The following is a 57671-nucleotide window of genomic DNA, read 5'->3' as shown; positions in this document are numbered from 1 at the left end:
GAGCAGGGCCGGCTGCGATTTCGCCTCGCCGAGCATCTCGACGGTCGCGCCCGCGGCGGCCAGGGCATCGCGCGGCAAGTAGACACGGTTCAGGTTGCGGTAGTCCTTGCCGCAGTCCTGCAGATGGTTGTTGATCTGCAGCCCGGCGCAGAGCGCGTCCGACGCCGCCCAGGTCGAGGTATCCTCGCCGTGCACGTCGAGCATGAACCGCCCGACCGGCATCGCCGAGTACCGGCAATAATCGATCACGTCGTCCCAGTTCTCGTAACGCAGCTTGGTGACGTCGAGGCGGAACGCCACCAGCACGTCGAGCGCGTGCCGCGGCGGCATGCCGCGCTCGGCGAAGGCGCGGCGCAGATTGACCGCTTCCTTCTGGGTGTCGCCGTTGCCAAGCAGCTCGGCCTCCATGAGGTCGAGGTAGCGCAGCTTCTCCTCGGCGGGCAGCGTGGCGTGATCGGCGATATCGTCGGCGGTGCGAACGAAATTATAGAAGGCCAGGATCAGGGCACGATGCCGCGGATGAATGATCCACGACGCGACCGGGAAATTCTCGTCGCGGTGGGTCTTTCCGGATCGCAGGTCGCTCGCGGTGGTCATGGGAAATTTGGGCTACACTGGTCATGGCACGACGCAGGCGCGAAAGGTCAGCGCATGCGGGGGATTTGCGAGCCCCATATAGGGGAATACGCCACCAAAACCAATGCTGTCCGTGACCGCCAGCATACGAAGCCCGTGGCCGGCACACATGCCGAGCACGGGCCTTGCGGCGATCCATGGGGCCCGAAGCGGCCTTACTGGCCGTGGGTCTTCAGCACCTGGTCGCAGGCGGTGCTGATCTTGCTACGGTTCTGCTGCAGGCAGGCGAGAATGGTGAAATCGCCCTGATCGATCACGGCGCGGCAGTGACGCTGCACGTCGCGCGTGCAGGCCTTCTGCTCATCGGGTGTCCCGCGCGTCTGCTGCTGGGCGAAGGCGCTGGACGAGAGCGGGATCGACAACAGGGCAAGAGCCAAGAGAAATTTACGCATCGTATTCCTTCATTTCCGACAGCAGAAAATCTGTTCCCGAAAAGCGCTTCGGCATGGCCGGGACGGATTTTGGGGATTTGCAGACGCCACGTAACGCGGCAACGGATTGACGACAAGCACCGCTAAATGCGGCTAAATTTGCGGCGCTGTAAACCCCTACATAAGTTATTGATTCGCAATGACGATTCGTGCCATCACTTTGTCGCGTTCGGCTATTGCGGATAGCAGTTGCGCAAAGCTACATGCCATCACGAAGCCGACGGTTTCTGATTCTGTTCGATGACAATATGGGCGCCGCGCGCCGTTTTTGTCGTTTGAACCTAACATTCTTCGGTGACACTAAACCTTCGATGCGGCGAGACGCTTTCTTGCGTAGGAAGCGTTGATTTTGATGGGAAAATTCACAATGAAACGGTTTGGTTCCAGCCTTTATGGTCAGGCTCTCAGGGCTGTGGGCGTCGGCGCTGCACTGATGCTCTCGGCCTCCGCCGTCCACGCCCAGGCCAGCGGGCCGTTTGCCGGTTTTGCCGGCTCGTGGACTGGAACGGGCACGGTGGCGCTGTCCAACGGCACGACCGAACGGATTCGTTGCAAGGCGGATTACAAGGTCGCACCCTCGGGCATGAGCCTGAAACAGTCCCTGCATTGCGCCAGCGACAGCTACAAGTTCGACCTCTCCAGCGACGTCACCAGCCAGGGCGACCGGATCTCCGGCAACTGGAGCGAGGCGAGCCGCAACATCTTCGGCAATCTGCAGGGCACCGCGGGCGGCGGGCGGATCGACGTGTTCGTCGAGGCGTCCGGCTTTGCCGCGAACCTGAACCTGCAGACCAACGGCTCCAAGCAGGTCGTGCAGATCGACTCCAAGGGCGAAATCCGCGGCGTCTCGATCACGATGACGAAGAGCTGACGCTCCCGGCCGATTGCACCCATAAGACAAAAAGGCCCGGTTCCGAACGCTTCGGAACCGGGCCTTTTTGCTGCAGCTTTTTGCTTGTTCGTCGATCAGGCCTTTTCGATCGGCGCGGGCTGGCCGCCCCTGCCGCGGAGCTTTTGCGACAGGTTGATCAGGAACATCGAGGTCGGCCGCAGGATGAAAAGGTCCGCGACCAGGGCTGCGACCATCGAGAACGCGCTGAGCCAGCCGAACAGGCGCAGCGACGGCAGGTCGGAGAACACGGTGACGACGAGACCGCAGGCCAGCACCACCGTGGTCAGGATCAGCGCTGGGCCGACCAGGACGGTGGCGCGCTCCACCGCAAGTTCCGGCGTGACACCCGGCTTGGTCTCGAGCCGCAGGCGATTGAGGAAGTGGATGGTGGCGCTGAGGCCGAGGCCGAACGACACCGTCAAAGCCACCACGCTGGCGAATTGCAGCCCCTCCCCGAGCAGCCACAGCACCGTGCCCGACAGCACCACCGGGAAGATGCCCGGCAGGATGCAGGAGAACATCACCACGATCGAGCGGAATGCGAGCCCGATGAAGATCGCGACCAGCAGGAATTCGATGGTGAGGCCGTGGTTGAGCTTCTCGATCATGCTGGCGCTGTTGCGTGCGGCAATCACCGACAGACCCGTGACCGCGATCTCGTAGCCGGGATGCTCGGCGCGCACCTTGTCCAGCGAATGATCGAGTTTGTTCACCACCGGAAGCAACTGGCTCGAGTCCACATCCGGGACGCGGCCCGACACCACGACAGCATCCTGATTCTTGTCGATGAACCGGCGCACCAGGTGTTCGGGGATCAGGTCGACATATTCCTTCAGCGTCGCGACATCATTGCTGCCGGCCTTTTCGGCGAGCCAGCGCCGCAAGGTCTCCAGCGACCAGACGTTGCCGACGCCGGCAGAGTCCTCGACCATTGCATGGACATCGGCAATCGTCTTCAAGGTCTCTGGCGAGTACAGCGATTGCCCCTTGGGGAATTCGATCAGCACATCGACCGGATTGGCGCCGGTCAGCTTGGCGTCGAGCCGGCTCGACGCCGCCACCGCCTGCCGCTTGTCCGGCACCTGATCGGCGAGCCGGTAGCGCGGCTCGAGATTGGCGTAGATGATGCCGAGGCCGCCGACCACGATCAGCGCAAGCAGGCTGAACAGCCCGGGACGGCCGACCATGCGCACCGCGATCCAGTAGCAGAAATTGCGCAGCGCCTGCACGCCGGCATCCGCGCTCTGGAACTTGACCGCAAAGATCTTCTCGTTGCGCACGAACAGGACGCCGAACACCGGCACCAGCGACAGCACCGCGATCAATGCGATGATGGTCGCCGCAAGCCCGGCCTCGCCGAACTTGCGGATCAGGTCGGAATCCGAGAACTGCAGCGCGATGAAGGAAATTCCGGCCGTGCCGTGCGTCAGCACGCAGGCCGGTCCGACCACCAGCACCGCATTCTTGAACGCGGTGAACTTGTCCTGCCCGGCGATCAGCCGGTCGCGCGCCGCGAATGTCAGCTGCATCGAGTCGGAGAAGCTGATCACCATGATGAGCGGCGTCATCACGTTGAGGAACATGTTGAGATTGAAATTGGCCCAGCCGAGGCCGCCGAGCGCGAGCAGGATCGCGATCATCGGCGGGAACGCCGCCGCCACCATGAAGGATATCTTGCGGAAGAAGATGATGGCGATGATGCAGCCGGCGAGGATGCCGAGGATGTTGTAGGTCAGGCCGTCGCGCTCGACCGCGTTGCGGATCTCGAGCTGCATGACCGGCACGCCGGACAATTGCGCATTGAGCCCGCTGCCGCCGAGGTCGTCGGCCATGATCTTCCTGATGTCGCCGACCACCTTGCTGAGCTTGTTGCTGCCGACCACTTCGGGCTCGAGCGACAGCACGATCAGCGCGAGCGTGCCGTCCTCCGACAGCAGCTTGCCGCGGATGATCTCGTTGCTTTTGACCGTCTCGACGAATTTGTCGTAGGCCGCGCCCTCGGGCAGCTCGTTCGGGAACAACGCCGCCGGCAGCTTACCTCGCTCCGGCGCCTGGCGCGCGGAGAACAGCGACACCAGGCCGCGCACGCCCTCGACGAGTTGCAGATCCGTGACCATGTCACGCAGCTTGCCGAGATTGTCGCGCTCGAGCAGCGTCTTGCCTTCGACCACGACGAGCACGTCGAACTCGGTCGCCGGGAAGCGCTTGGTCACCGCCTCATACTGCTTGTAGTCCTTGGAGTCGGAGCGGAACAGCTGCGACAGCGAGTCGTCGATCTTGATCCGTTGCACGCCGAACACGGCGCCGATCAGCAACAGAACGAGGACGATGCAGGACAGGATCGGCGCCCGCATCGGGATCAGGCCGAGACGCTCGATCCCGAACGCGATGCTGAGGCCCGACCGCGGCTCTTCGATCTTCTCGACGTGGACCTGACTTTCGGAATTCTTTTCGAGCATGCCCTGTCCAGTTCTGAAAACGGCTCAATCTGTCTAGCTTGGGTCTAGGGGCGCGAATGAAGCGGGTGAGCGCAACTGATCGGCGCTAGTCCTTGAAAACACGCGAATATTGACCGGCGCCGGTTTTACCTGCCCGCCCCTTTGCTCGCAAGCGCGAGGGGCTGACCAAATCGACAGGGAACCGCCGATCCCCGCCATTAAGTATCTGATTTGTCACACCCTGGTAGCGCATTCCTCGACGATCCACCGCCGCTTTCATCTTTCAAAGCGACCCCTGTGATCTGGCGTGCCAGGCCCTCGCGCACAAGCCACGAAATCCTGAATGCGGCTTCCGCATAGCTCAGCCCGGCATGGTGGATGTTGGAGATGCAGTTGCGGTCGGCGTCGGTGAGACCGATCCGCGGCGCGAAGGTGAGATAGGCGCCGAGGCTGTCGGGTGCGGACAGGCCCGGCCGTTCGCCGATCAGCATCACCAACATGCGCGCGCCGATGATGGCGCCGATCTCGTCACCGAGCGCGACCCGCGCCCCGGACGCTGCAATCACCGCGCCGGCGTCGATGTTGTCGGCCGCAAGGCGGGGCACGAGATGCCGGATCAATTCGACGGCATGCACATTGACCGCCGTCGGCGACAGGCCGTCACCGATCACGATGGCGCAGGGGCAGGCGGTGATGCCGCAGGTCTCGAGCGACCGCCGCGACGCAGAATCCAGCATGCGCCCGAGATCGGGCCGCCGCAGATAGTCGCGCCGGCTGTGCGCCTGGCTCGACACCTCAAGCGGCGTGATGCCGAGGCCGGCAAGACCGGCCGCGATCCCGCTGACATCGAAGGCGGCGTGGACAGCGTCGCGGGCGCGGGCATGGTCGAGCGTGAACGACAGCAGCGCATCGGTCGGCAGGCTGGCCCCGGACCGGCCAAGGCCGACGCGCGCCGGCGTAAGCTCGCGCAGATCGGCAAGCGAAGGGGACAAGGGCGCCGGCGGTGTCGTCATGCTGTTATTCGGCGGGGACGGAAGCCTCGCGCAGCCGGATCGAGTAGTTCGAGGCGTTCTGCCGGCCGCTGGAGGCTGCACGCGCAAAGGTGATCAAATGATGGGCAACCAGCGTCGCCGAGATCAACCCCTCGATGTCGCCGCGCTTGAGCCGGCCGAGCGCAAACTTCCAGAACACGCGCTTGTAGTCGCCGAGCACGCCGACCTTCCAGAAGATATTGCGGAGCATGATCAGGCCGCGCCGGATGTTGGCCCAGCTCTTCATTTCGGGACTCACCGGCACCTTGATGCGATTGGCATAGGTGTAGTTGCATTGATGCAAATAGCGCGCGAACAGCCTCTTCGGCTCGTAGGCAACTTCCATGCATTTGCGCCAGGAACTGACCACGTCCTCATAGGGCAGCAGGAACTCGACATTGGAGTCGCGGCCCTCGTCATCGATCAGCCGCCCGGCTTTTTCGAGCCGATCCCACAATGGCGTCTTCGGCAGCGCCTGCAGCAGGTTGATGGTGAGCAGCGGAATCCGCGACTCCTCGACGAAGGAGAGCAACGCATCGCCGGTCTGGGGCTTGTCGGTATCGAGCCCCATGATGATGCCGGAGACGACCTCCATGCCGAACGAATTGATGGTGCGCACACCCTCGAGGATCGGAACCATCATGTTCTGATCCTTGTGCATGGCCTTCAGCGCGTCGGGATCGGGCGTCTCGATGCCGACGAAGATCGTCACGAAGTAGGCTTCGCGCATCTTCTCCAGGATCTCGGGGCGCTTGGCGATGTTGAGCGTCGCCTCGCAGGCGAGGCGCGTGACATATCCGGTGCGCTTCTGCCACTCGATCAGGTGCGGCAACAGCTCGCTCGCCGCCTTGCGGTTACCGATGAAATTGTCGTCGACGAAATACACGGTGTCGGTGGCACCACAGGCGCGCAGCTTGTCGAGCTCGGCGATGATCTGCTGCGGCGACTTCAGGCGCGGATTGCGGCCATAGAGCCCGGGGATGTCGCAGAACTCGCACTGATAGGGGCAGCCCGAGGAGAACTGGATGCTGCCGAGGAAATACTTCTTGGTTTCGGCGAGCTCATAGGCCGGCAGCGGGAATTCCGTCATCGGCAGCCGGTCGATGGTTTTAAGCACCACCTGCTCGTCGGGACGGCTGGTATCATCAGCCAGACGCTTGATCAGCTCATTGGTCGCATCGCCGAGCTCGCCGACGTGGAGGTAGTCGAATGAGGGATAGTAGTCCGGGCAAGCACTGACCGACGGGCCGCCGATCGCGACCACCAGGTCATGGTCATGCGCGCGATGGCAGATGTCGTTCATCTGCTGGCGCTGGATATGCATACCGCTGACGAACACGGCATCCGCCCACTCGAAATCCTCCGCCGTCGCCGGACGCAGATTCTCGTCGACGAAACGCACCGGCCAGTTCTCGGGAAGGTATGCGGCGATCAGCAGCAGGCCCTGCGGCGGCATGAACGCCTTGACGCCGTCAGTGAGGGGGTAGGCGTGCTCGAAGGTCCCAAACGACGACGTATAGCGCGGAAAAACGCAGAGGATACGTCGTACTGTCTCTATGCCCTCAGCTCTCATCAAGCGACCCCGAAGCACCGGCAAATCTAACCACGGCGCGGAACGCTGGGCCAGAAATTCTTCAACATTGTGGCACTACTTAACGTCATAACGACGAGATAGTTGCTCTGCAGAATTTCGCTATCCCCCTCAGGTCAGGAGCCTGGCAGCGAGGTCGGGCAGCCGCTCCGCATCGGCCACGAGGCGGAAGTCCTGCCCGGCAAGGCCGACGCGCGCGAGCCAGTCGTCGAATTCGGGGGCCCGCCTCAGGCCGAAAAGGTCGCGGACATAGAGCGCATCGTGAAACGATGTCGACTGATAGTTCAGCATGACGTCATCCGCGCCCGGCACGCCCATGATGAAGTTCACGCCGGCGGCCGCGAGCAGCGTCAGGAGATTGTCCATGTCGTCCTGATCCGCCTCGGCGTGGTTGGTGTAGCAGACGTCGATCCCGAGCGGCAGGCCGAGCAGCTTGCCGCAGAAGTGGTCCTCGAGCCCGGCGCGGATGATTTCCTTGCCGTCATAGAGGTACTCAGGACCGATGAAGCCGACCACGCTGTTGACGAGCAGCGGTTCGAACGCACGCGCCACCGCATAGGCCCGCGCCTCGCAGGTCTGCTGGTCGACCTGGTGATGGGCATTGGCGGACAGCGCTGAGCCCTGCCCGGTCTCGAAATACATCACATTGTCACCGACCGTGCCGCGGCGCAGCGACAGCCCGGCTTCCCGGGCCTCCCGCAACAGCGAGAGGTCGACGCCGAAACTGCGATTGGCCGCCTCGGTGCCGGCGATCGACTGGAACACGAGATCGACCGGCAGCCCCTGCCCGATCAGTCCGAGCGTGGTCGTGACATGGGTCAGCACGCAGCCCTGCGTCGGAATCTCGAATCGCGTGATGATGTCGTCCAACAGCCGCAGCAGCGTGCCGATGACGTTCGGGTCGTCGCTCGCCGGATTGATGCCGATGCAGGCATCGCCCGCTCCCAGCAGCAGCCCGTCGAGAATCGAGGCGGTGATGCCCTTGGGATCGTCGAAGGGATGGTTCGGCTGCAGCCGCGTGCTCATTCGCCCGCGCAAACCGGTGGTGTTGCGGAAGCGGGTCGTCACCTCGCATTTCTTCGCGACCAAGATCAGATCCTGGTTGCGCATCAGCTTCGACACCGCCGCAACCATCTCTGGCGTGATGCCGCGCGAGATCTTCTTGATCGCTTCCCCGCTGGCGGCATCCGACAGCAGCCAGTCGCGGAATCCGCCGACGGTGAGCGACGACACCGGCAGAAAGCCGGCAACGTCGTGGCTGTCGAGGATCAGGCGGGTGACTTCGTCAGCCTCATAGGGAATGACAGGCTCATCGAGGAATTGTTTGAGCGGAACATTGGCCAGCGCAAGCCGCGCTGCGATCATCTCCTCCGCGCTGTCGGCGACGATGCCGGCCAGGCGGTCGCCTGAACGCGGCGGCGAGGCCTTGGCAAGCAGGATGCGCAGATCGTCGAATGCGTAATTGGTGGCGTCGATGGTGTGACGATAGAGCATGAGGGGTTCGTCGCGGGCTGGGGCAGCGCAATCTAGCACCTCTTTGCGAAAGGCGTGCCATCGGCTTCGCCCCGCGTGCTGGCGCCTTTGCCGGTAACGGCGGCGCAGCCTCGGCACGACCGCAAGCCGCGAGCACCCGGCAGACTCAAAGCGGCCCATAAGGCATTGGGATTATTTACAGATTTTAACGGTTGCGGCTGCACAAATCTCGCGCGTTAAGAAATTGTCCATGAAAATTTTGCATAAGCTTTAATCGGCCGAAGGTACTCCCCGGCCTCTTGGAGTGCCCCGCAATGCCCGCCCCCGTCACATTCCCCATCTCCATGTCCCGGCCTCCAATGGCGTCCCGATTCTCGCTTGCTGCCAGGCTGTACTCGACGTTTGCGCTGATTGCGGCGCTGACCGCGGCCATCACCTTCCTGTCCGAATACAATGCGCGGCGTAATGCCGAGCTGACCGAGGCCGTCGACCTCGCAAGCCGTGCCGCACTCAATGTCGAGCGGGTCAATTCACTGGTCTACGCCGTGGTGATGGAATCCCGCGGCATCTACATGTCGACCGACCCGGCAGCGGTGAAGAAATACGGCGACGGGCTGCTGGCGTTCAACGAACGCATTCTCGGCGTGGTCAAGAACTGGGAAACGCTGGTGCAGGCCGACGACGCCGCCCAGTTCGCGGTGTTCAAGAAGCGCATCGAGCAGTTCATCGATTTCCGCAAGGAGCTGGTACGCCGCGGCATCGAGATCGGCGCCGCAGCCGGGCGGGAGTGGGGCGACAACGACGCCAACCGCGACGTGCGCACCGCGCTGAACAAGGATCTCGAGGCGCTCTCCAAGGTCTATGCCGAGCGCAGCAAGAAGCTGGCGCGGGAGACCGACACCAACCGCACGATGGCGCTGGTGCTGACCGGCCTCGGCGCCCTGGCCTTGATTGTGGTGGTACTCGGCGTGCTGATCATCGCCCGCTCGGTGGCCCGGCCGCTGTCGCAGATCACCATGACGATCAAGCGCGTCGCCGAGGGCACCGACCATGTCGAAGTACCGCATGTCGGGCGCAGCGACGAGATCGGCGCACTGGCACGCGCCATCAAGGTCTTCCAGGAGGCGATGGACCGCAATCGCAGCCTCAACGCGCAGGTCGTACAGGATTCCGAGGCGCGCGACGCGCGCGGCCGGCATATCGAGACCTTCGTCGAAGCGTTCCGTGGCACGATCGGCGAGGTGCTCCGCGCGGTGCACGACAACGCCGCGACGATGCGTCAAACCGCGCAGACCATCGCAACCGTCGCGTCGGACGCCAGCGGCCGCGCGGTGGCGGCGGCAGGCGCCACCGAACAGGCTTCGAGCAACGTCTCCGCGGTGGCGGGCGCAGCCGAAGAACTCTCCGCCTCGGTCGAGGAGATCGGCCGCCAGGTCAAGCAGTCGTCCGGCGCAGTCGATCAGGCCGGTGCGCGCACCGACCGCTCGATCACCGAGATCGAGGGCCTTGCCGCCACCACCCAGCGCATCGACGGGGTGCTGAGCCTGATCCAGGCGATCGCCGAGCAGACCAACCTGCTCGCCCTCAACGCCACCATCGAAGCCGCCCGCGCCGGCGATGCCGGCCGTGGCTTCGCCGTCGTCGCGCATGAGGTCAAGGCGCTGGCCGGCCAGACCGCGAAGGCAACCGCCGAGATCAGCGAGAATGTGGGCCTGATCCAGGCCTCGACCCGCAACTCGGTGGCCGCCGTGCGCGAGATCGGCCAGGCGGTGCGCGAGATCAGCAACGTCACCGCGAACATCGCGAGCGCGGTCGGCCAGCAGGACGCGGCGACGCGCGAAATCTCCGCCAATGCCCAGATGGCCGCCCAGGGCAACGAGACCCTGGTTACCAATGTCGGCTCGCTCCGCGATGACATGGACCAGACCAGCAAGGCGGCGGAATCGGTGCTCGCGGCCTCGAACGATCTGACCACAACTGCCGAGACGCTGTCGCGCGAGGTCGAGCAGTTCTTCCGCAACCTGCGCGGCGACGCGGCCGACGGCCTGCAGCGGACCGGAACCTGAGCGGCGATGTGGCGGGCCCTGCGAAAGGGCCCCGGCAATCCGGATGGTTAAGACTCTCCCAACGCACGGACGCAAATTGCCTCCGCTTCGGGTCGCATTTCTCAATTTGATGCCTCCATAGAAAAGCGTCGCTGCGCGAGGGCGCGGGGAAGTGGAAGCAAGCAATGAACGGGCTTTTGCCAAAGCCGAAGGCAGTGCCGACCAAACGGCTCCTTGCGCTCGGGATCGGCCTCGTTCTCTGCTTTTCGGCGATCTGCGCATCCATCCTCTGGGAGATGGCGGGCAAGGACTATCAGCATGCGAAGCAAGGTGCGACCAACCTCGTCGCCTCCATCGCCAGCGAGATCGACCGCAACATCGACCTTTACGACCTCTCGCTCCAGGCCGTCGCCGACGGCGTCAAGCTGCCGGAGCTCGGCAAGATCAGCCCGGAGCTTCGTCAGGTCGTGCTGTTCGACCGCGCCGCCACGGCCAAGGACCTCGGCTCGATCCTCGTGCTGAATGCGGCGGGGGACGTCACGCTCGATTCCAAGTCAGTGACGCCGCGGGCCGCAAATCTCGCCGATCGAGACTTCTTCCGGGCACATCAGACGCGAGCGGACAGCGGGCTGTTCATCAGCGCTCCGTGGATTACCTCTGACGGCGAATATCTGATCAGCCTCAGCCGCCGCATCAACAATGACGACGGTTCCTTTGCCGGCGTGGTCGCGGGCAGCATGCGACTCAGCTATTTCCACAATCTGTTTCGCAAGCTGAACTTCGGCTTCGGCGACAGCATGGCGCTGTTCAACAGCGATGGCGTCATACTGATGCGCGCCCCGTTCGACATCAGCAAGATCGGGCAAAGCATCAAGGACTCTCTGGTCTTCAAGCAATTTCCGGCACGACAATCCGGCTCCTACGTCACGAAATCGATCGTCGATCATGTCAGCCGGCTCTATGTTTTCCAGGCGGTCGGACACAATCGCCTGCTCATCGCCGAGGGTCTCGCGCTCGACGGCATCTATGCCGACTGGTGGCAACAGCTCTGGCTGATCGGCAGCGTGGTTGCAGCGCTCTGCGGCTTCTCGATCGTGCTGATGTTCTACCTGGTGGCCGCTCTCAAACGGCGGGCCGCCGCGGAAGACCGGCTCGCGCACCTCGCGAACACGGATGCACTGACAGGCCTAGCCAACCGCCGCCGCCTTGACGATACCCTTGACGTAGAATGGCGCCGTGGCATGCGCGCAAAGGCGCCGGTCTCGCTTCTGATGATCGACGTCGATCATTTCAAGATCTACAACGACACGTACGGGCATCAGGCCGGCGACGCCGTGCTCACCACCGTGGGATGGTGCATTGCAGGCAGCGCCAAGCGTGCAACTGATCTCGGTGCCCGCTATGGCGGCGAGGAGTTTTCGGTGTTGCTGCCGGGCATCGGCAAGACGGGCGCCCTGGAAATTGCCGAACGGATTCGCACCAAGCTGGCGGCTGCGCGGGAATCCGAGCCTGAATTGCCGACCGTCAGCATCGGATTGTCCTGCCTCGTCCCGGACCACGAGCGCACGTCGCGCGATCTGCTCAAGGCCGCGGACCTTGCGCTCTATCAGGCCAAGCGTGAAGGCCGCGACCGCATCATCGTGAGCCCGATCGGGTGGGACAAATCGGGCAAGCGGCACGTCGCCTGATCGCGACCGCATTGGCACGATCGAACGCGCCGCCCGCCCGCCTCGCTCACTCCACCGGCAGCACGTCGACCGCAACGGCGAGCTTCTGCTTGCGCGCGCCGACGATGACGCCATCGACCGGCGAGACGTCGGCAAAGTCGCGGCCGATGGCGAGAATGATGTGGTCGCTTCCGACCATCAGATCGTTGGTCGGGTCGAACCCGACCCAGCCGAGCGCGCTGCCGCACCAGACCGAGACCCAGGCATGGGTGGCGTCCGCGCCCTGCAGCCGTGGCTGGCCCGGCGGCGGAATGGTGCGCAAATAGCCGCTGACATAGGCCGCGGGCAGGCCGAGGCCGCGCAGCCCCGCGATCATCACATGGGCAAAGTCCTGGCACACGCCATGTCGCTTTTCGAACACGTCGCGAAGCGGCGTCGAGATCACGGTCGCCTTGGGATCGTATTTGAAGTCGTTGCGGATACGGCGCATCAGGTCGGCAGCCCCGGTGAGGATGCCACCACCGGGCGAGAAGCTCGCGGAAGCGTAGGCCGTCACGGGCCGTAGCACCGGCACCAGCGCGCTGGCAAAGACGTAGCCGACCGGCGAGGCCGCATCGAGGCTCAACGCCTCGAACGCGTTGTCACGCACGTCCTCCCAGGGCGGACTGGCGGCGTCGCGCGCCGGCGGCTGCCGCGCCACCGAGACCCGCGAGCGGGCATCGATGCGCAGACTGCGATGCGCGGTCTCGATCAGGACGCTTTCAGTGAGCGTGCCGAAGAAGTCGCGCCTTGCGGTGCGTTCCGCGGGCCTCGGACGGATCTCGACCGAATGCGAGATCAGCTGCTGCCCGTCGCCAGTGACCGGCTCCAGCCGCAGCGAGCAGCGCGCGAAGCTGACCTGGGTCTCGTAGCTATAAGTCGTGACGTGACGGATGTCGTAGATCACGCCAGCCCCGTGAGCTTCTCCGGCCGGCTGGCATTCGGTCCGTGCGGGAAGTAATGCAGCCCGATCGCGTCGGCGAGGTTGAGCAGATCCTGCTCCAGCGCGAACAGCGTCTTGACGTCGAGGCTCGAGGCTTCAGCCGTTGTGAGCATTGCCTCGACCGCGACGGCAAGACGCTGCGGCCGCTCGATCAGGCCATGCTCCTTCAGGCTCGGCAGCGCGGCAACATGCTCGTTCAGCGCCGCGACCTGGAATGCGACCGAGCGCGGATTATAGGGGTCGAGCACCGCCAGATCGCGCACCGGTGCGAGCAGCGGCTGCACCAGATAGCGCGAGCGATAAGTGATCTGGCAGTCCACCAGCGTGAGCAGAACGTCGAGGTCCTCGTCACCGGCTTCGTCATAGGCGAACTGACGGGCAAAGCGCGTGGTGTTGACGGCGCGCTCGGCGCGACGTCCCATCTCGAGGAAGCGCCAGCCGGCGGCGCGGTTCATGTTTTCCTGCGCGAGGCCGGCGAAGCTTGCGAGCTCCTGCAGGGTCAGCTCGGCGGCGCTGACGACGCCGTCATCGTCATGAACTTCGATGGCCAGCCGATCAGCCATCTCGGTGATGACCTGCCAGGCGTCCGGCGACAGCCGCTCGCGGAGCGAGGTCGCCGTGCGCTGCGCGGATCGCACCAGCGACAGCGCCGAACCGAATTTCTCCTCGCTCTGCAACGCTTCGAGCGCGACCTTGGCGAGATTGGCGCGCGCGGTCTGCGAGGCCGCGCCCCAGGCGACCAGCATGCGCTGGATGCGCTCGGCCGAATGCATCGCCGGCGCCGAGCCGTTCGAATTCGCGCGCGCAGGATCGCGCAGCGGCGTGCACAGCGCGCGGATCAGCCGGATGGTGGCCTCGGCACGCTCCAGATAGCGGCCGAGCCAGAACAGATTGTCGGCGGCGCGGCTCGGCAGCACGCCGGCGATGCGGCGGATGCGGACGGTGTCGACCGCCGGCAGCAGGGTCGAGGTCTCAACCGCCTTGTCGGAGACCACCCAGACATCGGCGGACACCGCGCCATCGCCCATCGACACCGCGCGCGCATCGGCCCGATCGGCAATCCGGCAGAAGCCGCCGGGCAGCACAGTCCAGCCGCTCGGCGTCGCCGCTGCGAACACCCGCAACACGAACGGACGCGGCGCGATGCGACCGTTCTCCCATACCGGCGTGGTCGACAGCCGCACCAGCTCCTGACCGACATAATCGATGCCGCGATGGCTGATGGCATCCTTCAGGCGGTCGCGGTCCACGGCTGACAATTCGCCCGGGAGCACCGGTCCGTTGCCGGGAAAATCCGCAACGCCGCGGCCATAGGCGCCTTCGATCGCGAACTCGTCGAGCCGCGACAGCACATGCTCGCGCGCGGATTTCTGGCCGCACCACCAGGTCGCGATGTGCGGCATCATCAGGTCTTCAGAGAGCAGGCGCCGGCACAGATTGGGCAGGAAGCCGAGCAGCGCCCTCGCCTCCATCACGCCGGAGCCCGGCATGTTGGCGACCACGACGCCGCCCTTGCGGAGAACCTCGACAAGCCCGGGCACGCCGAGATAGGAGGACGCGTCGAGCTCGAGCGGATCGAGCATGTTGGAATCGACCCGGCGCAGCAGCACGTCGAGCCGCTTCAGCCCGGCGACGGTGCGGATGTGGACGCGATCGCCTGAGACCGCGAGATCGTCGCCCTCGACCAGCAGGAAACCGAGATAGCGCGCCAGCGTGGCGTGCTCGAAGTAGGTCTCGCTGAACGCGCCGGGCGTCAGCAGGCCGATCCGCGGCTCGTCGCGATCAGCGCTGGCGCGCAGCGAATCGCGGAACGCCTCGAAGAACGGCGCGACGCGCTCGACATTCATCGACTTGTAGAGATTGGAAAAGGCGCGCGACAGCACCAGGCGGTTTTCCAGCGCGTAGCCCGCGCCCGACGGTGCCTGCGTGCGATCGCCGAGCACCCACCAGCGGCCGTCGGGCCCGCGGCCGATGTCGGCGGCATAGAGATGCAGATAGCGGCCCCCCGGCGGCTTGATGCCGCTGACCGCGCGCAGATACTCGCTGCTGCCGGCAATCGCCGCCGCGGGGATGGCGCCGTCGGCAACAAGCCGCCCTTCGCCGTAGAGATCGGCCAGCACCATCTCCAGAAGCTGCGCGCGTTGCGCGACGCCGGCGGCGAGCTGCCGCCAGTCCGCCGCATCGATGATCAGCGGCAGATGGCTGAGCGGCCAGATCCGGTCGGAAGTGTCGCCCGGCGCGCGATAGGTGACGCCGGCCTCATGCAGATGGCGATCGGCGGAGGCGAAGCGGCGCTCGATATCGGCCGGCGACAGCGCGGCAAAGGCGTCGAAGAAGCGGGCCCAGACCGGCCGCGGCGCGCCGTTGTCTGCAATATACTCGTCGGGAATGCCGGGCAGCCGGACATAGTCGCGGGTCCACTGCGCCATCCGGCGCTGACCGGGACGGGCCCTGCTCTCCTGACTGCTGCCTTGACTATTGCCTTGGCCACCCGATGCGGACATTCCACTTCCCCTTGACACAATTAGTGCAGGAGCGGCGTCCGCAAGTCGAGGGTCAAGGGAAACTCAATTGTGCGTTCCTCCGGCGGCGTCTCGATCTTGCCCGGGGTATGGCCGTGCTCCTGGAAGCGCGCCAGCCGCCGCGCCTCGGCCTCGTAGGAATTGACCGGCTTGGTCTCGTAGTTGCGGCCGCCGGGATGGGCGACATGATAGACGCAGCCGCCGAGCGAGCGGCCGTTCCAGGTGTCGATCAGGTCAAACGTCAGCGGCGCATGCACGGGAATGGTCGGATGCAGGCCGGAGGCCGGCTGCCAGGCCTTGAAACGAACACCGGCGACCGCCTCGCCGGCACGGCCGGTCTCGGTCATCGGCATCCGTCTGCCGTTGCAGGTGATGACATGGCGCCCCTCGACGAATCCGGTCGCCTTCACCTGCAGACGCTCGACCGACGAATCGACGTAGCGCACGGTGCCGCCCGAGGTGCCCTCCTCGCCCAGCACATGCCAGGGTTCGAGCGCCTGCCGCAGTTCGAGACCGACGCCACCATGATGAACGCGGCCGAAGGCGGGGAAACGGAATTCAAGTTGCGCCTGGTACCATTCCGGCTCGACGTCGTAGCCGGATTGCTTGAGCTCGGCGAGGACGCCGAGAAAATCCTCCCAGAGGAAATGCGGCAGCATGAAGCGGTCATGCAGCGCGGTGCCCCAGCGCACGAACCGGCCCTGCTGCGGCTCACGCCACAGCTTTGCGATCAGCGCGCGGATCAACAGTTGCTGCGCCAGCGACATCCGCGGGTCGGGCGGCATTTCGAGCGCGCGGAATTCGACGAGGCCGAGCCGGCCGGTCGGGCCGTCGGGCGAATAGAGCTTGTCGATGCAGATCTCGGCGCGATGGGTGTTGCCGGTGATGTCGACCAGGATATGCCGGAACAAGCGGTCGACCAGCCACAGCGGCGCGTCCATGCCCGGCGGCGGCACGTGCGACAGCGCGATCTCCAGCTCATAGAGGCCGTCATGCCGCGCCTCGTCGATGCGCGGCGCCTGGCTGGTCGGGCCGATGAACATGCCGGAAAACAGATAGGACAGCGACGGATGACGCTGCCAGTACAGCACGAGGCTTTTCAACAGATCGGGCCGGCGCAGGAACGGAGAATCCTCCGGCCTGCTGCCGCCGACCACGATGTGGTTGCCGCCGCCGGTGCCGGTGTGGCGGCCGTCGATCAGGAAACGGTTGGCCCCTAACCGCGTCTTGGCGGAGTCCTCATAGAGGCCGAGCGTGATGTCGACGGCCTCGCGCCAGCTTTGCGCCGGCTGCACGTTGATCTCGATCACGCCGGGATCCGGCGTCACCTTGATCACCTCGATGCGCGGATCGAAAGGCGGCGGGTAACCTTCGACATGGACTTGCAGCTGCAGCTCCTCGGCGGCGGCTTCGATCGCTGCGATCAGGTCGAGATAATCCTCGACCTTCTCGACCGGCGGCATGAAAGCGCACAGCACGCCGTCGCGAACCTCGATCGACATCGCGGTGCGCACCGGCAGCGGCTCGGGAATCTCCTTCAAGGCTTGCTGCAGCTCGTCGGAAAGCACGTCGCGCGGCGCCATCGGATCGCGTTCGACGACGTAGGGATAATCGTCCGGCGGCACATATTCGAGCGAGGCGATCGGAAGCCGCAAGCCCAGCGGCGAGTCGCCGGGTGACAGGAACAGATGGCTGCGCCGGATCTTCCAGCGCTCGCTGCGCCAGCGTGCCGGCACGCGATCGCCGAGCGGGCTCCAGCGCTGGATCGGCAGCACGTAACCTTTCGGCGTGGTCAGCCCCTCGTCGAACACCCGCGCCATCCGGGCGCGCTCTTCCGGATCGGTCAGCTTGGAATTCGCCGGGCTGACATTGGCCGGCAGGCCGGCCTCACGCTGCAGCCAGAAGGCGGGGTCTTCATAAGCCGGCATGGCATAGTCGGCGCCGAGACCAAGCTTGGTTGCTGTTACTTCGACGAAACGCTGGGCCTCCGCGATCTCGGCCCTGCGCGAATTCTCGATGCCGGCGATCAACTCGGCATTCTTCCAGATCGGCTTGCCGTCCTTGCGCCAGTACAGACCGAACGCCCAGCGCGGCAGGCTCTCGCCGGGATACCATTTGCCCTGGCCGTAATGCAGCAGGCCGCCCGGCGCGAACCGCGTGCGCAGCTTGCGGATCAATTCGTCGGCGAGCGCGCGCTTGGTCGGACCGACCGCGGCAACATTCCACTCCGGCGATTCCAGATCGTCGACCGAAACGAAGGTCGGCTCGCCGCCCATGGTCAGGCGCACATCGTCTTTCCTCAGATCGGCATCGACCTGCTCGCCGAGCCGGTCGAGCCGCGCCCAGGATTCATCGGAGAATGGTTTGGTGATGCGCGGCGCCTCGCCGATGCGCTTGACGCTCATCTCGAAGCCGAATTCGACATTGGCGACACCCGCGGTGCCGGTCACCGGCGCGGCCGAGCGATAGTGTGGCGTGGCACAGACCGGGATGTGGCCCTCGCCCGTCAGCATGCCGGAGGTGACGTCGAGACCGATCCAGCCCGCGCCCGGCAGATAGACCTCGGCCCAGGCGTGCAGGTCGGTGAAATCGCTCTCGACCTCGCGCGGCCCCTCGAGCGGATCGATGTCCGGTCGCAGCTGAATGAGATAGCCGGAGACGAAACGCGCGGCGAGCCCGAGGTGGCGCAGCGTCTGGATCAAGAGCCACGCCGAGTCGCGGCAGGAGCCGGAGCCCGCGGCCAGCGTCTCCTCCGGCGTCTGGATGCCGGCCTCCATGCGGATGACGTAGCTGATCTTTTTCTGTAGCTGCGCGTTCAGCTCGACCAGGAAGTTGACGGTGCTGTCGGCCTGGCGCGGAATCTCCTTCAGGTAAGCCGCGAGCAGTGGCTCGGGCTCATCGGTCTCGAGATAGGACGCGAGCTCGGTCTTGAGATCGCCGGGATATTCGAACGGAAAGCTGTTGGCATAGGGCTCGACGAAGAAGTCGAACGGATTGACCACCGTCATGTCAGCGGTGAAATCGACCTCGACCTTGAGCTCGGTGGTCTTCTCGGGAAAGACGTAGCGCGCCAGCCAGTTGCCCTGCGGGTCCTGTTGCCAGTTCACGAAGTGATTGGCGGGCGAGACCTTGAGCGAATAGCTCGTGATCGGCGTGCGCGTATGCGGCGCGGGCCGAAGCCGAATGGTCTGAGGCCCGAGATCGATCGGCCGGTCGTATTTGTAGTGCGTGACGTGATGCAGTGCGACGGATATCGACACGGACCGAGGGCTCCAGCAGCTTTTTTGAGCAGAACACTGGTTCCGGTCGACATCAAGCACTAACAACGGGCACGGCGTGCCCAAGGTAAGGGCGTGATCAGTAGCCCGGATGGAGCGAAAGCGAAATCCGGGGTCTTCATCCGCAGGAAGAGTCCCGGATTGCGCGGAGCCTGTCATCGGGCGCGCAATCGCGCGACCCGTTGGCTTCATCCGGACTACGCGATTGCTAGCGGCCGATCGCGCCGGATACCTGCGACGCGAGTTGCTCGGCGAGCATGTGATAGCCGTCGGGGGTCAAATGCACACCATCGGGCTGATGGGGGAGTCCACCCAGCATCCCGTTAGGGAGCATGATCACCGCGATGCCGCGGGTGCTGAGGCGACTTTGAATATCCGCTGTCCGGTCAGGGCTGCCCTTGCGTCGATCATTGCCGCCCGGCTGGAGAATCACCGCGCGGGTCCCGTTCGGGACGGCCCGGTCGAGGCGTTGCAGCATCCCTTCCGTGGTGTCGCCGTTGATGCCGGCATTCACGACACGGACGTTCAATCCCTTCGTCCGCAAGATCGCTTCGAGCTGCGCGGGATAGGCCTGGTTGCGCGCCACGCCCTTGCCGTAGGTATTGCTCGCGCCAAGAGCGACTATGGTTGCGGCGTCAGCCGAACCGACGCCGAGACTCAAAGCGGCGAGAAATGCGATGCATCCAACAATTCCCCACCGACGCGCGCGCATGCTTCCTTCCACCCGTCCTTAGCCTGGATGGAGCGCAGCGTAGTCCGGGAAGCTTCATTCGCCAACGTACTTCCTTGTCGTCCCTGCGAAAGCACTAGTGCATGCACACATCTTTTCGAGCCGAAAAACCGACTCTTGATCAATGACTTGGTTGGGTCCCGACGACGCAATTCCGCAAGTAGGTTTCAGCAAAAATGCGTTGTTTCTCTGCGGTCTTGGACCAAGTCGTTGAAAAGATTCCAGAAGATGTGTGCATGCACTAGTGCTTTCGCAGGGACGACGGCGGAGTGAAAGGCTAGATCGTGGCTCTAAATTACATCGTCGCGCCCAGCACCCACGGCGCGAATTCGGCGCCGCCGAAGTCAAAGCTCTCGCTCTTGGTCGGCTGGCCCGAGGCGGTCTTGAGGATGAGGTCGAAGATGCGCTGGCCGCATTCCTGCACGCTCTCCTCGCCGTCGAGGATAGTGCCGCAATTGACGTCCATGTCGTCTTCCATCCGCTTGTACATCGGCGTGTTGGTCGCGAGCTTGATCGACGGCGCCGGCTTGCAGCCGAACACGCTGCCGCGGCCGGTGGTGAAGCAGACGAGGTTGGCGCCGCCGGCGACCTGCCCGGTCGCGGCGACCGGGTCGTAGCCCGGCGTGTCCATGAACACAAAGCCCTTCTTGGTGACGGGCTCGGCGTAGTTGAGGACGTCGACGAGGTTGGTGCTGCCGGCCTTGGCCATCGCGCCCAGCGACTTCTCAAGGATTGTGGTGAGCCCGCCGGCCTTGTTGCCGGGGCTCGGATTGGCGTTCATTTCAGCGCCCTCACGCTGGGTGTACTCCTCCCACCAGCGCATCAGGCCGACCAGCTTCTCGCCGACCTCGCGGCTGACGGCGCGGCGAGTCAGAAGATGCTCCGCGCCATAGGTCTCGGGCGTCTCCGAGAGGATCACGGTGCCGCCGTGACGGACCAGCAAATCGCTCGCCGCGCCGAGCGCCGGATTGGCGGATACGCCGGAGTAACCATCCGAGCCACCGCATTGCAGCGCCACGGTGAGTTCGCTCGCCGGCACCGCCTCGCGCTTGACCTTGTTGGCATCGGCGAGCGCCTCCTTCACGAAGGCAACGCCGGCTTCCACCGTCTTGCGGGTGCCGCCGACCTCCTGGATGTCCATCGCGCGCAGCCGGCCCGCAAGCTTCTGCTCCTGCATCAGGCCGCCGATCTGGTTCACCTCGCAGCCGAGGCCGAGCACAATGACGTTGGAGAAATTGACGTGCCGCGCATAGCCGCCGAGCGTGCGGCGGAGCAGCGCCAAGGGCTCGTCCTGGGTCATGCCGCAGCCGGTCTTGTGGGTCAGCGCGACGACGCCGTCGACATTCGGGTAATCGGCGAGCGGATTGTCGCCGGTGAACGGATTCTTCTTGAACATGTCGGCCACGATGCCGGCGACATGGGCGCTGCAATTCACCGAGGTGAGGATGCCGATATAGTTGCGGGTCGCGACGCGGCCGTCGGCGCGGCGGATGCCTTCGAAGGTCGCCGGCAGATCGAAGTTCGGCACCGGCTTGACGTCGACGCCATAGGCATAATCCTTGGCGAAATCGCCCATGCCGCAGTTCTGCGTATGCACGTGCTGGCCGGGCGCAATCGCCTGGGTCGCAAAGCCGATGATCTGGCCGTAGCGCCGGATCGGCTCGCCTTGCGCGATCGGCTTGGTCGCGACCTTATGGCCAGCCGGAATGCGATCGACCGTCGTGACGCCATCGGCGACCTCCAGCCCTGGCGGCAGGCTCGCGCGCGCGATCAGGACGCTGTCGTCGGCGTGCAGGCGGATCACTTGTGCCGAGGCCATCGGAGTTCTCCTTTGGAGTTAGTCACCTCTCCCCGTCCTTTACGGGGAGAGGTCGAATTCTCGCACAGCGAGAACTCGGGTGAGGGGCGACGCACATTGCCAATTACAAAGACGGTGCTCGCCGGATAGAGGCCCCTCACCCCAACCCTCTCCCCGCATCCGCCTTCGCCCGAAGGCGGGCTTCGGCGGACAAGAAAGCGGGGCGAGGGAGCAGAGCTAACATCGCGGACAGAACTTACGCCTTGCCGCCGGACTTCTCGCGGGTCGCGTTGACCTGCATCTTGGCGTAGACCTGCATCAGGCCGACCTCGTTCGACAGCGTCACGAGCTTGAAGCCCATGTTGATCGCGCGCACCGCACCTTCGGCGCCCGAGCAGTGGATGCCCGGATTGAGGCCGCGCTTGCCGCATTCCTTGATGATCTTCTCGTAGATCTTGAGGATCTCCGGCTCGTCGCGATCGAGCTTCGGCACCAGGCCGTAGGAGAAGCCGAGATCGGACGGGCCGATATAGACGCCGTCGATGCCTTCGACATCGAGGATCGCTTCCATGTTCTCGACCGCGGTCTTGGTCTCCATCATCGGCAGCAGCACGATCTCGTCGTTGGCGGTCTGCTGATAGGTGCCGGCCGAGCCGTACATGCCGGCGCGGATCGGGCCGTTGGAGCGCACGCCCTTCGGTGGATACTTGGCGTAGGAGACGAGGTTCTTGGCTTCCTGCGGTGTGTTGACCATCGGGCAGATCACGCCATAGGCGCCGCCGTCCAGCACCTTGCCGATGATGCCGGGCTCATTCCAGGGCACGCGGACCATCGGCGTCACCGGATGGGCGTGCATCGACTGAAAGCACTGCACCATCGACTGATAATCTTGCACACCGTGCTGCATGTCGACGGTGACGCTGTCGAAGCCGCATTGCGCGATCACTTCGGCGGAGAATCCCGAGGGGATCGCGAGCCACGCGTTCACCACCGCCTTGCCCGATGCCCAGACTTGCTTGACCTTGTTTGCCATTGATCGCGTTTCCCTTTGCGGTTTATTGGGGGACGAGCGTTCAGCTGGTCGCCCGCTGGATAGAAACTTCGCTGACGCCGACTTCGCGCGCGGTATTCACTATCGCCGCCCAGGTGTCGTCAGGCAAGGGGATGCCATTCCTGGTGCGATCGGCGCGGGTTTTCCGCTCGGGATCGCCCGGAACCAGCACGGAATCTGTCCCCGCGATCGGCTTGGTGGCGCGGATGAAATCGGTGTAGCGGGTGATTTCGTCGTCGAAGAAATTGCTGGTGTCGATCACCTTGGGGTCGATGTAGAACGCCATCATGCCGTTGGCGAAGCGCCGGTCCGACGACGTCGCACCGGTGCCGGTCAGCGCGCCGCCCAGCAGTTCGCAGATGAAGGCGAGACCCGAGCCCTTGTGATCGCCGAAGGCGCGGATCGCGCCAGTTCCCTTGGTGTGGTCGCGCGGTCCGTCCGGCGTGTATGGCCCATACAGCACGTGCGGATCCTCGCTCAGCGTGCCGTCGGCATCGACGAGCGCGCCGATCGGCAGCTTCTTGCCGCCGCGGCTTGCCACCAAGCACTTGCCCTCAGCGACAACCGAGGTCGCAAAATCGAGCACGATCGGATCCTGGCCCTGACGCGGAATGCCGACGCAATACGGCGCCGTGGACAGGCGCTTCTCGACGCCACCGTAAGGTGCAACCAGCAGCGAGCCGGCCGCGGTCACGAAATGAATTGAAACAAGACCTTCGGCGGCGGCCATCTCGGCCCAGTCGCCGACGCGGCCGAGATGACCGGAGTTGCGCAGCGCGACCGCGGCGAGCCCCGCCTTCTTGCACTTCTCGATGCCGAGTCTGACCGCAACCGGCGTGACGGTCTGGCCATAGCCGAACTTGCCGTCGACCACCGCGAGCGACGGCGTGTCGACCACCACCTCGGGAGTCTGGTTCGGCACGATCGAGCCCATCTTCTTCCACCTGACATAAACGGGCACGCGAATCACGCCGTGGCTGTCATGCCCGGTGAGGTTCGCTGTCGTCAGGTAGGTCGCGATGCGCTTCGCCTCTTCCGGAGAGGACTCCGAATGGGAAAACACCTCGGAGACGAAGTTGATGAGGTTATCGACCTTGATGGTGACCATGAAAAACCAGCTCGCTCAGCAAAGCACGGGACGTTGTCAGGCGTGGGTCTTGGCGTGGCCGCCGAGATAAGCCGCGGCGATGGCCTCATTGCCCCACAATTCGTCGGGCTTGCCGCCCAGCACGATCCGCCCGGTTTCGAGGACGAAGCCGTGATCGGCGACTGAGAGTCCCATGCGCGCATTTTGCTCGACGAGCAAGACCGTGGTGTCCTTCCTGATCTGCGAAATGATGCGGAACACCGCCTGCACGATGACAGGCGCCAGCCCGAGCGACGGTTCGTCGAGCAGCAGCAGCCGCGGCTTGGCCATCAGGCCGCGCGCCACCGCGACCATCTGCAGCTGGCCGCCGGACAGCGTCCAGCCGAGCGCGTTGGAAAAGGCGCGGATGTCCGGGAACAGGTCGAACATCGCGTCGGCCTCGCGCGAGATCTGCGACGCCGGCACCTTCCGGTTCGACGCGCCGAGCATGATGTTCTCTTTCACGGTGAGGCCCGGAAACACGCGGCGGCCTTCCGGCACGTGCGAGATGCCGAGCCGGACGATCGCTTCCGGCCCGAGGCCCGCGATCGAGTGGCCGTCGAACATAATGTCGCCGGAGGCGGGCTTGGCGAGGCCTGAGATCGCGCGCAGCGTGGTCGACTTGCCGGCGCCGTTGGCGCCTAGCAGCGTGACCACCTGGCCCTGCTCCACGGCGATGGTGACGCCGCGCAGCGCCTCGATCTCGCCGTAGCGGACCACGAGATTACGGATTTCGAGCAGCGGCATCATTCGCTCCCGAGATAGGCGGAGACGACGTCGGGATGGCGCAGCACCGCCATCGACTCGCCGTCCGCGATGCGGCGTCCGAAGTTCAGCACGGTGATGTGCTGGGCGGCTTCCGACACCAGCGTCATGTCGTGATCGATAATCAGGATGGTAAGGCCCTGGGCTGCGATGCGCTTGAGCAGCTCATGCAGCTCCAGCTTCTCGGTCGAGTTGAGACCAGCTGCCGGCTCGTCGAGCAGCAGCAGCGTCGGGTTCGACGCTAGCGCCCGCGCGATCTCGATCAGGCGCTGGTGGCCGTAGGAGAAGCTCGAGATCAATTCGTTGGCGCGGTTACCGAGCCCGACGAAGGTCAGCGCCTCCATCGCGCGCTCGGTCAGCGCGTCCTCGCCCTTCCCGATCATGGTGTTGCCGGGCCGTTCGGCGCCGATCTCGACATTCTCCAGCGCGGTCATCGAACGGAACAGGCGGATGTTCTGGAAGGTGCGTCCGAGGCCGGCCGCCGTGCGCTGATGCGGCGCCATATTGGTGATGTCGGTGCCGTCGAGCACGATCCTGCCCACGGTCGCCTTGTAGAGACCGGACAGCACGTTCAGCGTCGTGGTCTTGCCGGAGCCGTTGGGCCCGATCAGCGCATGCACGCTGCCGCGCTTCACTGCGATATCGACGCCGTCGACCGCCTTGAGGCCTCCGAAATGCTTGGAGAGCCCGGTCACTTCGAGCACGATGTCGCCGCCTGACGTCGCCGGCTTGAGCTGCAAGGCCGCCGCGGCCGGCGGCGCCTTGGTGTGCGCGCGCCAGCGCGTGAATGCGTCCGACACAAAACCCCAGATACCGTCGGGCATGAAGCGGATGATCAGGATCACGAACAGGCCGTAGATCGCCAGATAAAGTCCCGGCACGCTCTTCAGGAAGCGCAGCCATTCCGGGATCAGGATCAAGAGGCCCGTGCCAATCACCGAGCCGACCGGCGAGGCCACGCCGCCGAGCAGCGACATGGTCAGGAACACGATCGATTCTGCGAACGAGAACTGGTCCGGGCTAACATAGGCGAAGCCGCCGGCGAACAGGCCGCCGGCCAGACCGCCGAGCAAGGCGCAGAGGCCGAACGCGTAGATCTTGGTGCGGAATACGTCGATGCCGTTTACGCCTGCCGCAAGCTCGTTGTCGCGCACCGCGCGCATGGCGCGGCCAAGCTTGGTGTCCGGTAGATGCCAGACCAGGTAACCGACGATCGCGAGCATCGCGACGCAGAAGGCCAGATAGCTCTGCGAGGACTGGAACAGCTCCGGCCGGCGAATGTTGGCGACGCCGTCCGGCCCGTGGGTCACGCCGATGGCGTTGATCATCACCAGCGTCACGATCTGCTGGAACGAGATCGTCACCATCGCGAGGTAGTGTCCGCCTAGCCGCAGCGTCGACATGCCGAGGAACGCGCCGGCGATCAGCGTGATCGCGCAGGCGCCAACCAGGCAGAGCCAGAAGTTCAGGTGCAGGTCCGCGGTGCCGAGCCCGACCACATAGGCGCCGAAGCCGAAGAACGCGGCCTGCGCCAGGTTGATCTGGCCGCACAGGCCGAGCACGACCGACAGCCCGAACACCGCGATCGAGAAGGTCGTGGCCTGCAGCAGGATGTTGAGGATGTAACCGTCGAACCGCATGCCGGCGGCGAGCGCCACCAGCACCGCGGCGCCGATGAAATACGGCAGATGACGGATGATCAGCGGCTTCGAGCGCACGGCCGGCGCGGGGATCATGTTGTCGGTGGCGCTCATGCTTTCTCCGCGACGCGTTCGCCGAAGATGCCCTGCGGCCGGAACACCAGGAAAGCGATCAGCACCAGGAAGGCAAAGCCGTCCTTGTACGGCACTGAAATATAGGCGGCGCCGAACGTCTCGATGACGCCGAGCGCGAGGCCACCGACGATGGCGCCGGCAACGTCACCGAAGCCGCCGATGATGGTCGCGGCAAACGCCTTCAGCGCAATCGTCGAGCCCATCTGGATCGAGACGAACAGCACCGGCGCCACCAGGATGCCGGCGAGACCGCCGAGCACGGCCGAATAGATGAAGGTGATCATAATCATGGTGGAAACGGAAATGCCGAGCAGCGAGGCCATTTCCTTATCCTGCGAGGTCGCCTGCAACTTCTTGCCGAGCAGCGTCTTCTCGAAGAACCAAAAATTGAACAGCACCAGGAGGATCGTGACGCCGATGATCAGAAGATACTGGCTGTCGAGATAGACCGGGCCGAGCTGAATGCCGGGCGTATCGAACCAGCCCTGCAGCACCTGCGGCTGCGGGCCGTAGATCGCAAGCACCGAGTTCGACAGCAGGATCGAGGCGCCGATGGTGGCGATGATTACGGGCAGATAGGTGCGATTGCGCAGCGGATAATAGACGCCGAGATTGAAGATGACGCCGAACAACGCCATGCCGGCGAGCGCGATCAGGAACGACAGCCAGTAAGGCCAGCCGAGATCGACCGAGAACACCACCATCAGATAGGCGGCGACCATCGAGAACTCGCCTTGCGCGAAGTTCACCACGTTGGTGGCACGGAAGATCAGCACGAAACCGAGCGCGACCAGCGCGTAGACCGCGCCGATGCCGATGCCGGTAAAGAGCAGTTGGAGGACGAGATCCATGACGAGCGCTCGATCTGAGAATTGTGTCGCGGGCGAACGGCCTCTCCGAGGTGGCCCGGAGAGGCCGAACCGCTATCAATCGTTGAAGTCGATATGCTTGTCGTAGACGATCTTGCCCTTGTCGTTCTTCACGACATTGTAGCCGTGCAGACCGTCGCCGTTCTTGTCGAAATTGTATTCACCCTCGGCCCCGGCGAATTTCTGCGTCGCGAGGATAGCGTCGCGGATCTTGTTCGGGTCGGTCGAGCCGGCCTTGTTGATCGCCGCCGACAGGATGGTGATCGCATCGTACGGCCAGGCGCTCTGGTTGTCGGGCGCGGTCTTGTAGGCATCGCGATAGGCCTTGCCGAACGCCTTCGCCGCATCGCTTGAATCCTCGGCGAAGTCGGCGACGCCGTAGGTGTTGAACAGCGCGGGGCCGGCGAGCTTGGTCGAGGAGACCGCCACCACCGAGGGCGAGCCGACCCAGGGGACGTTGACGCCGAGCTGGCGCAGCTGCCGGGCAAAGATGCCGAGATCGTTCTCGAAGGTGAAGTAGGTGCCGAGCACGTCAGCGCCGGACTGCTTCACGGCCAGTACGACCGGGGTGAAGTCCTGACTCTGATTGGCATAGCCCTGGTCGAGCACCGGCGGCGCGCCGAGCTTGGTCAGCGCTTCCGAGAGCGCCTTGCCGCCCGCGGTGCCGAAGGCGTCGGTCGAATGCACGATCGCCCATTTCTTCTTGCCGAGCGTATTGACGCCGAAGTCGGCGATCACGCGGCCGGAATAATTGTCGTTCGGACGGAAGCGGAACAGCCAGGGATTGCCGGAATGGGTGAGGTCGGGATTGGTGCCGCCGATCATCACCGGCTTGCCGACCTTGATCACGTCGGGCGCCATCGCCTGCACCTGGGTCGAGCGGATCGAGCCGAGGAAGGCGACGATGTCGGATTGCGCGGCGAGCTTGGAGAATGCCAGCACGATGCCCGGATTGGTGGTCTGATCGTCCTCGATGACGAGTTCGACCTGCTTGCCGAGCACGCCGCCGGCCTTGTTGACCGCGGCCAGCGCCAGCTTGGCGCCGTTCTGGGCCCACAGCCCCTGCTCCGCCGCGGGTCCGGTCACCGGCACGCACATGCCGATCTTGATCGTCGCACCCTGCGCCCAAGCGCTGCGCATCAGCGCGGGTGCAGCGAGACCTGCCGCCAAGCTGGCGGAAAACTCACGTCTCGTCAGTTTCATTCCATCCTCCCTGTGATGCGCCGAACTTGCTGTCGGCTGCGTTGAGACGAGCTGACGCGTCGATCTGTTGGCCCGTCCGCAGCCATCAAACGGCGCGACGAGCAAACGTGAGCACCGCTGCAGCGCACAAGCCGTGCAACGGCGACCATCAATCTGGCGTTTGACCCAGCTAAACATGATTGCACATTGCACGCAATAGTCAAAAGTTCGCTGGCAGAGGTGCGTAAATGCCTGCTACGAGCGACCATGACGCAATCACGTGTGGCCAGCGGGCAGCCATTCCATGTCGATTCCACGAGCGAAATCGCAAACCCGGCGAAAACAGCCGGCCTACGCGCTGATCAAGAGCGCATTGGCAAAGCACATCCGCGCCGGTGACGTGCCACCTGGCACGGTTCTTTCCGAATCGGCGATCGCGACCTTGTTCGGCTCCAGCCGCTCTCCGGTGCGGCAGGCTTTCGAACAGCTCGAGCATATCGGCCTGGTACGCCGGTTCGACGGTCGCGGCGTCATCGCCGGCAAGCGCAAGGTCGACCCTCGGCGCGTCCCGATCACACCGGAAATGTTTGGGCTGACTGACGGCCCCGTCGACGCCGTGCGCAGCGACGCCTGGGATACGCTCTACTACAAGCTCGAACGTGAGATCATCTACCGGTCGCTGTTCGGACGCTTCCGCGTCAGTGAGCTCGCATTGGCACGGCATTTCCGGGTCGGGCGCACGGTGGCGCGCAACCTGCTGCTGCGCGCGCAGGCGATCGGCATCCTCGAGAAGGGCGCCAAGGCGCACTGGTACGTGGTGCCGTTGGACGAGGACCGCCTCCGCGACATCTTCGAGGTGCGCGCAACGCTCGAGCCACTGCTTCTCAAATCCGCGACGGCGACAATTCCTGCCGCCCTGCTCGACCGGATGGCGGAGCGGCTGCGCGAGGGGATCCAGCACCGCGACCGCGTCGGCGTCGGCGAACTCGATGAGATCGAAGGCGACCTCCATATCCGCTGCCTGGGTTACGGCGCCAATCGCGAGATGATCGAAGCGCTCAAGCGCACTCACTGCGCGTTCGTGATCGGCAAGCACATCCAGGTCGCCCTGACCGCGCCGCAGATCGATTCCTTCATGGACGAGCATCTGGTGATCATCGAGGCCTTGCGCACGCGTGACGGCGACGCGGCGGCAGCCATCTTGCGCCGCCATATCGAATGGTCCCACTCGAAGGTCGCGGGCTGGATTGCCGAATTCCGCGCCATCAACGTGATTTCGCGCGTGCCCTACATGGCCTGAGCGCGAATGCCGCGCATGATCGCAGCTAGTCGTCAGCCTCGACCTCGGCGTCATCGGACGAGCCCATTCCGGCCAGGCTCGCTTCGAGCGCGCCCAGCATCTCCTGCAATTCGGCAAGCTTGCGCGCCCCGAAGCGCCGGGTGATCTCGGCATAGATCGTCTCCGACGTCGGCGCCACCGCCTCGATCAGCTTCAACCCCTTGGCGGAGATCGAAACCACCGCGCGCCGCGCGTCGTTCTCCGCTGCCTTGCGCTCGATCAACGCGCGGCCCTCGAGATCGCGAAGGATTCGCGACAGGCTCGGGCCGAGCAGAAACGCCATGCGGGCGAGTTCGGTGACCTCGATCTCGTCGACCGCGGTGAGCGCGCGCAGGATCCGCCATTGCTGCTCGGTCAGCCCGTGATTGCGCAGCGACGGACGGAATTGCCGCATCACCGCCTCGCGGGCGCGAAGCAGCGACATCGGCAGCGAGCGCGAGAACTCGCGCATCGGGGTCCGTCGCGCCGCCACGTCCTCGCCCTGCCCCGGCCGAATGTCGTTCGAATTTTTGCGCGCCATTACCTAATCCTGCGCAACGAAATTTTGCGTTGCAACATGCCTTGATTCAGTTTGCGGGAATTCACTTAACATGTTAATCATCTCCCGACATCCACTTTTGTGTAGCACGCATGGCCCTCTCCAAGGACGATATCCGCGCTGCCGCCGAACGGCTCGACGGCGCGGAAAAGACCCGCAAGCAAATCCGCCAGCTCTCACTGGAATACCCCCGCATCACCCTCGAAGACGCCTACGCGATTCAGAAGGCCTGGGTCGAGATGAAGGTGGCGCAGGGCCGCGTCGTCAAGGGCCACAAGATCGGCCTGACCTCGAAGGCGATGCAGAGCGCGCTCAATATCGACGAGCCCGATTCCGGAATCCTGCTCGACGACATGTTCTTCGCCGATGGCGGCCTGGTCCCGACCGACCGCTTCATCGCCACCCGCGTCGAGGCCGAGCTTGCCTTCGTGATGAAGCATCGCCTGACCGGGCCGAACTGCACACTGTTCGATGTGCTGAACGCGACCGATTTCGTGGTACCGGCGCTGGAGATCCTGGATACCAGGGTCGAGCGCGTCGATCCCGAGACCAAGGCGACCCGCAAGATCTACGACACCATCGCGGACAACGCCGCCAATGCCGGCATCGTGCTCGGCGGCCGGCCGATCCGCCCGCTGGACGCCGACCTGCGCTGGATCGGCGCGCTGTGCTTCCGAAATGGCCAGCTCGAGGAAACCGGTCTGGCCGCCGGCGTGTTGAATCATCCGGCGACCGCGGTGGCGTGGCTTGCCAACAAGATCGCGCCGAACGGGCTGGCGCTGGAAGCCGGCCAGGTCGTGCTGGCGGGCTCATTCATCCGTCCGATCGAGACCCGCAAAGGCGACACCATCCAGGCCGACTACGGACCGTACGGTTCCGTAAGCTGCTACTTCGCCTGACGCCTTCAGCAGGAGCGCTGCATGCCGCATTTCACGCTTGAATACTCCGCCAATCTCGACGATCTGGTCGACATGAGCGCGACGGTCGAACTGGTCCGCAAGGCCGCGGTCGAGACTGGCATCTTCCCGCTCGGCGGCATCCGCGTCCGCGCCGTCAGATGCGAGCACTATGCGATCGCCGACGGCCGCAAGAATTACGGCTTCCTCGACATGGTGTTGCGGCTCGGCGAAGGCCGCGATCTCGCCACCCGCAAGAAGGCCGGCGAGCACATCTTCAAGGCGCTAACGGCTCATCTCGATCCGGTCTTCGCCAACAGCAAATTCGCGTTGTCGTTCGACATGCAGATCAACGACAAGGAAACCAGCTGGAAGCGCAACAACATCCACGACGCACTGAAGGTGGAGACGGTCAATGGATAAAGCGACAGCGAAATCGTCAGCCGACGTGTTCCAGGCCAACCGTGATCGCGCCGGCCCGCTGCTTGTAAGCTTGAAAGCCGAAGGCATCGGTCATGTGATCGACAGCAAGATCGTGCCGGCGGCCTCCGGCCAGACCTTCGAGACGAGATCGCCGATTGACGGCACGGTGCTGGCGACGGTCGCACGCGGCAATGCCGAGGATATCGACCGTGCCGCAACCGCGGCGTCCAAGGCCTTCAAGGCCTGGCGCGACATGCCGGCGGCGCAGCGGCGCAAACTGCTGCATCGCGTCGCCGATGCGATCGAGGCACGCGCCGACGACATCGCCGTGCTCGAATGCATCGACACCGGCCAGGCGCACCGCTTCATGGCCAAGGCGGCGATCCGCGCCGCGGAGAATTTCCGCTTCTTCGCCGACAAATGCGCGGAGGCCCGCGACGGCCTCAACACACCCTCGGACGAGCACTGGAACATCTCGACCCGCGTGCCGATCGGCCCGGTCGGCGTGATCACGCCGTGGAACACGCCGTTCATGCTCTCGACCTGGAAGATCGCACCGGCGCTCGCGGCCGGCTGCACCGTGGTGCACAAGCCGGCGGAATGGTCGCCCGTCACCGCCGATCTGCTGGTCAAACTCGCAAAACAGGCCGGCATCCCCGACGGCGTGCTCAACACCGTGCATGGATTTGGCGAAGAGGCCGGCAAGGCGCTGACCGAGCACCCCGCCATCAAGGCGATCGGCTTCGTCGGCGAGAGCGCGACTGGCTCAGCGATCATGGCGCAGGGCGCGCCGACCTTGAAGCGCGTGCATTTCGAGCTCGGCGGCAAGAATCCGGTGATCGTATTCGACGACGCCGATCTCGACCGCGCGCTCGATGCCGTCGTGTTCATGATCTACTCGCTCAATGGCGAGCGCTGCACGTCGTCGAGCCGGCTGCTGGTTCAGGAGAGCATCGCCGGCAAGTTCATCGAGAAGCTGACCGCGCGCGTAAAGGCGCTCAAGGTTGGCCACCCCCTCGATCCCGCCACCGAGATCGGGCCGCTGATCCATGAGCGGCATCTCGCCAAGGTGTGCAGCTATTTCGACGTCGCCAAGAACGACGGCGCCACGATCGCGGTCGGCGGCAAGCCGCATGACGGTCCCGGCGGCGGCCACTATGTGCAGCCGACGCTGGTGACCGGCGCGAACGCAAAAATGCGCGTCGCGCAGGAGGAGGTATTCGGCCCGTTCCTGACCGTGATCCCGTTCAAGGACGAAGCTGACGCCACCGAGATCGCCAATGGCGTGCAATACGGCCTGACCGGCTATGTCTGGACCGGCGACATGGGCCGCGCGCTACGCGTGGCGGATGCGCTGGAATCCGGCATGATCTGGCTCAATTCGGAGAACGTCCGCCATCTGCCGACCCCGTTCGGCGGCATGAAGTCGTCAGGCATCGGCCGCGACGGCGGCGACTACTCGTTCGACTTCTACATGGAAACCAAGCACGTCTCGCTCGCGCGCGGGACGCACAAGATTCAGAAACTGGGAATTTAGCCAGCCGTCGTTCCGGGGCGATGCGCAGCATCGAACCCGGAACCTCGAGATTCCGGGTTCTCGCTTCGCGAGCCCCGGAATGACGATAGAATTGAGGGGAAACACCGATGCCCATTCCGACGCACGTTTTCGATCCGCCGTTCAACATCATCCGCTGTAGCCATGCCGTGCTCGACGTCACGGACCTCGACAAGAGCGCCGCCTTCTACGAGAAGACCGTCGGCCTCCACATCGAGGACCGCGACGACAAGTCGGTGTATCTGCGCGCCAGCGAGGAGCACCAGCATCACTCGGTGGTGCTGCGCAAGGCAGCGAAGGCGGCCTGCAACCGGCTTGGCTTCAAGGTCGGCAACGACGGCGACCTCGACAAGGCGGCCGCCTTCTTCTCCGAGAACGGCATCGCCTACGCCTTCGTCGACCAGCAGTTCCAGGGCCGCACGCTGCAATTCACCGATCCGTTCGGCTTCCAGATCGAGCTCTACGCCACGATGGAGAAGCGCCCGCACCTGCTGCGCCGCTACGATCTCTACAAGGGCTGCCATCCGCAGCGGCTCGACCATTTCAACGTGTTCGCCGCCGAGGTGCAGGACACAGTCGATTTCTACGCCCGGCTCGGCTTCCGCCTCACCGAATATGCCGAGGAGGACGGCGACAACGGCCGCATCGCAGCCGCCTGGATGCACCGCAAGGGCAACGTCCACGACTTCGCGATCACCAACGGCCGCGGCCCGCGCCTGCACCACATCGCCTATTGGGTACCGACCGCGATGAACATCGTGCATCTCTGCGACGTGATGGCCTCCTCCGGCTACCTCAAGAACATCGAGCGCGGCCCTGGCCGGCACGGCATCTCCAACGCCTTCTTCCTGTACATCCGCGATCCCGACGGCCACCGCATCGAGCTCTACACCAGCGATTATTTCACCGGCGATCACGACCATGAGCCGCTGCGCTGGTCGCTGCGCGATCCGCGCCGCCAGACGCTGTGGGGCGCGCCGGCGCCGAGATCCTGGTTCGAGGAAGGCTCGACCTTCGCCGGCCAAGCGGTGCGCGAGCCGCGCTTCGTCGCCGACGTGCTGGTCGCGGACTAGTGCGCGCCTTCCTCCTCACGTCGTCCCTGCTTTCGCACTAGTGCATGCACACATCTTTTCGAGCCGAAAAACCGACTCTTGATCAATGACTTGGTTGGGTCCCGACGACGCAATTCCGCAAGTAGGTTTCAGCAAAAATGCGTTGTTTCTCTGCGGTCTTGGACCAAGTCGTTGAAAAGATTCCAGAAGATGTGTGCATGCACTAGTGCTTTCGCAGGGACGACACCAATTATGGGACTACTAATGCCCTCTCCTCGCCTCGCCACCTATTCCTTCAACGGCGCCACCAGCTATGGCGTCGTCACCGACACCGGCATCGTCGACCTCTCGTCGCGCTTCGCCAAGGACTATCCGACGCTGCGCGAGGCGATCGCCGCCGGCGCGCTGAGCAGGCTCGTGGAGGATGCTGCCAGGCGCGCGCCCGACCATGCGCTCGACGCAGTCGACTGGCAACCGCCGATCCCGGCGCCGGAAAAGATCATCTGCATCGGCGTCAACTACCCGGACCGCAATGCCGAATACAAGGACGGCTCGGACGCGCCAAAGTATCCAAGCATGTTCCTGCGGGTGCCGCGTTCCTTCGTCGGCCACAACACGCCGGTGGTGCGGCCGCGCATCTCGCCGCAGCTCGACTATGAGGGCGAACTGGTGCTGGTGATCGGCAAGGCCGGCCGGCACATTGCGGAGAGCGCCGCGCTCGATCACATCGCCGCGATCACGCTCTGCAACGAAGGCACCATCCGCGACTGGGTGCGCCACGCCAAGTTCAACGTCACCCAGGGCAAGAACTTCGATTCCACCGGCAGCCTCGGCCCGTGGATCGTGCCCTACACCGGTGAAGCGCAGATCGCCGACATCCGTCTGACCACGCGGGTGAACGGCGAGACCCGCCAGGACGACCGCACCTCGCGCTTGATCTTCGGCTTCCGCTACCTCATCAACTACATCTCGATCTTCACGACGCTGGTTCCCGGCGACATCATCGTCACGGGCACCCCGACCGGCGCAGGCGCGCGGTTCGATCCGCCGCGCTATCTGAAGCCCGGCGATGTCGTCGAGGTCGAGGCCGAAGGCGTCGGCATCCTGCGCAACAACGTCGTCGACGAAGCCACCTAACCTCGCAAGCAAAGTGGACAGTGCCATGACCTCAACATCCGGCGGCGAAGCGATCGTCAACGGCCTCGTCGCCCACGGCGTCGACACCGTGTTCGGCCTGCCCGGCGCGCAGATCTATGGCCTGTTCGATGCCTTCCACCAGGCCCAGCTCAAGGTGATCGGCGCCCGGCATGAGCAGGCCTGCGGCTACATGGCGTTCGGCTATGCGCGCTCCAGCGGCAAGCCCGGCGTGTTCAGCGTGGTGCCCGGCCCCGGCGCGTACTCAACGCCTCGGCGGCGCTGCTCACCGCATTCGGCTGCAACGAGCCGGTGCTGTGCCTGACCGGTCAGGTGCCGACGCAGTTCCTCGGCAAGGGCCGCGGCCATCTGCACGAGATGCCGGACCAACTCGCGACGCTGCGCACCTTCGTGAAATGGGCCGACCGGATCGAATACCCCGACAACGCGCCCGCGCTGGTGTCGCGCGCGTTCCAGGAGATGCTGTCGGGCCGGCGTGGCCCGGCCTCACTGGAGATGCCGTGGGACGTGTTCACACAGCGCACCCAGGTCGCGCCCGTCAAGCCGTTCGATCCGTTGCCGGCGCCGCAGCCCGATGCGGACCGCATCAAGGCGGCCGCCGACCTGATCGCCGGCAGCAAGGCGCCGATGATCTTCGTCGGCAGCGGCGCCATCGAGGCGCGCGAGGAGATCCTCGAATTGGCCGAGATGATCGACGCGCCTGTCGTCGCCTTCCGCAGCGGCCGCGGCATCGTCTCCAACGCGCATGAACTCGGGCTCACCATGGCTTCGGCCTACAAGCTCTGGCCGAAGACCGATCTGATGATCGGCATCGGCACACGCCTCGAGCTGCCGACGATGTCGCGCTGGCCCTACCAGCCCGCCGGACTGAAATGCGTGCGCATCGACATCGATCCGGTCGAGCTACGGCGCTGGCCGGCCGATGCCGGCGTGATCGCGGACGCCAAGGCCGGCACCGCCGATCTCGTCGCCGCCGTGCGCAAGGTGGGCTACCGCAGGACTTCTGGCCGCCGCGCCGCGATCCGCGAGGCAACGGCCGCGACCGAGCAGGAGATCCAGCGCATCCAGCCACAGATGGCCTATCTGAAGATCCTGCGCGAGGTGCTGCCGGCGAGCGCCATCGTCACCGACGAGCTGTCTCAGGTCGGCTTCGCCTCCTGGTACGGCTTTCCGATCTACGAGCCGCGGACCTTCGTCACCTCGGGCTATCAGGGCACGCTCGGCTCGGGTTTCCCGACCGCGCTTGGCGCCAAGGTCGCCAATCCGGACAAGCCGGTGGTCGCGATCACCGGCGACGGCGGCTTCATGTTCGGCGTGCAGGAGCTTGCCACCGCCGTGCAGTTCAAGATCGGCGTGGTGACGCTGGTGTTCAACAACAACGCCTATGGCAATGTCCGCCGCGACCAGCGCGAACGCTTCGACGGCCGCGTCGTCGCCTCCGACCTGGTAAATCCGGATTTCGTGAAGCTTGCAGAATCCTTCGGTGTCGGCGCCGCGCGGGTCACCTCGCCGGATCACTTCCGCCCCGTGCTGGAGAAGGCGCTGGCCGACGGCGGGCCTTACGTGATCTCGGTGGAAGTGCCGACGGATTCGGAAGTCTCGCCCTGGGCGTTCATCCATCCGGCGCGGAATAACTAAGCCAAACGCTCGTCATTCCGGGGCGATGCGCAGCATCGAACCCGGAATCTCGAGATTCCGGGTTCGTTTCGCCCCCGGAATGACGACGCTAAGCGCTCTTCACCCCGCGTTGCAGCCGTGACGCAGCGATCACGAGCAGGCCGGCACCGGCGACCGACCAGCAGGCGACCGGCGCCCAGTGCACCAGCGGCGCATAGTCCGGCATCTTCTGCAGGCCGCCGGCGACGGCCGCCATCCGCGCAAAGGTCGCAAGCGCCAGCGCCGAGAACACGAGGCCGGTGACCTTGCCTTCCGCACCGGTCTCCCCGATCGCGAGCGCCGCGGACACCGCGCTCATCAGCATGCAACCCCAGGCGGCCCCCGCCATGAATTGCGCCACGATCAGGACGTTGAGACTGCCGGCGATCTCGGCGGCGATGATCGCAAAGGCGCCGAGCAGTCCCGCCGCGCCCATCACGATCAGGCCGCCGCGATGCTTGACGACGATGCTTGCCGGAAACATCGCGATGTTGAAGCCGATCCAGAATACCGGCATCAGCCATTGCAGCTCGTCCGCCTTGGCAAAGCGCAAATAGAACGGCGCGCTGTTGATGTTGAAGTGCAGCTGGTAGCCGAGCGACAGCAGCACCATCGATCCGATCAGGAACATCGGCACCGCGCCGAGCCGCTTCGCTGGGGGCGCCAGCCGCGCCGGCTGCGCCTCCGCCGCGATGCGGCGCTCGATCCCCGAGAAGGCCAGCGCGGTCAGCAGCAGCACGACGCCCGACAGCACGAACGGCAGCCGTGCATCGTGGTTACGCAGTACGACGCCAAGATAGGGTGAGACCGCACCCGCAATGCCGTAACCCAGCATCGCCAGCGCCGCGAGGAACGGGACCGAGGGTTGCGCGCGATATTTGCCGAGCAGCGTCAGCGGCGGCGCCCGCAAGGCCGACGACGTCACGGCCCAGATCACGATCAGCACGATCAGCCAGACCTTTGCACCCGGCCCGGTGCCGGCGACGTAAGGCAACGCGATGAAGGCGGCGCAGGAGATCGCGGCAAGGATACCGACAAACAAGCCAAGGCGGCCGACCAGGCTCGAGATCCTGTCGGCAGCCATGCCCATCGCCGTGTCGGTGACGGTGAAGATGCCCTGATCCATCATCAGGATCAGGATCACGGTCGACGGCGCGATGCCGACATCGGCGCACAGCTTCGGCAGATAGATCAGATAGGTGGTCCAGCCCAGCGTGAAGACGAGCTGCAGCACGGCGAGATAGACGCCGGTGCGGTTGACGGCGCGGTCAGCCTTGGTGGTCATCCGCCAAGTCTAGACCACCCGGCGCTTCAGCGCACCTTGCGGAAGGTCAGATTGATGCGCTGGCGGCCGAGCAGGCTGTGCTCGCCATCGGCGAGCGGTGCCACGCCGTGATAAAATAGCCGTGACGGGCCGCCCCACACCGCAACGTCGCCATGTTCGAGTCGATAGCGGCGCGGCGTATCGTTGCGCTTCAGGCCGCCGAACAGGAAGATCGCCGGCAGCCCGAGCGAGATCGACATGATCGGGGCGCGGTAGTCGAGCTCGTCCTTGTCCTGATGCAGCGACAGTTTTGCGCCGGGGACGTAGCGATTGATCAGGCAGGCCTCAGGCGCGAAGCCGTTGAAGCCGGCCTCATCAGCGGCGCCAGCGGCGAGCCTGCGCAACACCTCCGGCATTTCAGGCCAGGGTTGTCCCGAGACGGGATCGATCGGATCATAGCGATAGCCGCTGGGATCGGAGACCCAGCCGACGCTGCCGCAATTGGTCATCGCGACCGACATGCGGTGGCCGCCCGGCGTGATCAGATGCCGGAACGGCGCCTGCTTGACGATGGCACGCAAGGCCGGGATCAGCTCGGCCTCGAACGGCCGGACAAAGCCGCGCAACAGCACCGCGCCATCCGCGATCGCCTCGCGCGATGGCCGGGCATCGCCAATGGTCTCGAACAGATCGGTGGCCACGCTTCTCTCGCACTCACTTCGCGTCGTGGAAGATCACACCAACGGTGTGGCGATGGCCGGAGCGAATCCTGCTGACGCCGTGGCGCAGATTGACACGATACGGTCCGCGCGTCCCCTGCACCGGGCGATGATGCACGGCAAAGGCCACCGCATCGCCCTTGGTGAGCGGCACCACCTCGGGCCGCGACTGCATCCGCGGCCGCTGCTCGGTCAGCACGAATTCGCCACCCGTAAAATCGCGCCCGGGCTGCGACAGCAGGATCGCGACCTGGATCGGGAACACATGCTCGCCATAGAGATCCTGGTGCAGGCAGTTGTAGTCGCCCTCGCCATATTGCAGCAGCAGCGGCGTCGGCCGCATCTGTTCGGCGTCATGGCAGCGCTTCAGGAACGCCGCATGCGACGCAGGATATCGGATATCGATCCCCATCGTCTCGTTCCAACGATTGGCTGTCGCGGTCAGCCGCGTATAGAGCGCCGGCCGCAGCTCCGCGATCAGGTCCGGCAGCGGATAGGAGAAATACTTGTACTCGCCGCGGCCGAAGCCGTGACGGCCCATCACGATCCGGCTGCGGAACTGGCTGTCGTCGGGATACAGCGCCGCGATGGCATCGCATTCCTCAGGCGTCAGCAGGCCGTTGAGGACGGCGCATCCCTGATCGTCGAGGTCGGTCTTGATCTGATCCCAGTCGAGCCCGTCTACGCGGGCCGGGATGCCGGTGGATGGGCGTGTGATGGTTTTGGCTGTTGCTGTCATGGGACGGAATCTGGCCCCTGATTGCGGCCCGCGCCACCCGATTTCCGGCAGGAAATGTCGGGGAACAGCGCCCCAATCCCGCTGTCGTCCCGGCGAAAGCCGGGACCCATAGCCACCGTCGTAATTGTTGAGATCGCTGGGGCCACAACGTGCCAACCACAACACTCTGTGGTTATGGGTCCCAGCTTTCGCCGGGACGACGCACGTGGAGAAAGCGTCGGTCATCTCCCTCACAACAACAACGCGGCGAGCAATCAGCCCCTCACCGGCAGCGTCACCACATCGTAGCCGTGGCTGATCTTCCGCTTCAGCACCGGGTCTTCCAGCTCGAACTCGAACCGGCTGGCCGGGCGGATGCCGCCCTTGGCCGCGAAGGTGCCGCCGAACATGGCGCAGCCGTCCGGCAGCGCGCCCTGATCGAAGCCGCGCGCGATCAGGTCCTTCACCGGCAGCATGTGATCGAGCGTGCCTTCCTGGTAGAGCACGCGCTGGCCGCCGATCACCGCCCAGGAGCGCAGCACCAGCTGGTCCCAGTGGCCGATGACGTCCTCGAGCTCCCACAGCTCCGACGCAATCGGCTTGTCGCACATCTGCTTCGACACGGTGACGCTGTAGCTCTCGACCTTGCGGTCGGTGTGGTCGGAGCCGCAGCCGACGAAGGTGCGGCCCTGCCAGCCGATCAGCACGAACTCGACCTCGCCGCTCGAGTCCTCGCCGCAGACTTCGATGGCATCGGCGAAGGTGAGCCGGCGTGCCGAGCAGCGATAGTAGATCGGCGTCGTCGCGGGCCGCGCGATGCCGAGTGCCTCGAGCTCGGCGATATGCTTGTCGCGCGCCACCGGATCGCGGCCGGTCCAGCCGGCGATCACGGCCTGCCTGATTTCCAGCGTCAGCGGAGTGGCGACTCCCTTGTCGTCGACATTGAAGGTGAGATCAAACACGGATCACGGTCTCCATTCCGGCAGCGAGCTCGAAAATGCGCCGATCCGAACCGCCCGCGGCGGCGAGCATCAGGCCGACCGGTGCCTCGCCCTCGCGATGCGCGGGCAGCGAGATCGCGCAGCCGTCGAGCACATTGATCAGCGTGCAATTGCGCAGCGCGCGCAAATTCTCGGTGGCGAACGCCTTGTCGTCGGCGAGGCTCGCGATCGTTGGCGGCAGGTTCGCCGTGGTCGGCAGCACCATCGCATCATAGGGCGCGATCCGCTTCTCGGTGCGGGCGATGAAGGAGCGGCGCGCGTTGAGCAAATCGATATAGTCGGCGGCCGGAAAGCCCTCGCCGCGCTGGATGCGCACGGCGACGCGCGGATCGTAGATGTCGCCCTTGCTGGCCAGCAGGAAGCGATGCCAGGCATAGCTTTCGGCGGCGGCAAAGCCGCCCTTGGCGTTCATGACGCCGACATCGAGCAGTTCGGGCACCTCGATCCGCTCGATCAAGGCGCCTGCGCGCGACAGCGCCGCAAGCGCGCGCTCGAAGGTCTTTGCGACGGCATCATCGAGGTCGTCGAGCGCAACCGTGGTCGGCACCGCGAGCCGCATGCCCTTCACCGGGCGCTGCGCGACCGGCATGACCGGCTGGTCGGCGAGCACCGCGTCGAGCGCGGCGCAGCAGGCCACCGAATTGGCCAGCGGGCCGTAGCTGTCGAGCGTGAACGACAGCGGCACGCCACCATCGAGCGGAATCCGGCGCTGCGTCGGCTTGTAGCCGACGATGCCGTTGAAGGCGGCGGGGATTCGGCAGGAGCCGCCGGTGTCGGTGCCGAGCGCGCCGAACGCCATGCCATCGGCGATCGAGACCGCCGCCCCCGAGGACGAGCCACCCGGCACGTGGCCGGCGCTCCGGTTCCAGGCGCTCTTCGGCGTGCCGTAATGCGGATTGATGCCGATGCCGGAATAGGCGAACTCGGTCATGTTGGTGCGGCCGATCACGATGAAGCCGGCGCGCTTGAGCCGCGCCACGACAGGTGCATCGGCATCCGCCGGCGCGGAATCCTCCAGCGCGCGCGAGCCCGCCCGCGTCACCTGCCCCTTGATGTCGAACAGATCCTTGATCGAAACCGGAATGCCGGCAAATGGCGACGGCGCGGCATTGGCCTTGCGCAGCCGGTCCATGGCGTCGGCGGCCTCGAGCGCGGCGTCGCGGTCGACACGGATGAAGGTGCGTTGGCCCTCGCCTGAGGGATCAGCGATTTTGGCGATGCACTGCTCGACGAGCTTGCGGGCAGAGGTCGCGCCGCCGGCGAGATCGGCGGCCAGGGAGGCGAGTGTCGGATTCTTGGGCATGGCTTTCACTTCACGGCTTGCACTTCATGGCTTGCAGTTGATTGTCGCGCGAACCGAGGCCGATTTCCAGCCCGCCGGCGCCTCACCTCGCATCACTTCAGCCCGAAATAGGCGCGGTGCAGCTCTTCATTGCCGCTCATCTCGGCAACCGTGCCGGAGAAGCGGATCCGCCCGCCTTCCAGCACGAATACGCGGGTGGCAATCTCGAGAAAACCGATATTTTGCTCCGCGATCAAGAGTGCCAGTCCGCGGCCCTGCAGGCTCGACAAGGCGCGCAGCACCTCCTTGACGAACAGCGGCGACAGCCCGGCCGAGGGCTCGTCCATCACCAGCAGCTTCGGCTCGGCCGACAGCGCCTTGGCGATGCCGAGCATCTTGCGCTGACCGCCGGACAGGCTGGATGCGGGGTCGCGGCGCTTGTCGCGCAATACCGGGAACAGGCCGTACAGTTCGTCGACCCGCGCCCCCGGATTGGCATGGCCCAGCGCCTGCGCGCCGACGCGGATGTTTTCCTCGATCGACAGGTCGGGAAACACCGCAAGCTCCGACATGTAAGTCATGCCGCGCTTCATGCGGTCCGACGAGCGCATCTGGGTGATGTCCTCGCCGCCGAGCTTGATGTGGCCGCTGCGGGCTTCGATCAGGCCGACCAGCGACTTCAGGAACGTGGTCTTGCCCGCGCCGTTGGCGCCGAGCAGCAACACGGTCTCGCCGGGGCGGACGTCGAGATCGACGCCCCACAGCACCTGCATGGTGCCGTAGCCCGCATCGACGCCCCTCGTGTCCAGAAGCGGCACCGCATCAGTGGGCATGCTCGCCTCCCAAAAATACCTCGATCACCTGCGGCTCGCGTACCGCGGTCGCCAGCGTGCCCTCGAAGATCTCCCTGCCCGCATTGAGCACGATGACGCGGTCGGTGATCTGCTCGATGAAGCCCATCAGATGCTCAACCACGATGATCGCCATGCCGGTTGCGGCCAAGGCCTTGATGCGGCCGGCGATCCAGTCGAGCTCCGCCGGGTTGAGGCCGGCCGCGAGTTCGTCGAGCAGCAGCAGCCGCGGCCGCGTGGCGAGCGCACGGGTCAGATCGAGCATCTTCTGCTGCGCGCTGTTGAGATCGGCGGCCGGACGGTCGGCGACCTCCTTCAGCCTGAAATCCTCGAGCAGTTCGGCGATCGACGGTGCGCCGGTCGCGCCGCCATAGGCCAGCGCCACCTGGATGTTCTCGCGCACCGTGAGCGACAGGAACGGCTTCGGCACCTGGAAGGTGCGGTTGATGCCGCGATGAACGAGCTTGTGCGAGGCGACGCCGCCGGCGGACGCGCTGTCGAACACGACCTCGCCGCCATCAGGCGCATAGAGACCGGAGATCACGTTGATCGCCGTGGTCTTGCCGGAGCCGTTCGGACCGACCAAACCGAGGATCTCGCCCGGCACGACGTGAAAGCTGAGGCCGTCGAGCGCGTGGAAACCGCCGAAGCGCTTGACCAGCTTCGAGACCTTGAGGATCGGGTTTTTCTCAGGGGACATGCCACCCCCTGCGGGTTGCCAGCGACACCAGTCCTGCGGGCAGGAACAGCACCAGGCCCATGATCAGGAGGCCATAGATCAGCTGGAAATATTGCGGCGTGGTGAAGCCGATCAGATTGTAGATGCCGTAAAGGATCAGCACGCCGACGATCGGGCCGGTGATAGTGGCGACTCCGCCGAACAGCGCGAACACGATCGCGAAGATCGAGAACTCGCCGGAGAACACGTTGTCCGGATAGAACACCGAGACGTACCAGGCGTAGATGCCGCCGGCGAGGCCGGCGACCAGCGCCGAGGCGAGCCAGGCAATCACCCGCATCTTCACGATATTGACGCCGGCCATCGAGGCCGACACCGCATCCTCGCGCACCGCCTGCAGCGCCAGCCCGAACGGCGAGTTCTTCAGATAGACCACCGCACCGACCGTCAGCGCCATCACGACGACGGCCGCATAGTACGCGTGGGTCGGGTTGAACGTGCCAGTGAGCGACACGCCGTAGGGGCCCTTGGTGATGCCCTCCAGCGCCGGATTGGCGACGAAGTGCAGCACCGCGAGCGAGGCCGCGAGGTTGGCGATCGCGAAATACGCACCCGACAGCCGCAGCAGCGGCGTCAATAACAGGCCGAGCGCCACCGCCACAACGCCGCCGACCAGCACGGCGAGCGGTGCCGGCGTCTGCAGATGCATCACCAGGATGGCGAAGCCATAGGCGCCGGCGCCGAAGAAGCCGACATAGCCGAACGGCAGATAGCCGGTGAAGCCATAGATGATGTTCACGCCTTGCGCGAGGATCAGGAAGATCACGAAGTTGAACAGCAGCAGATGGTTTTGATAGACGCCGGGCAGCAGTGCGAACACCACCACCAGCGGCGCCAGGATGAACAGCAGGTGTTTCGAGGCGTTATGCAACGCGCACCCGCCTTCCGAGCAGACCGCTCGGGCGCAACAACAGGATCACGATCAACAACACATAGGGCAGCAGGTCGGCCCAGGAACTGAGATAGGTCTGCACCAGCATGTAGCACAGGCCGTAGACGACACCGCCGAGCGCGGTGCCGAGCGGATTGCCGAGCGAACCCAGCACGACGATCGCAAACGACGTCACGGTCGCGTCGGCGCCGAACGCCGGCGTCACCGAGCCGAACATAAAGGGCGCGAACACGCCGGCGACCGCCGCGATGCCGAGCCCGATACCGAACGCCGCCGCCGAGACGCGATCGACATCGATGCCGGTCGCCAATGCCTCGTCGCGGCGTGACATCACCGCGCGGGTCAAGGTGCCGAGCCTTGTGTGGTAGAGATAGAGGTAGACCAGCGCGATCGCGATCAGGCTGGTGATGGCCGCGATCACCCAAGGCGCGGGAAAACCCTGGCCGAAGATCTGGATCGGCCCTGCCCCGCCCGCCTTGCCGCCGAACCACTTCACCTTGATGGTCGTGAACACGGTGCCGAGCAGCCGGCTCTGGATCGAGCGCTCGCTGGTGCCGGCGAAGATCGTGGTGACGGCCTCGATCACCTGCGACAGGCCGAAGAACAGGATGATCGACAGCATTTCCGGATTGGCCGAGCCCTGCAGCCGCGGCACCAGCACCCAGTACAGCAGCACGCCCACCAGCACGAAGACCACGAAGGCCAGCGGCACCGCGAACAGCGGGTCGATGCCGGCGAGGCCGACCACGCCGAGCGCGATGAAGGCGCCGAGCATCAGGATGTCGCCATGCGCAAGGTTGACGATGCGCATGACGCCGAACACGAGATTGAGACCGATGCCGACCAGGCTGAAATACAGCCCGAACAGCACGCCGGCAACCAGCGCATAGGTCATGCTACCGCTCGCCGCCGAAGGTTACGCCTGCCGCACTCACCTGCATCACGGCGCCGGATAGATCGGCTTGCCGTTGGCGGTGTCGTGCGGATAGATCGAGACGAACTTGATGTGATCGTGCTCGTCGACCGTGAGCTGGCCGAGCGGCGTCAGTTCGCCGATCTGGCCGCCGGTCTCATCCAGCGCGAAGGTGCCGTCCAGCGTCTTGAGCTGGCCGCTGAGCGAGAACACCGCGCGGCGCAGCTCCATCTGGTCGAGGCTGGTCGCAACCGACAGTGTCTTCTCGATCACCAGCGCCGTGGTGTAGCCGGCGACCGCGTTGAAGCCGAACTCCATCTTGCCGTCGTTGTACTTCTTGGTCCAGGCGGCACGGAAATCCTTCATGTTCATCCCGAAATTGACGGGATAGTCCAATTCGGACGGCGGCACGTAGGTCCAGATGTGCTCGAGGCCCTTGGCGCCGACATTCTTCTCGAGCAACTCGGTCTCGAGACCGGCATAGATCGCGAACAGCATCTTGAACTTGGTGCCGACGTCCTGGACGTTGCGCAGGAAGGCGATGTCGTTCGGCGCATAGCCGAAATGGATCACCGCGTCCGGATTGGCGTTGCTGATGTTGTTGATGATGACGTTGTAATTGGTGGTCTCGGTCGGAACGCCCTGGTCATAGACGATCTCGATCGGCGCGCCGGACTCCTTGACGAACTTGCGGAACGCGTTGGCCTGGGTGCCGGTGAACTCGTTGGTCGAATAGAGGATCGCGACCTTCTTGATGCCGAGGCCAGGGCCGTCATGGCTGATGAAGTCGGCGACCGGCTTCGGCCACACCGTCGACACCGGATCGGCCATCAGCGCGATGTAGGGATTGTCCTTGGAGAAGAAGCTCGCGCCGGTGCCGGTCTGGTCGAACAGGAACATCTTGTGATCGCGCGCGATCGCAACCGCGGGCGCCGTCAGCACTGATCCGGAATCGGCGACCAGGAGATCGACCTTATCCTGGGTGACGAGCTGATTATAAAGCGTCGAGGCGGTCGCGGTGTTGCTCTGGTCGTCATAGGAGACGAGCTTGATCGGGATCTTCTTGTCGAACGCCTTCACGAACACGCCGCCCTCGGCGTTCTTCTGTTCGACCCACAATTTCAGCGAGCTGTAGACCGGCATCGAGATCGAGGCGTAGCGCCCCGACGACGCATAGAGCGTGCCGATCTTGATCTCCGACGGTGCGTCGGCGGCCATCGCCTGCGTGGCAAATGCGAGGCTGGCAGCGAGTGCCGCGCCGATGATCCTCAGCATGATATGTTCCTCCCGGCTATCTTGAACGTGTCTTGGACGTATCTTGGACGCGGCCCTTCTACGCGCCGGATCGGAGCGACACAAGCATCGCGGCCTTAGCAATTGTGCGAGGGGCGGAATATGCGGCATGCGCGGGACACAGGCCGCTGCGCGGAGCATGGATGGACCGTTGACGGGCCTTGGTTCAATGTCGCATCAAGATCGTAACGATTTCGGGAGGAGACATCAGACATGGCCGAGCCCGCGCGCGCGAAACCAAAGCCGACACCGGAGACCCAGCATTTCTGGGATGGCACCAAGGCCGGCGAGCTGCGCCTGCAGCGCTGCGATGCCTGCGCCAATGTCTACTTTCCGCCGCGGCCATTCTGCCCCTCCTGCGCCTCGCGCAAGGTCTCGATCTTCAAGGCCAGCGGCAAGGGCAAGCTCTACAGCTACGTCATCAACCACCGTCCGGCCGCGCCCGGCTTCACGCCGCCTTACGCGATCGCCGTGGTCGAGCTCGACGAGGGCCCGCGCATGATGAGCAACATCATCGATTGTCCGCAGACGCCGGAAGCGCTCGAACTCGACATGCCGCTCGAGGTCGCCTTCGAGACGCTCGACGACAAGATCACCCTTCCCTTGTTCCGTCCGGCAAAGGGGTAATGTGATGCGCAGGAACCAGGTTGCCGTCGTCGGCGCGGCTGAAACCACCGAACTCGGCGTCATCCCGAACATGTCGCAGATCCAGCTGCACGCGGACGCGGCGCTGAATGCGATTGCGGACGCCGGCCTGAAGCTGTCCGACATCGACGGCTTCGCTACCGCGGTGGAGACCCCGCAGCAGATGGCGCACTATCTCGGCATCACGCCGACCTGGGTCGACGGCACCTCGGTCGGAGGCTGCTCCTTCATGCTGCACGTCCGCCACGCCGCCGCCGCGATCGAGGCCGGCCTGTGCAAGACCGTTCTGATCACGCATGCCGAAAGCGGCAAGTCGATGATCGGCAAGCAGCCGCGCTTCACGCCCGCCGACAGCCTCAACGGCCAGTTCGAGGCACCGTTCGGTGTCTACGGGCCGCCGAGCATGTTTCCGATTCCCGTGCTGCGGTTCATGAAGACCCACGGCATCACGCATGAGCAGCTCGCGATGGTCGCGGTGGTGCAGCGCGAATGGGCGGCGAAGAACCCGCGCGCGACCATGAAGGATCCGATCACCGTCGCCGACGTCCTGAACTCGCGGATGATCGCCTATCCGTTCCGGCTGCTGCAATGCTGCCTCGTCACCGACGGCGGCGGCGCGCTGATCCTCACCTCGGCCGACCGCGCCAAGGATTTCCCGAACAAGCCGGTCTACATCCTCGGCACCGGCGAGAGCGTGGAAACGCCGATGGTCAGCCAGATGAAGACGTTCGACTCGTCGCGCGCCTTCAAGGTGGCGGGCCCCCTCGCCTTCAAGGAGGCCGGCATCACCCACAAGGACGTCGATCATCTGATGATCTACGACGCCTTCGCGCATCTGCCGCTCTACGGCCTCGGCGACCTCGGCTTCATGCCGTATGAGGAAACCGGCAAGTTCATCGCCGACGGCAACACCCGCCCCGGCGGCAAGCTGCCGCTCAACACCAATGGCGGCGGCCTCAGCTACATGCACTCCGGCATGTACGGCATGTACGCGCTGCAGGAGAGCGTGCGGCAGATGCGCGGCATCGCGCCGGCGCAGGTGCCGAACGCGAAGATCTCGGTCTGCCACGGCGTCGGCGGCATGTTCGCCGCAAGTGGCACGATCATCTTTACGAACGAGAAGTAACAACTCCGTCGTTCCGGGGCGCGCGAAGCGCGAACCCGGAACCTCGAGATTCCGGGTCTGGTGCTTCGCACCATCCCGGAATGACGGAGAGCAAACCAGGAGAACCCACATGGCAAAATCACTGCAGGATAAGGTCATCATCGTCACCGGCGCGGGGCGCGGCATCGGCCGCGAGATCGCGCTGCTCTGCGCGGCGGAAGGCGCCAAGGTCGTGGTCAACGATCCCGGCGGTGCCGCCGATGGCGCCGGCACGAGCGCCGCACCCGCCGAGGAGGTGGTCGAGGAGATCAAGAAGCGCGGCGGCACCGCGGTCGCCAATTTCGAGTCGGTCGCGGAAGCCATTCCCGCCAGCAAGATCGTGAAGACCGCGACCGATCATTTCGGCCGGCTCGACGGCGTCGTCAACAACGCCGGCATCCTGCGCGACATGATCTTCCACAAGATGAGCGTGGAGGCGTTCGATGCCGTCATCAAGGTGCATCTGATGGGCTCGTTCTATGTCAGCCACGCCGCGGCGCGCATCTACCGCGAGCAGGAATCGGGTTCGTTCGTGCACTTCACCTCGACCTCCGGCCTGATCGGCAATTACGGCCAGGCCAACTACGCCGCCGCCAAGCTCGGCATCGTCGGCCTGTCGAAATCGATCGCGCTCGACATGGGCCGCTTCAACGTGCGCTCGAACTGCGTGTCGCCGTTCGCCTGGACCCGCATGATCGGCACCATCCCGACCGAGACTGACGCCGAGAAGGCGCGCGTCGAGAAGATCAAGCAGATGGGCCCGGAGAAGATCGCGCCGGTCTGCGCCTATCTGCTGTCAGACGCGGCCAAGGACGTCACCGGACAAATCTTCGGCGTGCGCATGAACGAGATCTTCCTGTTCGGCCAGCATCGTCCGGTGCGCTCGGTTCATCGCGGCGAAGGCTGGACGCCCGAGACCATTGCCGAACACGGCATGCCGGCGCTGAAGGGATCGTTCGCCAAGCTCGACCGCTCGGCCGACGTCTTCACCTGGGATCCGATCTGAACTTGATCTGATCCTCCGATCCGATCTGACAGTTTTATGAAATCGTCGCCTCCGCGAACTCCGCGCGCAATCGCGCGCTAGGCGGGGGCGACACACTCTTTGGTTGTTTCATCATGGCGTGCCCGCATTGTGCCAGAATTGCGGGGGTATGATCGTCCTCCCGATAACAAAAAAGCCTGGGAGGACTTTCGTGACAAATCCAAGCAACATTCAGAAACACGAGGGCGACGGTGCGAAGGCGTTCGACCGTCGGACAATCTTGCGCGGTGCAACCGCGCTTGCTGCAACCGCGATGGCCGCATCCGATGCCGCAGCGCGCGACTTCGGCCCCAACGCGGAGCCGCAGCGCTATCCCGATCCAGACATCGTCGTGATCGACGACAAGCGCTTCAAGGCCAAGGTCGGCAACACCGCGATCAAGCGGCTCTACACCGGCTGCCTGTGGGCGGAAGGCCCGGCCTGGAACGCGCAGGGCCAGTATCTGGTCTGGAGCGATATCCCGGCCAACCGGCAGTTGCGCTATCTCGACGATGACGGCCACATCTCCGAGCAATTCCACAAGCCGTCAAACGAGGCCAACGGCTCGACCTTCGATTTCGAGGGCCGCCAGATCACCGCCGAGCGCACCCGGCTGGTGCGCTACGAGCACGACGGAACCGTCACGCCCTTGGCGGAGCAGGCCAATGGCAAGCAGCTCAACGGGCCGAACGACATGGTCGTGCATCCCAACGACAAGTCGATCTGGTTCACCGATCCCGGCTATGGCGCGATCTCGATCTATGAGGGCCAACTGGCCAACACGGGATCGAAGCAGCCCTACCAGAAGGAAGCCGTCTATCGCATCGATGCTGCGACCGGTCAGATCACCAAGGTCGCCGACGAGCCGTTCAAGCCGAACGGCATCGCCTTCAGCCACGACTACAAGAAGGTCTACGTCTGCGACACCGGCATCACGCACTATCCGAATGCCAAGAACATCGTCTGGCAGTACGACCTCAACGGCGACAAGCTCTCCAACCCGCGCACGCTGATCGACATGACGCTGGACGGCAAGTCAGGCTTCCCGGACGGCCTGCGTGTCGACGTCGACGGCAATATCTGGGTCGGCGCCGGCTGGGTCGGACCGGGCTACGACGGCGTGCAGGTGTTTGCGCCCGACGGCCAGCGGATCGGCCAGATCCTGCTGCCGGAGACCTGCGCCAACCTCACCTTCGGCGGCAAGAAGCGCAACCGCCTGTTCATGACGGCAAGCCAGTCGCTCTACGCGGTCTATGTCGAGACGAAGGGCGCACACAACTGCTGATCTAACCGTCGTCCCGGCGAAGGCCGGGACCCATTACCACTGCAGTTGGTTGTTGAAGAAAGCTGGGGCCCACATCGTTCACGACACTCCCGGTCGTGGTTGTGGGTCCCGGCGTTCGCCGGGACGACGCTGTGGTTACCCGCTATTCCGCAGTCCCGCCGAAATCCCGTTGATCGTGATCTGGATCCCGCGCAGCACCTGCTCGTCCGGGTTCTGCGCGCGATACTCCTTCAGCAGCTCGACCTGCACGTGATTGAGCGGATCCATGTAAGGGAAGCGGTTGCGGATGCCGCGCTCCAGCAGCGGGTTGCCCTGCAGCAGCCGGTCATGCCCCATGATGTCGAGCAGCGTCTCGATCGACAGGTGCCATTCGCGGCGGATCTGGCCAAAAATCTTCTCGCGCAACGCGACGTCGGGCACCAGCTCGGCATAGCGCGAGGCGATCGCGATCGAGCTCTTCGCCAGCACCATGTCCATGTTGGACAATAGTGTGCGGAAGAACGGCCATTCCCGATAGAGCTCCTGCAGGAACGGCATACCCTGCTCCGGATGCTCGGATATCCAGCTCTCGACCGCACTGCCGAAGCCATACCAGCCCGGCAGCATCAGCCGGCACTGCGCCCAGGAGAACACCCACGGGATGGCGCGCAGGTCTTCGATCTCGCGGGTCTTCTTGCGCGAGGCCGGGCGGCTACCGATGTTCAGCGTCGCGATCTCGTTGATGACGGTCGAACCCCAGAAATAATCGGCGAAGCCCTCAGTCTCATAGACGAGGCCGCGATAGGCCTTGAAGGCGAGCGCGGAAATTTCCTCCATCGCCTTGAGATATTCGGGGCGCGGCGCGCTCTGCCGCGGCTGCAGCAGGCTGGTTTCCAGCGTCGCCGCGGCGAGGATTTCCAGATTGCTGCGGCCGACCTCGGCATTGGAATATTTCGACGAGATGATCTCGCCCTGCTCGGTGATGCGGATCTGGCCGTTCACGGCGCCGCCGGGCTGCGCGATGATCGCGTCATAGCTCGGCCCGCCGCCGCGGCCGACCGAACCGCCGCGGCCGTGGAACAATCGCAAGCGCACGCCGTGGCGCTCGAACACCTCGACGAGGCCGATCTCGGCCTTGTAGAGCTCCCAACCCGAGGTGACGAAACCGCCATCCTTGTTGCTGTCGGAATAGCCGAGCATCACCTCCTGCACGCTGCCGAGACTGTCGACCAGCTTGCGATAGTCGTGCAGCACCAGCATGCGGTCCATGATGCCGCTGGAGGCCTGCAGATCCTCGATGGTTTCGAACAGCGGCACGATGTTGACGGCGCTGCGGCCGGACGGATTGACGAGCCCGACCTCCTTCAGCAACACCGCGACCTCGAGCATGTCGGACATGCCCTGGCACATCGAGATGATGCATTGGGAGATCACCTCCGGCCCGAACCTGGCATGCGCCTCGGCCGCGGCACGGAACACGGCGAGCTCGCTTTGGGTCTCCTCGGAATATTTCACGAAGGGCGAGGCCAGCGGCCGTGCATTGCGCAGCTCGCCGAGCAGCAGGCTGACGCGGGCGTCCTCGCCGAGCGCCAGATAGGACATCCCCGGATTGGCGGTGTCGAACAGCTCGGCGATGGTGCGCTCGTGCACCGCCGAGTTCTGGCGGATGTCGAGCCGCGCCAGATGGAAGCCGAAGCAATCCACCGCCCGCCGCAACAGCCGCAGCCGGCCGCGCGCGATCACGCTGGAATTGTTCGCGATCAGCGAGCGGTTGAGCACGTCGAGATCGGCCTGGAACTCCCTGGCGCGCGCATAGGGCTCGGCCTTGCCGACCGGCGGCCGCGTGGTCTCGACCTCGAGCCGAGAGGCCGTCGCCGCAAGTCGTGCATAGATGCCCGAAACGGCCAAACGATACGGCTCGCCGCTGCGATGCGGCGAGGTGTCGGGCGAACGCTCGGCGAGGCTCCGCAGCTCGTCCGAGACATCGGCGAGATGCGCCGCCAGCGACAATTCGGCGCCAAGCGCATGCAGCTCCTCGAGGTAGAAGTTGAGCGCCTGGCTCGACTGCAGGCGCAGCGTGCCGCGCATCACCTCCGCGGTGACGAAGGGATTGCCGTCACGATCGCCGCCGATCCAGCTTCCCATCCTGAGGAAGGAAGCGAGTTCGCCGGCCTCGCCGCCCTCCTTGTTCAGGCGGTCCTCCAGCGCGCAATGCAGCCGCGGCACCTCCTGCAGGAAGGTGTAGTCGTAGAACGACAGGCCGTTGGCGACCTCGTCGAGGACGGTCAATTTGGTCCGGCGCAGCAGATTGGTCTGCCACAGCGTCACCACGGCGCGGCGAAGCTGCTCGTCGCTGGCCTCGCTCTCGTCCGGCGTCATCTGCAGCCGCTCGCGGCGGTCGAGCAGATCGGCGATCTCCATCTCGCGGTCCATCGTGCTCTTGCGGCGGACCTCGGTCGGATGCGCGGTCAATACCGGGCTAACCAGCGCGCTCCTGAAGAAGCCGCGCAGATCGGCCGGGCTGATGCCGGCCTGACGGGCATGCACCAGCGTCTGTTCCAGCGTGCTCGGCCGCGGCGCCCCGCTCGGGCCGCGGCTGCGCATCTGGCGGATGTTGTTCTGGTCCTCGGCGATGTTGGCGAGGTGGGAGAAATAGCTGAAGGCGCGGACGATCTGCAGCGTCTCGGCAATCGACATGCCGTCGAGGATGCTCTCCAGTTCTCGCCGCGCCAGCTTGTCCTCGTCGCGATGGAAGCGAACCGAGGTCTGGCGGATGCGCTCGACCAGGTCGAATACGTCGGCCCCTTCCTGGTCGCGCACGGTGTCGCCGAGAACGCGCCCCAAAAGGCGGATGTCATTCCGGAGCCGCGCATCCTCCTCCTGCGCAGCCGCTTCCAGAAGGCTGGCCTCTGCGGCACGTTTGGCGCGGATTTCGGTCTCGGACGGCATGGTCTGGGGAGGCATTACCTGGGGAGACATGGCTCGGCTACTCCGGAGGCTGCCCGGCTCCTCCCGAGTGTGCGCTTTTTTTGCCGCAGCGCAAGATCAACTTGGTGGCGGTGCACACACACCAATGTCGTCCCGGCGAAAGCCGGGATCCATAACCACCGGCGGCTGCGGTCGAAGCAAGCTGGGGCTACTGCAGCGCGCAACACGGAGATTGGTGGTTATGGGTCCCGGGTCGCGCGGAGCCTGTCATCGGCGGCGCTTCGCGCCGACCCGTTGGCTTGCCCGGGACGACGGACTAGATCTTCCGCCCCGCCCGCTCCCAATAAGGATCGCGCAGCCGGCGCTTGAAGATCTTTCCGGAATCCTCGCGCGGCAGGTTGGTCTGGATCTCGATGTGCTTGGGCACCTTGTAATCGGCGAGCGCGGTCTTCAGCTGGGCGCGGACGGAGGCGATGTCGAGCACGACGTCTGGCTGCGGCTCGACCACCGCCATCAGCGCCTCGCCGAACTCGGCATCGGGAATGCCGAACACCGCACAGTCGTGCACGCCGGGGACGGCATGCAGCACCGCCTCGATCTCGGCCGGATAGATGTTGACGCCGCCCGAGATCACCATGTCGCGCTTGCGATCGCAGATGAAGACGTAGCCGTCGGCATCGATATAGCCGACGTCGCCCGAGGTGATGAATCCCTGCCGGTCGATCTCGGCGCGCTTCTCGGCCTTGTTGTGATAGGTGAAATCGGGATTGCCCTTGATCCGCGAATAGATCTCGCCGATCTGGCCCTGCGGCACCTCCTTGCCGTCGTCGCCGATGAAGCGCAGCTCGGCACCGGGCGAGATCTTTCCGACCGTGCCGGGCTTCTTCAGCGCGTCCTCGGAATTGGCGAAGGTCACCGCGCCTGACTCGGTCGAGCCATAGAATTCATAGATCACCGGCCCCCACCATTCGATCATGGCGCGCTTGACGTCGGGCGGACAGGGCGCGGCGGCATGGATGATGTGACGCAGCGATGACATGTCGTACTTGCGGCGCACCTCCTCGGGCAGCTTCATCAGGCGGATGAACATCGTCGGCACCATGAAGATGGTGTCGATCCGCTCGCGCGCGATCAACTGCAGAAACTCCTCCGCGTGGAAGCGCGGCATGAGCACCAGCGCGCCGCCGAGCTTGCCCGAGCGCAAGCCGAAGGAATTCGGCGCGGAATGATAGAGCGGTCCGGGCAGGATCGCGCGTGCACCGGGCTTCAGGCCGTAGATCATCGCGCGCATTGCTTCCGCATTGGCGGTCTGCTCCGGCGTCGGCGCGAAGCGGCGCACGCCCTTCGGATGGCCTGTGGTGCCCGAGGTGTAGATCATGTTCTGCGGCTGCGGCACCACCGGGCCGTCATAGTGCGGGAATTGCGCCAGCCAGGCTTCGAAATTGATCGCGAAATCCGGTGTCGCCAGATGATCGGGATTGATCTTGTAGTTGGCGAGGATTTCCGGTGGCGTCGGCACGCTGAGCACGGTGACGTCGGACGGGATCGCACCGCGCAGCGGATGCAGCATGTCGGCATGGCCGATCAGGACGCGCGTGCCGGAATCCGTCAGCACGTAGTTGATCTCCTCCGGCTTGAAGTGCCAGTTGATCGGCACGCCATAGGCGCCGAGCCGCATCGCGGCGTAGGCGGCCTCGACGAACGCAATGTCGTTGCGCATCAGCATGCAGACGCTGTCGCCCGGCTTGACGCCGAGCTTATTCAGGCCGCTAGCGATGCGCTCAGTGCGCTCGGCGACCGCAGCATGATCGCGCCGGCGACCGCCGCTGACGATGCCGAGGAAGGGCTGGGACGTTTCCATTGTCGTTGTCCGATCTTGTGTCGGTTCGAAGTTAAGTCGTCATTCCGGGATGGTCCGAAGGACCAGACCCGGAATCTCGAGATTCCGGGTTCGATGCTGCGCATCGCCCCGGAATGACGTAGGCATCATCACGCATCCGCAAACTTCGGCGCGCGCTTCTCCAGGTTGGCGCGCACCGATTCGGTCTGGTTCGGGCTGCCGAGCAATTTCTGCTGCTCGACCGATTCCGCGAGCAGCGCGGCCGCCGGGTCGACCGACAGATTGTTGAGCATGCGCTTGGCGGCACGGATCGCATCCGGGCTCTTGCCGGCGATCTCGCGCGCGACTTCGAGCGCCGTGGCGCGCGGGTCGTCGCAGACGCGGGTGGCAAGGCCGTAACTTTGGGCCTCCTGCGCCGAGAAGATGCGGCCGGTATAGGTGAGCTCGCGCAGGATGTCGTCGCGCACGAGGCTCGCCAGAATCGGCGTGCCCGCCATGTCGGGCACAAGACCCCATTTGATTTCCATGATCGACATCCGTGCATCCTGCGAGAGGAAGCGCATGTCGGCGCCGAGCGCGAGCTGGAAGCCGCCGCCGAACGCGACACCGTGGACCGCTGCGATCACTGGCACCGGAAGCTGGCGCCAGCCCCAGACCGCCTGCTGCGGGAAATTGGCCTTGCCGTGGGTGCGGACGGTGAGATCGCGCTTCTCGCCGCCCGGCACTCCGTTACCGCCGTCCTTCATGGCGGCGAAACGGCCCATGTCGAGCCCGGCGCAGAACGCCCGGCCCTCTCCGGACAGCACCACCACCCGAACGGCTTTTTCCCTGGAAAGCCGGTCGGTTGCGGCCACCAATGCCTCGAACATCGCGGCGTCGAGCGCGTTCATCTTGTCCGCCCGCACCAGGCGGACATCGGCGATACCGTCCGAAATCGATATCGAAACGCGATCTTCCATTGAAATCTCCTCCGCTGTTCCTTGTTGGCGCTTTACACAAAGGCCGTTGTCCGCTTTTAGTCAATCGACCAATTAACTGACAACCCCCGTGGAGGAAACGATGTTCTCTGATCAGCTTCTTGCCGGGCGGCGCATACTGGTAACCGGTGGTGGCACCGGCCTCGGCAAGTCCATGGCCTCGCGGTTCCTGCAGCTCGGGGCAGAGGTGCATATCTGCGGCCGCCGCAAGAGCGTCTGCGACGAAACCGCGACCGAGCTGATGGCCGAGTATGGCGGGCGCGTGGTCAGCCACGGCGTCGATATCCGCAACGCCATGGCGGTCGACGAGATGATCGAGGCGATCTGGACCACCAGCGGCCCGCTCACCGATCTCATCAACAACGCCGCCGGCAATTTCATCTCGCGCTCGGAAGAATTGTCGCCGCGCGGCTTCGATGCGGTCGCCAACATCGTGATGCACGGCACCTTCTACGTGACGCACGCGGTGGGCCGGCGCTGGATCGCCGGAGGGCATCGCGGCAACGTGGTGTCGATCACCGTGACCTGGGTGCGCAACGGCTCGCCTTACGTGGTGCCATCGGCGATGAGCAAGTCGGCGATCCACGCCATGACCATGTCGCTCGCCATCGAGTGGGGCCGTCACGGCATCCGCCTGAACACCATCGCGCCCGGCGAGATCCCGACCGAAGGCATGAGCAAGCGCATCAAGCCCGGCGACGAGGCCGGCGCGCGCACCAAGGCGATGAACCCAATGGGCCGCGTCGGCACCATGGAGGAATTGCAGAACCTCGCCGTGTTCCTGATCTCCGGCGGCTGCGACTGGATCAACGGCGAGACCATCGCCATGGACGGCGCGCAGGCGCTCGCGATGGGCGGCAATTTCTATCAGCTGCGCGACTGGAGCGACGACGACTGGACCAAGGCGCGCGAGTCGATCAAGGCCCAGAACGAGAAGGACCGCGCGGCGCGGGGCTGAAGCCCGCGCTTGCTCCTCAATCACTACTGTCGTCCCTGCGAAAGTGTTCAGTCCCGTGAGTTTAGCAACGGCCTGGATCGGGGCCTGGTAGCCGAGGCATTTGAGGCGAGTCCGGTTGTAGTCGTGGACGAACCTGGCGATGAAGGCGTCGCGATCGGCATGGTCGATGAAGGTCCGCCGGGCGCTGCCGCGCTTTTGTTCGCGGCCAATGGCTTCGGCGATACGCCGGTTGAAGCGTTCGACGAGGCCGTTGGTCTGCGGGTGGTAAGGCTTGGTCAGGCGATGCTGGATGCCGCGCTGCTTGCAGAGCCGATCAAAGGGGT

The 57671-nt window shown here is 64.8% G+C and carries 45 protein-coding genes and 2 pseudogenes (1 of these 47 running past the window's edge); 15 read left to right on the top strand and 32 right to left on the bottom strand.

Going from position 1 to position 57671, the window contains the following annotated elements; translation table 11 throughout:
- On the bottom strand, nt 1–597 hold the 5' portion of the coding sequence (hpnC, locus tag J6525_RS02085; protein WP_225641688.1) for a squalene synthase HpnC. Its footprint begins 282 nt before the window's first position; 597 of the gene's 879 nt are visible here — the first part of the coding sequence; the start codon lies at nt 595–597; its stop codon lies beyond the left edge, outside the window.
- A 194-nt stretch (nt 598–791) separates the two neighbouring features.
- A complete protein-coding gene (locus tag J6525_RS02080) occupies nt 792–1028 on the bottom strand; it encodes a hypothetical protein (protein ID WP_092083335.1) in 237 nt (78 codons plus the stop codon).
- 406 nt (nt 1029–1434) lie between these two features.
- Here J6525_RS02080 and J6525_RS02075 point away from each other — a divergent pair, with 406 nt between their 5' ends.
- Nucleotides 1435–1938: a hypothetical protein gene (locus J6525_RS02075; protein WP_028331723.1), complete on the top strand. Its 504-nt coding sequence runs from the start codon at nt 1435–1437 to the stop codon at nt 1936–1938.
- Nucleotides 1939–2033: 95 nt separating this feature from the next.
- Here the strand turns inward: J6525_RS02075 and J6525_RS02070 are convergent, their stop codons facing one another.
- The 4 genes from J6525_RS02070 to J6525_RS02055 form a co-directional block, all read right to left on the bottom strand.
- Nucleotides 2034–4418 (bottom strand): efflux RND transporter permease subunit, encoded by a 2385-nt coding sequence (locus tag J6525_RS02070; protein WP_225641687.1) that lies wholly within the window; start codon nt 4416–4418, stop codon nt 2034–2036.
- A 197-nt stretch (nt 4419–4615) separates the two neighbouring features.
- Entirely contained in the window at nt 4616–5410 is a 795-nt protein-coding gene (gene eutC / locus J6525_RS02065; RefSeq protein WP_225641685.1) for an ethanolamine ammonia-lyase subunit EutC, read from the bottom strand.
- Nucleotides 5411–5414: 4 nt separating this feature from the next.
- Nucleotides 5415–7001, bottom strand: coding sequence for a B12-binding domain-containing radical SAM protein (locus J6525_RS02060; RefSeq protein WP_057015704.1), 1587 nt, complete (start codon nt 6999–7001; stop codon nt 5415–5417).
- A 129-nt stretch (nt 7002–7130) separates the two neighbouring features.
- Nucleotides 7131–8513, bottom strand: coding sequence for an ethanolamine ammonia-lyase subunit EutB (locus J6525_RS02055; RefSeq protein ID WP_225641682.1), 1383 nt, complete (start codon nt 8511–8513; stop codon nt 7131–7133).
- Between the two features lie 338 nt (nt 8514–8851).
- On the opposite strand from J6525_RS02055, the gene J6525_RS02050 reads away from it, so the two are divergent.
- Together J6525_RS02050 and J6525_RS02045 are read left to right on the top strand one after the other, a co-directional pair.
- A complete protein-coding gene (locus tag J6525_RS02050; RefSeq protein WP_225641680.1) occupies nt 8852–10558 on the top strand; it encodes a methyl-accepting chemotaxis protein in 1707 nt (568 codons plus the stop codon).
- Between the two features lie 164 nt (nt 10559–10722).
- Entirely contained in the window at nt 10723–12225 is a 1503-nt protein-coding gene (locus J6525_RS02045; RefSeq protein WP_225641678.1) for a sensor domain-containing diguanylate cyclase, read from the top strand.
- Between the two features lie 46 nt (nt 12226–12271).
- On the opposite strand, the gene J6525_RS02040 is transcribed toward J6525_RS02045, so the two are convergent.
- The 11 genes from J6525_RS02040 to J6525_RS01990 form a co-directional block, all read right to left on the bottom strand.
- Entirely contained in the window at nt 12272–13150 is an 879-nt protein-coding gene (locus J6525_RS02040; RefSeq protein WP_225641676.1) for a transglutaminase family protein, read from the bottom strand.
- Entirely contained in the window at nt 13147–15690 is a 2544-nt protein-coding gene (locus tag J6525_RS02035) for a circularly permuted type 2 ATP-grasp protein (RefSeq protein ID WP_225641674.1), read from the bottom strand. Before J6525_RS02035 ends, J6525_RS02040 begins: the two co-directional genes overlap by 4 nt.
- A gap of 20 nt (nt 15691–15710) precedes the next feature.
- Entirely contained in the window at nt 15711–18968 is a 3258-nt protein-coding gene (locus tag J6525_RS02030; protein ID WP_225641672.1) for a transglutaminase family protein, read from the bottom strand.
- 226 nt (nt 18969–19194) lie between these two features.
- The gene (locus J6525_RS02025) at nt 19195–19698 is read right to left on the bottom strand and encodes a GDSL-type esterase/lipase family protein (protein WP_225641670.1); all 504 of its coding nucleotides are present in this window, start codon (nt 19696–19698) and stop codon (nt 19195–19197) included.
- Between the two features lie 313 nt (nt 19699–20011).
- The gene (locus J6525_RS02020; protein ID WP_225641668.1) at nt 20012–21535 is read right to left on the bottom strand and encodes a D-arabinonate dehydratase; all 1524 of its coding nucleotides are present in this window, start codon (nt 21533–21535) and stop codon (nt 20012–20014) included.
- Nucleotides 21536–21770: 235 nt separating this feature from the next.
- Nucleotides 21771–22547, bottom strand: coding sequence for an HpcH/HpaI aldolase family protein (locus J6525_RS02015; RefSeq protein ID WP_018270573.1), 777 nt, complete (start codon nt 22545–22547; stop codon nt 21771–21773).
- A gap of 40 nt (nt 22548–22587) precedes the next feature.
- Nucleotides 22588–23673: a malate/lactate/ureidoglycolate dehydrogenase gene (locus tag J6525_RS02010; protein ID WP_225641666.1), complete on the bottom strand. Its 1086-nt coding sequence runs from the start codon at nt 23671–23673 to the stop codon at nt 22588–22590.
- A gap of 36 nt (nt 23674–23709) precedes the next feature.
- Nucleotides 23710–24438: an ABC transporter ATP-binding protein gene (locus J6525_RS02005; protein ID WP_057015754.1), complete on the bottom strand. Its 729-nt coding sequence runs from the start codon at nt 24436–24438 to the stop codon at nt 23710–23712.
- Nucleotides 24438–26210: a branched-chain amino acid ABC transporter ATP-binding protein/permease gene (locus J6525_RS02000; protein ID WP_225641656.1), complete on the bottom strand. Its 1773-nt coding sequence runs from the start codon at nt 26208–26210 to the stop codon at nt 24438–24440. The genes J6525_RS02005 and J6525_RS02000 overlap by 1 nt, the downstream gene beginning before the upstream one ends.
- Nucleotides 26207–27082 (bottom strand): branched-chain amino acid ABC transporter permease, encoded by an 876-nt coding sequence (locus J6525_RS01995; protein WP_016841141.1) that lies wholly within the window; start codon nt 27080–27082, stop codon nt 26207–26209. Before J6525_RS01995 ends, J6525_RS02000 begins: the two co-directional genes overlap by 4 nt.
- A 75-nt stretch (nt 27083–27157) precedes the next feature.
- Nucleotides 27158–28303: an ABC transporter substrate-binding protein gene (locus J6525_RS01990; RefSeq protein WP_225641654.1), complete on the bottom strand. Its 1146-nt coding sequence runs from the start codon at nt 28301–28303 to the stop codon at nt 27158–27160.
- Nucleotides 28304–28586: 283 nt separating this feature from the next.
- On the opposite strand from J6525_RS01990, the gene J6525_RS01985 reads away from it, so the two are divergent.
- Complete coding sequence (locus J6525_RS01985) at nt 28587–29582, top strand: GntR family transcriptional regulator (RefSeq protein WP_092083321.1); 996 nt, start codon at nt 28587–28589, stop codon at nt 29580–29582.
- Nucleotides 29583–29607: 25 nt separating this feature from the next.
- Here the strand turns inward: J6525_RS01985 and hpaR are convergent, their stop codons facing one another.
- Nucleotides 29608–30141 carry a homoprotocatechuate degradation operon regulator HpaR gene (hpaR, locus tag J6525_RS01980; protein ID WP_225641652.1) on the bottom strand — a complete coding sequence of 178 codons (534 nt, stop codon included), beginning with the start codon at nt 30139–30141 and terminating at the stop codon, nt 29608–29610.
- Nucleotides 30142–30251: 110 nt separating this feature from the next.
- Between hpaR and hpaH the strand changes: the two genes are divergently transcribed.
- From hpaH to J6525_RS01950, 6 genes and pseudogenes are all read left to right on the top strand, one after another.
- Entirely contained in the window at nt 30252–31058 is an 807-nt protein-coding gene (gene hpaH, locus J6525_RS01975; protein ID WP_225641650.1) for a 2-oxo-hept-4-ene-1,7-dioate hydratase, read from the top strand.
- A gap of 21 nt (nt 31059–31079) precedes the next feature.
- Nucleotides 31080–31478, top strand: a complete 399-nt coding sequence (locus J6525_RS01970) for a 5-carboxymethyl-2-hydroxymuconate Delta-isomerase (RefSeq protein WP_225641648.1) — start codon at nt 31080–31082, stop codon at nt 31476–31478.
- A complete protein-coding gene (gene hpaE / locus J6525_RS01965; protein WP_225641646.1) occupies nt 31471–33015 on the top strand; it encodes a 5-carboxymethyl-2-hydroxymuconate semialdehyde dehydrogenase in 1545 nt (514 codons plus the stop codon). Before J6525_RS01970 ends, hpaE begins: the two co-directional genes overlap by 8 nt.
- Nucleotides 33016–33122: 107 nt before the next feature.
- On the top strand, nt 33123–34106 hold the full coding sequence (gene hpaD, locus J6525_RS01960; RefSeq protein ID WP_225641644.1) for a 3,4-dihydroxyphenylacetate 2,3-dioxygenase: 984 nt from the start codon (nt 33123–33125) through the stop codon (nt 34104–34106).
- Between the two features lie 243 nt (nt 34107–34349).
- Nucleotides 34350–35222, top strand: coding sequence for a fumarylacetoacetate hydrolase family protein (locus J6525_RS01955; protein WP_225641642.1), 873 nt, complete (start codon nt 34350–34352; stop codon nt 35220–35222).
- Nucleotides 35223–35247: 25 nt separating this feature from the next.
- A pseudogene (locus J6525_RS01950) lies at nt 35248–36878 on the top strand (thiamine pyrophosphate-dependent enzyme).
- Between the two features lie 88 nt (nt 36879–36966).
- Here J6525_RS01950 and J6525_RS01945 read toward each other — a convergent pair.
- The 10 genes from J6525_RS01945 to J6525_RS01900 all read right to left on the bottom strand — a co-directional run bounded on the left by J6525_RS01945 (nt 36967) and on the right by J6525_RS01900 (nt 46550).
- A complete protein-coding gene (locus J6525_RS01945) occupies nt 36967–38181 on the bottom strand; it encodes an MFS transporter (RefSeq protein ID WP_225641640.1) in 1215 nt (404 codons plus the stop codon).
- A gap of 26 nt (nt 38182–38207) precedes the next feature.
- A complete protein-coding gene (gene alkB / locus J6525_RS01940; RefSeq protein WP_225641638.1) occupies nt 38208–38861 on the bottom strand; it encodes a DNA oxidative demethylase AlkB in 654 nt (217 codons plus the stop codon).
- 13 nt (nt 38862–38874) lie between these two features.
- On the bottom strand, nt 38875–39618 hold the full coding sequence (locus J6525_RS01935) for a 2OG-Fe(II) oxygenase (RefSeq protein ID WP_225641636.1): 744 nt from the start codon (nt 39616–39618) through the stop codon (nt 38875–38877).
- A gap of 254 nt (nt 39619–39872) precedes the next feature.
- Nucleotides 39873–40559, bottom strand: a complete 687-nt coding sequence (locus J6525_RS01930) for a DUF2848 domain-containing protein (RefSeq protein ID WP_225641634.1) — start codon at nt 40557–40559, stop codon at nt 39873–39875.
- On the bottom strand, nt 40552–41901 hold the full coding sequence (locus tag J6525_RS01925; protein WP_225641632.1) for an amidase: 1350 nt from the start codon (nt 41899–41901) through the stop codon (nt 40552–40554). Before J6525_RS01925 ends, J6525_RS01930 begins: the two co-directional genes overlap by 8 nt.
- Before the next feature lie 92 nt (nt 41902–41993).
- Nucleotides 41994–42713 (bottom strand): ABC transporter ATP-binding protein, encoded by a 720-nt coding sequence (locus J6525_RS01920; RefSeq protein WP_225641630.1) that lies wholly within the window; start codon nt 42711–42713, stop codon nt 41994–41996.
- Nucleotides 42703–43431 carry an ABC transporter ATP-binding protein gene (locus tag J6525_RS01915; protein WP_225641628.1) on the bottom strand — a complete coding sequence of 243 codons (729 nt, stop codon included), beginning with the start codon at nt 43429–43431 and terminating at the stop codon, nt 42703–42705. The genes J6525_RS01920 and J6525_RS01915 overlap by 11 nt, the downstream gene beginning before the upstream one ends.
- Nucleotides 43421–44341: a branched-chain amino acid ABC transporter permease gene (locus J6525_RS01910; RefSeq protein ID WP_225641626.1), complete on the bottom strand. Its 921-nt coding sequence runs from the start codon at nt 44339–44341 to the stop codon at nt 43421–43423. Before J6525_RS01910 ends, J6525_RS01915 begins: the two co-directional genes overlap by 11 nt.
- Nucleotides 44334–45257: a branched-chain amino acid ABC transporter permease gene (locus J6525_RS01905; protein ID WP_050386056.1), complete on the bottom strand. Its 924-nt coding sequence runs from the start codon at nt 45255–45257 to the stop codon at nt 44334–44336. Before J6525_RS01905 ends, J6525_RS01910 begins: the two co-directional genes overlap by 8 nt.
- 45 nt (nt 45258–45302) lie before the next feature.
- Nucleotides 45303–46550: an amino acid ABC transporter substrate-binding protein gene (locus tag J6525_RS01900; RefSeq protein ID WP_225163931.1), complete on the bottom strand. Its 1248-nt coding sequence runs from the start codon at nt 46548–46550 to the stop codon at nt 45303–45305.
- A 231-nt stretch (nt 46551–46781) separates the two neighbouring features.
- On the opposite strand from J6525_RS01900, the gene J6525_RS01895 reads away from it, so the two are divergent.
- From J6525_RS01895 to J6525_RS01880, 4 genes are all read left to right on the top strand, one after another.
- Nucleotides 46782–47195 (top strand): Zn-ribbon domain-containing OB-fold protein, encoded by a 414-nt coding sequence (locus J6525_RS01895; protein ID WP_225641624.1) that lies wholly within the window; start codon nt 46782–46784, stop codon nt 47193–47195.
- A 4-nt stretch (nt 47196–47199) separates the two neighbouring features.
- Complete coding sequence (locus J6525_RS01890; protein WP_092083354.1) at nt 47200–48339, top strand: thiolase C-terminal domain-containing protein; 1140 nt, start codon at nt 47200–47202, stop codon at nt 48337–48339.
- 109 nt (nt 48340–48448) lie between these two features.
- Nucleotides 48449–49363 (top strand): SDR family oxidoreductase, encoded by a 915-nt coding sequence (locus J6525_RS01885; RefSeq protein ID WP_225641622.1) that lies wholly within the window; start codon nt 48449–48451, stop codon nt 49361–49363.
- 190 nt (nt 49364–49553) lie between these two features.
- A complete protein-coding gene (locus J6525_RS01880) occupies nt 49554–50666 on the top strand; it encodes an SMP-30/gluconolactonase/LRE family protein (protein WP_092083305.1) in 1113 nt (370 codons plus the stop codon).
- A gap of 135 nt (nt 50667–50801) precedes the next feature.
- Here the strand turns inward: J6525_RS01880 and ppc are convergent, their stop codons facing one another.
- The 3 genes from ppc to J6525_RS01865 form a co-directional block, all read right to left on the bottom strand.
- On the bottom strand, nt 50802–53609 hold the full coding sequence (gene ppc, locus J6525_RS01875; protein ID WP_092083304.1) for a phosphoenolpyruvate carboxylase: 2808 nt from the start codon (nt 53607–53609) through the stop codon (nt 50802–50804).
- Between the two features lie 280 nt (nt 53610–53889).
- Complete coding sequence (locus J6525_RS01870; protein WP_092083303.1) at nt 53890–55434, bottom strand: acyl-CoA synthetase; 1545 nt, start codon at nt 55432–55434, stop codon at nt 53890–53892.
- 128 nt (nt 55435–55562) lie between these two features.
- Nucleotides 55563–56372: a crotonase/enoyl-CoA hydratase family protein gene (locus tag J6525_RS01865; protein ID WP_225641614.1), complete on the bottom strand. Its 810-nt coding sequence runs from the start codon at nt 56370–56372 to the stop codon at nt 55563–55565.
- Nucleotides 56373–56472: 100 nt separating this feature from the next.
- On the opposite strand from J6525_RS01865, the gene J6525_RS01860 reads away from it, so the two are divergent.
- Nucleotides 56473–57348, top strand: a complete 876-nt coding sequence (locus J6525_RS01860) for an SDR family oxidoreductase (protein ID WP_225641612.1) — start codon at nt 56473–56475, stop codon at nt 57346–57348.
- 144 nt (nt 57349–57492) lie between these two features.
- Here the strand turns inward: J6525_RS01860 and J6525_RS01855 are convergent.
- Nucleotides 57493–57671 (bottom strand): annotated as a pseudogene (locus tag J6525_RS01855) (integrase core domain-containing protein); the annotation flags it as partial.

Source organism: Bradyrhizobium australafricanum (assembly GCF_020329495.1).
Lineage (GTDB): Bacteria > Pseudomonadota > Alphaproteobacteria > Rhizobiales > Xanthobacteraceae > Bradyrhizobium > Bradyrhizobium australafricanum.
This window is presented reverse-complemented; position numbering and strand designations above follow the sequence as displayed.

Coding starts and splice junctions, on each gene's coding strand:
- J6525_RS01865 (WP_225641614.1), bottom strand. CDS start 56,372: ATGGAAGATCGCGTTTCGATATCGATTTCGGACGGTATCGCCGATGTC.
- eutC (WP_225641685.1), bottom strand. CDS start 5,410: ATGACGACACCGCCGGCGCCCTTGTCCCCTTCGCTTGCCGATCTGCGC.
- J6525_RS01895 (WP_225641624.1), top strand. CDS start 46,782: ATGGCCGAGCCCGCGCGCGCGAAACCAAAGCCGACACCGGAGACCCAG.
- J6525_RS02075 (WP_028331723.1), top strand. CDS start 1,435: ATGAAACGGTTTGGTTCCAGCCTTTATGGTCAGGCTCTCAGGGCTGTG.
- J6525_RS01935 (WP_225641636.1), bottom strand. CDS start 39,618: ATGACAGCAACAGCCAAAACCATCACACGCCCATCCACCGGCATCCCG.
- hpaE (WP_225641646.1), top strand. CDS start 31,471: ATGGATAAAGCGACAGCGAAATCGTCAGCCGACGTGTTCCAGGCCAAC.
- J6525_RS01920 (WP_225641630.1), bottom strand. CDS start 42,713: ATGCCCACTGATGCGGTGCCGCTTCTGGACACGAGGGGCGTCGATGCG.
- J6525_RS01985 (WP_092083321.1), top strand. CDS start 28,587: ATGTCGATTCCACGAGCGAAATCGCAAACCCGGCGAAAACAGCCGGCC.
- J6525_RS02070 (WP_225641687.1), bottom strand. CDS start 4,418: ATGCTCGAAAAGAATTCCGAAAGTCAGGTCCACGTCGAGAAGATCGAA.
- J6525_RS01915 (WP_225641628.1), bottom strand. CDS start 43,431: ATGTCCCCTGAGAAAAACCCGATCCTCAAGGTCTCGAAGCTGGTCAAG.
- J6525_RS02005 (WP_057015754.1), bottom strand. CDS start 24,438: ATGCCGCTGCTCGAAATCCGTAATCTCGTGGTCCGCTACGGCGAGATC.
- J6525_RS02025 (WP_225641670.1), bottom strand. CDS start 19,698: ATGCGCGCGCGTCGGTGGGGAATTGTTGGATGCATCGCATTTCTCGCC.
- ppc (WP_092083304.1), bottom strand. CDS start 53,609: ATGCCTCCCCAGACCATGCCGTCCGAGACCGAAATCCGCGCCAAACGT.
- J6525_RS02045 (WP_225641678.1), top strand. CDS start 10,723: ATGAACGGGCTTTTGCCAAAGCCGAAGGCAGTGCCGACCAAACGGCTC.
- J6525_RS01870 (WP_092083303.1), bottom strand. CDS start 55,434: ATGGAAACGTCCCAGCCCTTCCTCGGCATCGTCAGCGGCGGTCGCCGG.
- J6525_RS02055 (WP_225641682.1), bottom strand. CDS start 8,513: ATGCTCTATCGTCACACCATCGACGCCACCAATTACGCATTCGACGAT.
- J6525_RS02020 (WP_225641668.1), bottom strand. CDS start 21,535: ATGGCCTCGGCACAAGTGATCCGCCTGCACGCCGACGACAGCGTCCTG.
- J6525_RS02015 (WP_018270573.1), bottom strand. CDS start 22,547: ATGGCAAACAAGGTCAAGCAAGTCTGGGCATCGGGCAAGGCGGTGGTG.
- J6525_RS01990 (WP_225641654.1), bottom strand. CDS start 28,303: ATGAAACTGACGAGACGTGAGTTTTCCGCCAGCTTGGCGGCAGGTCTC.
- J6525_RS02080 (WP_092083335.1), bottom strand. CDS start 1,028: ATGCGTAAATTTCTCTTGGCTCTTGCCCTGTTGTCGATCCCGCTCTCG.
- J6525_RS02060 (WP_057015704.1), bottom strand. CDS start 7,001: ATGAGAGCTGAGGGCATAGAGACAGTACGACGTATCCTCTGCGTTTTT.
- hpaH (WP_225641650.1), top strand. CDS start 30,252: ATGGCCCTCTCCAAGGACGATATCCGCGCTGCCGCCGAACGGCTCGAC.
- J6525_RS01955 (WP_225641642.1), top strand. CDS start 34,350: ATGCCCTCTCCTCGCCTCGCCACCTATTCCTTCAACGGCGCCACCAGC.
- J6525_RS01970 (WP_225641648.1), top strand. CDS start 31,080: ATGCCGCATTTCACGCTTGAATACTCCGCCAATCTCGACGATCTGGTC.
- J6525_RS01890 (WP_092083354.1), top strand. CDS start 47,200: ATGCGCAGGAACCAGGTTGCCGTCGTCGGCGCGGCTGAAACCACCGAA.
- hpaD (WP_225641644.1), top strand. CDS start 33,123: ATGCCCATTCCGACGCACGTTTTCGATCCGCCGTTCAACATCATCCGC.
- J6525_RS01905 (WP_050386056.1), bottom strand. CDS start 45,257: ATGACCTATGCGCTGGTTGCCGGCGTGCTGTTCGGGCTGTATTTCAGC.
- J6525_RS02035 (WP_225641674.1), bottom strand. CDS start 15,690: ATGTCCGCATCGGGTGGCCAAGGCAATAGTCAAGGCAGCAGTCAGGAG.
- J6525_RS01995 (WP_016841141.1), bottom strand. CDS start 27,082: ATGGATCTCGTCCTCCAACTGCTCTTTACCGGCATCGGCATCGGCGCG.
- J6525_RS01925 (WP_225641632.1), bottom strand. CDS start 41,901: ATGCCCAAGAATCCGACACTCGCCTCCCTGGCCGCCGATCTCGCCGGC.
- J6525_RS02010 (WP_225641666.1), bottom strand. CDS start 23,673: ATGGTCACCATCAAGGTCGATAACCTCATCAACTTCGTCTCCGAGGTG.
- J6525_RS01900 (WP_225163931.1), bottom strand. CDS start 46,550: ATGCTGAGGATCATCGGCGCGGCACTCGCTGCCAGCCTCGCATTTGCC.
- J6525_RS01860 (WP_225641612.1), top strand. CDS start 56,473: ATGTTCTCTGATCAGCTTCTTGCCGGGCGGCGCATACTGGTAACCGGT.
- J6525_RS01885 (WP_225641622.1), top strand. CDS start 48,449: ATGGCAAAATCACTGCAGGATAAGGTCATCATCGTCACCGGCGCGGGG.
- J6525_RS01945 (WP_225641640.1), bottom strand. CDS start 38,181: ATGACCACCAAGGCTGACCGCGCCGTCAACCGCACCGGCGTCTATCTC.
- J6525_RS02000 (WP_225641656.1), bottom strand. CDS start 26,210: ATGAGCGCCACCGACAACATGATCCCCGCGCCGGCCGTGCGCTCGAAG.
- hpaR (WP_225641652.1), bottom strand. CDS start 30,141: ATGGCGCGCAAAAATTCGAACGACATTCGGCCGGGGCAGGGCGAGGAC.
- J6525_RS02050 (WP_225641680.1), top strand. CDS start 8,852: ATGGCGTCCCGATTCTCGCTTGCTGCCAGGCTGTACTCGACGTTTGCG.